The organism is Bifidobacterium leontopitheci, assembly GCF_009193355.1.
Classification (GTDB): Bacteria; Actinomycetota; Actinomycetes; order Actinomycetales; family Bifidobacteriaceae; genus Bifidobacterium; species Bifidobacterium leontopitheci.
In genome coordinates this window covers 1-42701 of sequence record NZ_WBVT01000029.1, presented here as the reverse complement: position 1 = coordinate 42701, position 42701 = coordinate 1, and the positions used below count along the sequence as shown (strand labels likewise).

Sequence of the window (42701 nt, the reverse complement as noted above, 5' to 3'; positions counted from 1 at the left end):
CTGGAACACCAAACGACGCCAGGAACGGCTGGGGGGACTGACCCCGGAGGAATTCCGGGACACGTTCCCCACAGCCCGGTCTGGTACCCTTTAATAAACCACGTCCAACTTTTGGGGCGCAGTTCACACCGGGGAGCCAGAGTTCACGTTGGATGCCATCATGGTTCCTTTCAATGGCCCGCCCCACACCGGGGAGCCAGAGGCAACGAACGACGTTACAGCGAACAAAGCCATGCCACGCACCGGCCGGCCGGCACCGAACCGAGAAAACGGCCCGCCTGGCGATGCATTCCGGAATCGTAGGGCATCCCCGTCACACAACAAGCGTTTGTAAGCGCTTGAAACAACGATATAAGCGTTTACAAAGCACACGCTACCCAGCCCAATGCCCTACGATTCCGGAATAGCGCCCGTAGCAAGCCAAAACTGCGCCAACATCAATCAGCGACACGCTTGGAGCGGCCTCGACCCGTCCCATCACGCCGAATAGCGACGATCACACCCCGAATACACCCGAGCCTCGCTCCACTGAGAGCGTAGAACCGCACCGAACACGCCCGAATGAGCGCGAAGCCCTTCACCGCGAAGCGCACCGTCGATGTAACGCGGCCCGGACACGCCTGGATGCCGCACCAAGACGACCGTGTTATCATGACCACTCGGGTACCCTTGCTCGGATACTCACGGCGACCTGTGTAATTTGACCGTTTGCAGGTCGCCTTTTTCGTTATGGCGCACAGACGACGTGCAACAGCCATCACATGCGCCATGCCCGAACGCAACCATATACCGTCACCCTGCTCGCCCTTGCAGCGTGACGCACATCCGAAACTCCTTGAAAACACTGGGATTCGAGGGAAGTGTCACTCTGCAGGGGCGAGCAGGGTGACGTGAGGCACGCAGTGCGCATCAGGCAACACGCCGGAGACCTGCCGTACGGCCATTTTACGACCAGGACCCGCCGGCCCCAGAAGGAAATGGATGCGCAACGGCCTTTCGCGGTCACCTGCAAACAGGACCCGCCGGGTCGTGATCACGGGGGCGCGCAACGGCCTTTCTGCGGTCGTTTTCCACTAGGAGACGACATCTCCTAGTCACGAAAGGCCGCCAGCAGGACGATTTGCGTCCGTTTGCGAATAGAACCCGGCAAATCTTGGCCGAAAACGGACGCCGAACGACCGATTCGCGTCCGTTTGCAACCAGGATCCGGCAAGTCCTAGTGGGAAACGGTCGCTAACGCCCCCAGACAGTCGAAGCCGCCGAGGGAGAACAGGCATATCACCGAAGCCACCACGCAACCAATGCTCCACGCTCCTCGATACGCGCAGAGGGACGATCAATCCGGACTCCACACCCCGACCCCCCGCATCCCGGCGAACTGTTCGCGTATTTCCACGGGATTTTCAGTCAAGCGCATCGTTGTGCCAAGCATCGGGCGCTTATATGGATGTCAACGACGGAAGGAACGCAATCCACTGGGAGAACGGTCCGGAAGCCGACATAACTGAACCCCTTCTTCTCTTCTCCTTTCTCTGTTGAAGCCCGGCCCAACCCGCCGGGCTTTTCTCTTGTCCGCAGCGCAATAACATATGGGAAACGCCCCCGCGACCCGCAATCCGCGGCGGACACAGCGGGAGACGCACCCCGGGAGCGACAGTGCGTCGGCATGAGGGCGCGGGCAGCGACCGCTGACGGCCACCGCCCACGCCGCACAAATCAGTCAGTGGCTGCCGATGCCGCAGGCGCCGACCGGCACCGGCGCGTCGTCAGCGGTCAAGACCGATGCGGGTGACAATGCGGGACGAGACGTCCCCGCCCGACCCGCCGTCGAACGCGACGACAGGTGAATCGTCGGTCCGAACTTCAGCGCGAGATGCGGCACGGCAGGCGCAGCCGCCAGGCCAGCTGCCGCGGCAGCGGCGGAGCCGGCAGGAGATCCGAACCGAACCGTCGTCACCTTGCCTGAGCCAGACACCCCGCAGGCGCCCACCGGCACCGGCGCATCATCGGCGGCAATGGACGCCGCTGTGCCGAGTCCAAGACTTGCCGGCGACACAGGCACTGCGCCAGAGCCCTGACCGGCGCCTGCAGCGACGCCCACGGCACCCGCGGCGCCGCCAGTGATACCGCCTGCGACACCCCTGCCGAAAACGACCGCGCCGGCAGCACCAGCCCCGGCCTGCCCGGCCGACGCAGCAGCGTCCGCAGCGACACCCACCGGCACCGACACAGCGCCGCCGCCAGCGCCACCGGACACGCCGGCCAAGGCGCCCACACCGGCCGAAGCGCCAACAACGCCCCTGCGGTGCCCGTGCCGCCCGACACCGGACCGCCGCACGGATCCGCCAGGCCGCACCGACCCGGCTCCCCCGGCCCGCGAGGCGCCACACGCCGCACGCCGCGCGGCCCGCAGCACGCCGTCGTCGAATTCGCCGGTCTGCCGCGCCACGACGGCCGCGCACGTGACCGCGGCGGACACGTTCGCCATCGTGCTCGGCATGCCGACGATGTTGCTCACCGGCACGAGCGGCACGAGCAGCTGCACCGGCAGCCCGACCGCGGTGAACACGGTCGTGGCCGTCACGATCGCGGTTCCCGGCACGCCCGCGGTGCCGATCGACGAAAGCAGCCCGATCAGCGCGAGCGCCGCGTACGCGCCCGGCCCATAGTCGAGCCCGAGGGCGTTAATGGTGAACACGGCCGACAGCATCGGCCACACGCCGGCGCATCCGGGCATGCCGATGGTGGTGCCGATCGGCGTGGTGAAGTTGGCCACGTCCGCGCCGACGCCGACCGTGCCGATCTGGCGGATGCTCAGCGGCAGCGTCGCCACGCTGGATTGCGTGGTGAATGCGGCGGCCTGCGCGGGCAGCACTGCTTTGAAGAACGCAATCGGCGAGACCTTGGCGACGAACTTGAGCAGCAGCCCGTTGACGACGAACGCCTGCACGAAGTTGAGCGCGAAGCCGAGCAGCAGGATGCCGAGCAGGGCGAGCAGCGCGTCGGCCTTCGACGTGGTGGCGGCCGTGGAGGTGGCGCCGAGCACGACCACCGCGTACGGGGTGAGTTCGACCACGTAGCCGACCGCCTTGTAGATCACGTCCTTCGTCTGCTCGAAGAACTTGCGTACGATGCTCACGTCGCGTCCGTCATGTGAGACGGCGACGATGGCGACGGCGAGCACGGTCGCGGTGATGATAATCGGCACCACGCGGTTGCCGGCCAAGTCGCCGAACAGGTTCTTCGGGAAGAAGTTGAGCACCACCTGGTCGAACGGCGCGGTCTGCGAGGTGAGGAAGCCGGCGGTGGAGGCGTCATCGGCGAGCTTGACGCCTTCGCCGATGCGCAGCGGTATGGCCACGGCCAGCGTCATCACGATGGCGATGAGGTTGGTGAGCAGCAGCCAGCCGACCGACCGCAGCCCGATGCTGCGCAGTTTTTTCAGCGACCCGACGTACGTGATGCTGGAGATGATCGACACGAAGATCAGCGGCGCGACGAGCGCGGTGATGAGGTTGATGTAGATGTTGCCCAGCAGGTTGAGCGAGTCCACCTGGCCGTTGAACACGAGGCTGAGCGCGATGCCGAGTCCGAGCGAGAGCACGGTGAGGATGCTGAAGTTGAGCTTGAACACGGTGCGCAGCAGCGCGACGAGCACGAACAGGCCGATGGTAGCGGCCCACACCGTCACGGCGGTCGGGTCAAGGTTGGCGAGCGGTCCGAGTGACATGAAGGCTCACCTCCGTGCGGCGAGGCTGCCGGCGAGGCGGCGACGCGCGAGCGTCAGCGCCGCCGCGGCCACGCCGAGCAGCAGCGCGGCCGTCGTCAGCGTCGCGACGTCGGCGCCGGTGCGGCTCAGCTGTTCGCCGCCGGCGGTCGTCACGATCCGCTTGCCGGCCGGCTTGCCGTCGTTCGCGGCGTCGCCGTCCGGCTGGGACGCACCCGGCTGGCCGCCAGGCTGACCATTGACAGGCTGATCATCACCAGACTGACCGCCGTCCTTGCCGTACGTGCCGGCCGTGAACTGGCTGTTCGCCTTGGCGAGCGCCACAACGGCCGCGTCGGTGCCGTCCTTGCCGTCGAGCGGCGCGTTCTTGACGAGCTTCGCCTTGGCGGCGGCGACCTGCGCCTTGTAGGCGTCGATCTGCTGCTGCGTGTAGCCGAGCGAGGACGTGTCGCCGGCGAGCTTCGCCTCGGCGGAGGCGACCTGGCCGCGCAGTTCGGTCAGCGAGAAGAAGTGGTCGGTCTGCGCGATGTAGGCGTCGCGGTCGTTGGTGACGGTGCGGCCGAAGTTCTTGGCCGGCTTGAGGTCGTCGCCCTGCAGGATGTACGGCTTGACGATGGTCGCGTCATCGTACGTGGTGCCGGCCCACGTGAGCATGTATTCGCGTGCGGTCGGCGTCGGCGTGGTGCCGACGTTGTACTTGGCTCCCTGATAGTCGACGACCTCGTCGGTGACGGGCCCTGCCGGCTGGTCGGTGCCGGCGAGCTGGGTCGTGTTGTCCTTGTCGTAGTGGAGCAGCAGCGGCACCTGCAGGCGGGTGGCGCCCACGCCCTTGGAGTCGACGATGCCGTGCGAGCCGTCCTCGGTGACGAGGTTCGGCAGGTAGGTGTTCACCAGGTGCGTGTACAGGTCGGCGAGCGGGTGTTCGCCGTTGTTGTAGCTGTCGCGGATGTGGAACGGCGAGTGCTTGCCGGACGTGTTGTCGAGGATCGTGTCGAACGTGTACACGTGCTTGACGCCGTACTTGCGGGCCTCCTGGTTCACGTAGCGGATGGTCGCGTACGTGTTGCCGCACCAGGTGGCGCCGAAGAAGACGTAGTGGCCGCCCGGCGACTGCAGAAGCTTCTCGAGCTCGCCGTAGGTGACGGAGACGAGGCTGATGTCGTCCTGTTCGCCGTCCTTGAAGACCGCCGCCTGGCCGTCCTGCTTGGCGTCCGTGTAGTACTTGACGTAGAAGTCGCCGTTGGTGCGCACGGCCGCGTTCTTCGCGGTGGAGAGCGTCTTGGTGACGTTCGCCTCGTCGGCGGTGGCGTCGGCGCCGGCGGATACGGCGAGCACCTTGCCGCCGGCCGCGTCCTTGTCGTAGGTGAACAGGGTCGGCAGGTCGACGACCTTAGACGCGTCCTTGCTTTGGATGGCGCCCAGGCCGAAGTCGTCGACGGTCTTCTGGAAGCGCGCCGCGAACTCCTTGACCGTGTTGGTCTTGTCGTTGACGTCGACGAGCGTGTCGGCGCCCGCGTTGTCGAGGTGCGGGTCGAAGTTGTACACCTTCTTGATGCCCTGCGCCTTGGCGGCCTTGTCGATGACGGGCAGTGCGCGCGTCACGTTCGCGTCCCACGTGCCGCCGATCAGGATCGCGTATTTGCCGGTGCCGTTGCGCAGGATGTCCTCGAGCCGCTCGAGCGTGATGTTCTCGAACACGTGGGTCTCCGGCAGGTTGGCGATGCCCGAGTAGTAGTCGAACGGCGTGTCCTCCTGGGCGGAGGCGTCCGGCGTGGCGGCGAGCGCGGGGCGCGCGGTGCCGGTGAGCGCGAATCCGGTGAGCGTCAGCGTGGCGGCCGCGAGCAGCGCCGTGGCTTTGGCGGCGAGACGGCCGACTGCACGGCTACTTGCGCGGCCGACTGTGCGGCCGTTGGGGGTCTGGTTGTGGTTGGTCATGGTTGGGTTCCCTTCTTCTTGTGGTTACTTGGCTTGGAATGACTGGGTTTGCGCGGTCTGGCCGGCGTCTGTCGCCGCTGTTGCCGACGGCACGGTTGCTGACGGCACGGTCGCTGACGGCACGGTCGCGTCGATGTCCTGGCCGTCGGATGCCGTTGCGTCCGCGGCGGCGGCTTGGAAGTCGAACGGCCGCGCGGCTTGGTATCCGTCGCCGGGCACGCCGTAGCCGACGCCCTGAGGCTGCAGGACCTGCGTTGCCGCGACGTCGACGGCGGTGAGCGGCTGCTCGGCGACGGTCGCCGTGTCCGCAAGCGTCGCGTCCGCAAGCGTCGCGTCCGTCGCGGACGTCACAGCGGATGCGGCCGGCGCGACGACGGCCACGTCAGCATCGGCGTACGCGGCCGGATCGGCGTCATCGTGCGCGTGGCCGCCACCGACCGTGGCGAGTGCGCGGCGACGGCGCACGATGATCGAGGCGACCGCCGTGCCGATGACGGCGAGCGCGAGAAACGCCCCGGCGGCGATGCGCAGCGTCGGATTGGTCTCCTGCGTGGTGCTGCCGACGGGCGCCGCCGTGACATCGGACTTCTCGTTGGCGGCATCGGCCGCGGAATCAGCGGCGGCATCGGAATCGTCGGTGGTGTCGGTGGTCGCGGCGTCGGTCTGGGCGGCCGCCTCGTCCTTCTTGGCGGTCGTGTCATCGTTCGCCGTGGTGGCGCCGGTGTCGGTCGCCGCGGCCTGGCTGTCGGTCGTCGCCGTGGAACCGGCCGCGGTGCCGGACTGCGTGGTCGTCTGCGGCGCGGCGGTCTGCGTGGACGCGGTGGCGCCGCTGTTGGCGTTGGCGGACGGCGCCGGCGTGGCGGAGGCCTGCGGCGCGGACTGCTGGGCGGGCTGCGACTGCTGTTTCGGCGCGGGCGTGGCCTGCTTCGCCGGCTGCTGCGCGGCTTCCTTCTTCTTGGCCTGCTCGGCCTTGTAGTTGGCGCAGTAGCTGTCGAACGCGGCCTTCTGCGCGGAGACGTCGATGCCGCCGCCCGGGTTGGAATCGTAGGCGGAGCCGCCGCTGGAGCAGCAGGCGACCGGATTGTAGTTCGTGGAGCACAGGTCGCACACGTCGCCGATGCCGTACGCCGTGCCCAGCGCGAGCTGCAGCCCGCCGACCGCTGCCGCGCCGGCGATCGTCGTCGCCAGCAGCACCTTGACTGTCCTGCGGCGCTTGGTTGTTGCCGTGTTCGTTGATGTTGATGTTGATGTTGATGTTGATGTTGACATGGATGCACTTCCCCTTCTGTCTGACTGTTTGAGTCGGCTGTCCGATCGGCTACTTAATCGGCTGCCTAAGCCGCTGCCCGACTCGACGATGATCGCCCCTCCTCTGTCACAGCGGGTAGCTACCCGCTGTGACAGAACTCGCGAAACCCCAGTGATTCCAACGATTCGGGACATTACGTCACAGCGGGTAGCTACCCGCTGTGACGGAGATGAGTGATGATGGGATGATGCTCGACGGGGCGAATCTCGACGTCGTTCGGCTGTTGTGGCCACAGCGAGGACGTTGTTGTGACATCGGTTCGTGAGAACGACCGTTGTCCCCAACACAACGCTTCTTCGGCAACCGCTGTCGCGAAGCCGCTTCCCGAAGTTGCCGCTCCCTCCGGCGCAAGAAATTACGGACGATAGGAGTGATTTCCGTAATTTCTTGCGCCGCAGCAAGGGAACAGTCGCCGCAACGGGAGTGCGGCACTCCGCGAGTCCCGGCATTCCTGCGTCACGCCGATTGCGCGAACACAGTGACGCTCGAACAGCCGGCCGTCCGGGGTGACAATGATGAAGCATCACGCAGCTCGTGCGAACACAGTGACGCAGCATCGAAATCCCTTGGAAACACTAGGATTCCGCACCCACGTCACCGCGCTCGGACGAGCACAGTGACGAACCGCCGAACCGTCCGTTTCCGCTGCCGCGGCAACCGATTCCGTGGCGAGCCCTGCGACGCCGACGCCGCCATCGTCTCATCTGCAGTTATGACTGGAAGCGGTCTTTCACCGCGCGAGCATGAGGAATGTCGCCGTCGGCTGCTCGAACCATGTGCCGGACTGCTGCGCCGGCCTGCTGACATCGGTGACGTGATACACCACGCCTCGAGAAACAACCTTCATAATGAACTCCTTGCTCGGATAACGGCGTCTGACCGGGACGCCCGCCCCGTGTGCCGGGGCTGGCCCGAGGGGCATCTTCGCGACTTCCCCCGAACGTTGAACCCATCGTAGGGCCGCTGCCCATGGCAACGCAAACCCACAGCTATACGTACTGCTTATGACCGTGTATCAGTCGTTGCCGTGCTCCCGCGCAACGCCCGCACGACACTCGCGGATATCACGGCGACCGCCAGCAACACGAGGTTGCCGACGATCAGCAGACGGTTCATCGTATACAGCAGCCATGCCACGAGCAGCACGTCCACGACGATCGCCGCCACGCATGCCGCGACCTGCACCGCCCGCGGCACACGGACCAGCCAGACCGGGGCGTCATCATCGTCACGGCGCACGACAGCAGCGGCGTCAGTGGCACCGTCAACGACGGCACCGTCATCGACTGCACCGCGGCGACCGGGCGAGGAACGCCGCAGGGGCCGGATGCTCGCGGCATCACCAGCGACGTCATCACCGGCGGCGTCATCACCAGCGACGTCATCACCAGCGACGTCATCATCAGTGACGTCATCATCAGCGACGTCATCACCAACGACGTCGCGGCGACCGTGAGCCGCACGCGCCGATGCCGCCGACACACCTGCATCGTCCGTACGACCATCCGCGTCACCGCCAACACCACCACTCAACGCGAGCCGCAATCCGGCGACCGCGACCAGCAGCTGCACCAGAACCACCAATATCGTCACGCTCGACGACACCGTTTTCGCCGGAACGCCGGCGATCAGCGGCACCTCAGCCACTATCAGCAGCACGGCGAGCAGCAGCGTCGGCGCGCCCGTGCGCGGCGAACGTGCGGCCAGCTCGCGTGGCAGCCAGCCGTCCACGGCGGCCGCGGCGACCGGATACGCGATCCAGCCGACGACCGCGTTCAGGGACGTCAGCAACGCGAACGCGGACACGGCGACCGTCAGCGCCGTGACCGCGGGAGCCGGCAGGAACGCGGCCAACGTCACCGACAGGTCCTGATTGGCGACGCGGCCGATCGGCAGCACGCCGGCGTCGACCAGACAGACCGCCGCATACAGCACGACCACGATCAGCAGCGCAGCCGCCATGGCGCGCGGCACCGTCCGGCGCGGTGCACGCGTGACGCTGGAATAGTTGGCGGCGACGGCGGCACCGTTCATCATGAACGCCATGTACACCGCGGCGAACGCGAACACGGCCGGCGAGCCGAGGAACGTGTCGGCTGTCAAATATCCGAGCCGCACGTGCGGTGCCAGCGCGGCGACGGCCACGCCCAAGGCGAGCGCGAGCACGGCGGTCATGACGAGCTGTGTCGCGGCGGCGGCACGGGCGCCGACCATGTGCAGCAACAGCACGGCGGCGACGAGCACGATGGCGACCAGCCTTGTAACCAGCGGCGGCAGGCCCAGCAGCTCGGCGGCCGACAGCGCGTAGGCGGTGACGTCGAACACGAGGAAGCACAGGATGTACGCAACGATGCCGCCTGCAGTGCGTGGCAGCAGCGTGGCGACCTGCTCGTATTGCCCGCCCGGCCAGTCGGCGGCGGCGCTGACCAGCAGCTGCGGGGCGAGCGCGAGCGCAGCTGCCAGACCGCCGGCAAGCGCGGCGATCCACAGGCCGGTACCGGTGATGCCGATGCCGATGCCTGCAAGCGACAGGACGCCCAGTCCGATGATGTTGCCGGCGGCGAGCGCCGTCAGCGACGCGGCGCCGAGGCCACGCGGCGACGCGGCGGGACTGGGGCGGCGCGGCGGCGTGTTGGAATCGTGTGGCGACGCAGCGGGATTGCGCGGCACGGCGGTGGAATTGCGCGATGGCATGCCACCCAGGCTGTGCGGTGGCGTAGCTGGCCGGCGTGACGACGTGGCGGGACTGCGCGATGGCGTGCCGCCTGACTTACGCGGCGCGAGTTGTCCGGTTGTGCTCATGGTTACCCCCCTCAATCGGCCGTGACAGACCGCGCGATGACGGCGGCCCCATCTGCGGCCGCCGTGATGGCTCTTTGATAGCTACTGAACCATGATTGGAAACCCGCATCGCCGCGACGTCATACCAATAATCTATGGCGGGCATCGCAGGCGGGGGGGCAAGGGGCGGGGTGCGAGCAGGAATGACGAAGGAGCATGACGCCAGCTGGTCATTCATGAAACCGAGGCCATCGCCTTTGGCCGAGACGCACGACGCCACAGCGAACAACGCCATGCCACGCGCCCACCAGCCAACGCCGATTCAAGAAAACGGCCTGCCTGGCGGCGCATTCCGGACTAGGCGGGCATCCCCGTCAAACAACAAGCGTTTGTAAGCGTTTAAAACAACGATATAAGCGTTTACAAAGTGCGTGTTACCCAACCCGATGCCCGCCTATTCCGGAATAGCGTCCAAGTCAAGCCAAATTCACCGCACTCAGCTGCTGATGAGGAACGCCTCGTTGCCGCGGGTGAAGTCGAGCACCGCGCCGGCGAGCTGCACGTGGGCAGTCAGGTCCGGGTCGTCGGCGAGCAGCCGTTCGGCCCGCTCGCGCGCGTCGGTGATGAGCTTCGCGTCCTTGACCACGCGCAGCAGCTTGAGGCTTGACTTGCCGCCGGACTGCGCGTCACCGAGCACGTCGCCAGCCCCGCGGAATTCCAAGTCGGCCTGCGCGATCTCGGCGCCGTCGAGCGTGCCCTGAATCACCTGCAGGCGCTGTTCGGCGGGGCTGCCCGGCTCGGCGCGCGAGATGAGGAACGCCCAGCTGTTCGTGCCGCCTCGCCCCACGCGGCCTCGCAGCTGATGCAGCTGCGACAGACCGTACCGGTCCGCGTCGAAGATCACGATGCAGCTGGCCTGCGGCACGTCCACGCCGACCTCGATGACCGTGGTCGCCACGAGCACCGGCGTCTCGCCGCTTGCGAACGCGGCCATGACCCGCTGCTTGGTCTCGTCATCGTCGCGTCCGGTCAACGTGGCGAACCGGACGCCCCGGAACTGCGGCAATGCGCTCAGCCTGCGATCGATCTCGCTCACGGCGTGCAGCGGCGGCCGCTGCGGAGCCGGTTCGCCGTCGTCACCGGCACCCGCCGACGACCCTCGACTGGCTGAGGTCGCAGCCGCACCCCCTGCCCCGCCTCGCGAGCCGGCCCGCGCGTAGGCGTCCGACTCGTCGTAGACGCCGATGTCAGGCCCGTCGACGTCGCCGGCCGACCGCGCCGAACCGCGCGCGCCGGCAGCCGCCTCATCGTCCGGCTCGTCCTCGTCGATGCGCGGGCAGACCACGTACGCGCGTTCGCCGGCGTCCACGCGCGAACGGATGAGCGCGAACATGCGCCCCATGGTCGCCCCGTCCGCCTCGGGCACGATGAACGTGCGGATCGGCTTGCGGCCGCCCGGCAGTTCGGTCAGCCACGAGATGTCGAGGTCGCCGAACCAGGTCATGGCGGCGGTGCGCGGGATCGGCGTGGCGGTCATCACCAGCAGGTGCGGCGCGAGTTCGGCCTTGCCGCGCAGGGATTCGCGTTGTTCGACGCCGAAGCGGTGCTGTTCGTCGATCACGGCGAGCGCCAGGTTCGGCGCTTGGAAGGTCTTGGAGAACGCGGCGTGCGTGGCGACGATGATGCAGGGCGTTCCGCTTGCGGCCATGGCCAGTGCGCGGCGTCGTGCGGCGAGTTTCATGCCGCCGGTCAGCAGGATGACCGGCACTGCGGTGGCGTTGTCGGAGTCGTCGGCGGTAACGGCACTGTCGGCCGTCCCCATGGTCTCCATCATGCGGCGGATCGTGTCGGCATGCTGTTCGGCGAGCACCTGCGTGGGCGCGACGAGCACCGCCTGCCGGCCGGAGCCGACCGCCTCGAGCATCGCGGCAACGGCGACGACTGTCTTGCCGGAGCCGACCTCGCCCTGCAGCAGCCGCTGCATCGGATAGTCGCGACTCATGTCGGCGGCGATGTCGTCGATCACCTCGCGCTGGCCACCGGTGAGCGGGAACGGCAGTGAGGCAATGAACCGGTCGCGCAGCGTGACGTCCGGGCACGGGTGGGCGTCCTGTTTGGCGGCGTGCCGGCGCGTCTCGAGCAGCGCGGTCTGCGAGACGAACGCCTCCTCGTACCGCAGCGTGTCGATGGCTCGTTTGAAATCCTTGGGGTCGCGCGGGTCATGGATCGCGCGGAACGCTTCCGCCCGGTGCATGAGCCGTCGCGCCGCGCGTACCGGCTCGGGCAGCACGTCCGGTATCGCGCGAGACAGTGCGGCGTCGGCAGGCGCACTGTCGTCGCCGTCTGACTGCTCCAGCGCCGTCAGACACTGCAGGATCGACTCGTGGATGTGCTCGCTGGAGATGCGCGAGGTCGCATGGTACACCGGACGCGGCCGGCTGACGCGGCGCAGCGCCTCGTCGACCGTATCGGCGTCGTATTTCAACGTGGACATGGTGACGACGCCGGGATTGTCCGCGTCGGCTGCGGCGGGCGCGACCGTCATCACGTCGGGGTGCGTGAACTGCAGCTGGCCGTTGAACTCGCTCGGCTCGCCGGCGACGACCACGGTGGAACCGTTGCGCAGCCGCATGCTCACCCAGTCGACGTACTGTTTCTTGTACGAGAAGAACACGAGACGCGCCACGGCTCCGGCGACGCGGCGGGATGCGGCGAAGTCGCTGTCGTCGACGATCGCCTCGAGACGATAGCCGCGGCGGGCGTTCATCGGCACGACTCTGAGGTTGCGCACGAGCGCGGCGAACGCCATGCGCTCGCCGGCGCGCGCCTCACGCAGCGCGCGCAACGGCACGGGATCGGTCACGCGGAACGGATAGTAGGTCAGTGCGTCGCCGACGCTGACGACGCCGAGGCTTTTCAGCGCGCCGACGCGGCGTTTGTTGGTCATCAGCGAGGAGAGCGGAGTCAGCCAGTTCACCGTCCGGCCGGCGGTCGGTGATGGCGACGTTGACGGCAGTGACGTCGGCGGCAGTGACGTCGGGTGCGACGATGATTGCGATGCCGGCTGTGACGCCGGTTTCGCAGTGGGTTGCGCTGTCGGATGTGCTGCCGACCGCTTGGCCGACCGCACTGCCGACTGCCCTGTCGATTGTGACGCCGATTGTGACTCCGATTGCACTGTCGATTGCTTGGTCGGCCGCTTGGTCGACCGCGACGCCGCGCCCAAAGCGGCCGCATCTGACCGCGACGCCGGCAACGGCGACTCGCCCGTCGATGTCCTAGTGTTCCTCGAAGTGCCCATAACCTGTCATTGTCCCCGCCCGAGCCGACTTTATCGGCCCCTAGCCAAAACTACGGCGCACCCTAGCCCCGGATCCGCCCTCCCCCGAGCACAGTGACGCGCGACTCGGACAGCGTGACGCGACACGCCCGGAATCAGACGCCCACCGCGTCACTCTGCTCGCCCTTGCACAGTGACGCAACCCGTGCACGGTGAGAGAACCCTGACCACGGTGATGTCGTTGAGCCGTAATATCGCGCGACCGGACGCGCCCCACACCGCGCACGCCCCGCGTTCGGGTAAAAAGAAACCCCGCAAGTCTTGCGACTCACGGGGTTTGCAAAGCGCTAGAGCGCGGTTCACGCGACCACACGCTGAACCTTGCCGGCCTTGAGGCACTTGACGCAGACGCGAACGCGGACGTTCTGGCCGTCAACGGTGGTACGAACCGGCTGGAGGTTCGGACGGAAGGTGCGCTTGTTGCGGATATGCGAGTGAGAAACGCTGTATCCGACCTGCGGACCCTTGCCGCACACTGCACAACGAGCTGCCATGATGGACTCCTTGGTATACCTTGATGTTCAAGTCTTCCTGTGTTCCAGCACGCAGGCTTGAACACACAACTTCACAATAATACCGCTCAATACATACAAACGCAAATCCAGCGTGTATCATACCGCCGCGCCACGCGCGTCCCGCCACACATCGCCGCATACCACGCTCCCACCATCATCCTCCGTGCGTATTGCCGCTCTCAGCAAGTCTTCATACAATCGCAGTACAGTCGGTTTGAATCGACATATCAAGGAGGATACGATGCTCGACTCGCTCGGCGCGCTGCTCGCGCGCAAACACGACACCCCGCATCCCACGGTCATTTCGCTGGGACAGGTGTGGGTGGACATCATGATGGACGTCAACGCCATGCCCAAGGCCGGCGGATTCGCCGTCTCGAACCACACCATGCCGTCGATCGGCGGCAGCTTCCGCGCGATGCACGCGGCCAGCCGCATGGGCGCTACGACCCGTCACGCCGGCATCATCGGCACAGGCCCGTGGGCGTCGATGATCCGCGACGCGTGCGCCGACGCAGGCATCGAGCACATCGGCCAGGACCGCATCGACGCGGATTCCGGGTTCCGTCTGGTGCTCAACGACGGCGAACGCAAGACGTTCATCGCCACCTACGGCGCGGAGGCGCAGGGCAACGAGACCACGTTCGACTGCGTGGAGCCGGGCGAGGGCGACGTCGTGCACATCAGCGGCAACACGCTGATGGACCACAGCGCGGCCGGCATCGACGCGTTCGTGGACCGCACGATCGCCGATCCGTCGCAGCGCGCGTACCGCATCGTGCTCAATCCGACGAACACGCTGCACATGGTCAGCGACCAGCTGCTGGAGGATCTGGTGTTGGCCCGGCCGATCTGGTCGTGCAACCGGCAGGAGGCGCGCACGCTGGCCGAACGGCTGGGCGTGAGTCTGGACGACACGATGTCGATGACCGTGGGCGGCGGCTTCGACGAGTCGATGAAATCGTTGTGCAGCCGGCTCGGCACCGCATTGCGCGCGCCGCTCGTGGTTCGCGCAGGCTCGCGCGGCGCTTGGGTGCGCACGCCCGGCGGCGACGTGGAATACGTTGCCGGATATCCGACCAAGGCGAAGCACACCCGGTCGGCCGGCGCCTGCCATACCGGCGCGATGTGCGCGCTGCTGGCACGCGGATGGTCGTTGCGCGACGCCGTGCAGATCGCGAACGCGGCGGCCTCGCTGGCGATCCAGCGGTCGGTCAACGGCGTGCCCGACTGCCCGGACTTCGACGAGGCGATCGCGCTGGTTGAGCGCACCGAGGATGTCGCACGCCGCAAAGCCGAGTGAGTGCGCGACATCCGGACGCGTCCGCGTTGTCCTGCGCTGCCGTCACTGTGCTCGCCCAAGCAGAGTGACGATATGGCGACCGCACCGTGACGCGCGCCACCGCACTCACCGCCGGGAAAATTCATGCGGCGTTCACTTGTGCGCCGCGTCGCGGGCGTCCGGCACCGTACGATGGTGAAGGACACCCGTTAGGAGCACACATGAACGACACAGCCACAGCGCCGACCGCCGAAGCGAAACTCACGTCCCGCGAGAAGAAGTGGATCATCTACGACGTCGGCAACTCCGCGTTCGTGCTGCTCTCCACCGCCGTCGTGCCGATCTACGCGAACTCGCTGATGCCCAAGGACGGCAACATCGTCTCCGCGTGGGGCTACGCGCAGACCATCGCCTCGCTGGTGATCGCGTTGCTCATGCCGCTGCTCGGCTCGATCGCCGACGTGCAGGGCATGAAAGTCAAGTTCTTCCTCGGCTTCTTCGGCACGGGCGCGGTCATGTGCTGCGCGATGGCCCTGCCGCTCACCTGGCTGCCGTTCCTCATCGTGTATGTGCTGGCGACGATCGGCCTGAACGGCTCGCTCACGTTCTACGACTCCATGCTCATCGACACGACCACGAACGAGCGCATGGACAAGGTCTCCTCGCACGGCTACGGCTGGGGGTACGTCGGTTCGACCGTGCCGTTCATCGCCTGCATCGCGCTGATCTTCGGCGGCCCCTCGCTGCTCGGCTGGTCGACGGCCGCCTGCACGCGCGCGAGCTTCGTCATCACGGCCATCTGGTGGGTGGCGTTCACAATTCCGCTGCTGACCAGCTACCGTCAGGTGCACTACCGCGCGACCCGCGAGCACACGCGCGAGGCGGTGCGCGGAACGTTCACCGAGCTTGCCGGCACGATGCGCAAGCTGGTGCGCAACAAGCCGCTGTGGATGTTCATGATCGCGTTCTTCTTCTACATCGACGCGGTGAACACGGTGATCTCGATGAGCACGTCGTACGGCACGCAGCTGGGCATCGACTCGACGCAGCTGGTGGTGGCGCTGCTGGTCACGCAGTTCGTCGCGTTCCCCTGCGCGATCCTGTACGGCCGCCTCGCCGGCAGGTTCGGCTGCAAGCCGATGATCATGGCCGCGGTCGTCGCGTACATGGGCATCGTGTTCTTCGCGACGTTCTTTTTGAAGACGGCGGTTGAGTTCTGGATCCTGGCGATCCTCGTCGGCATGTTCCAGGGCGGCATCCAGGCGCTGAGCCGCTCGTACTACGGCAAGATCATCCCCAAGAACCACGCCAACGAGTACTACGGCCTGTACGACATCTTCGGCAAGACGGCGAGCATCCTCGGCACGTTCCTCGTGGCGACCACCACGTCGCTGACCGGCAACGCGTCGCTCGGCGTGCTCTCGATCGCGATCCTGCTGGTCGTCGCGCTCGTGTTCCTCGTGCTGCAGAAGGATCCGACGAAGACGGCGGCCTAGCGGGCGGACACGCGAACGCCGTCAGGCGGTACTTTCCCCCGGGTATTTGTGGCATCGTCTTATCATGGAATACAAGGAGGCTGACATGACGGAACGCGAAACACGCGCGATTGGCGTGGCCAAGGTCATCCACTCCGCGCATATGGAAGGAGGCGACGTCACGCCGGCATTTCTTTCCGACGCGAAGGATTACATCGAGGAAACCATCGACATTCGCGAGCTGCTCAACCGCACGCGTCTCCGCTATGGACTGGAAGCCGTATGATCGAACTTCCCGATGCCATTGACCCGTATCTGATTCCAGGAACCAATGTTCTGCGCAATCTGGTCGGAGCCACGACAGTCGCGGATCTCGAGGCTGCGGAAAACGATCTTGTATCCGTTCGGGCGCTGGAGCTGATGGAGAATCCTCCGAAAGCGCAGGGAACACTGGAGCAGTTGCAGTGGATTCATCATCAGCTGTTCCAGGACGTCTACGACTAGGCAGGCCAAATCAGAACGGTGGACATCGCCAAAGGAACCGGACAGGTCTTCCAGCCGCTTGCCGTGTTCGACATGGGCGTCCAGTACTCCGAGCGGACCCTCAAAGACGACCATCTACTGCCGGATATGAATCGTTTGACCTTCATCAACCGACTCAGCGTCAACTATGACAACTTCAATATCCTTCATCCATGCCGCGAAGGCAACGGGCGCACCCAGCGCATGTTCTGGGATATCGTAGCCCACGACGCAGGATGGAGACTCGACTGGAGCAGAGTCTCCAAGCAGGAAAACGACAGAGCATCGCAAATCGCCCGCGAGACAGCCGATGAATCCGCACTGATCGACATGTTCTCGAACATCGTATGCACTCCCGATGAATACGACTCGAGATCAGCGGAAAGCATCATCACTCACCTACAGGACGCCGGATACACCGCGCCCCCCAATATATATCGCCAACTCACGCCATCAGAAATCGACGAGGAGCTCGAAAGAGACGTCTACCGTCGTATGGCCGAATAACACGCGAGACGGCATGCTGTGAGTGAATGCCGCGAACGCCGCCAGACGGCACGCCGCGGCTCACTCACAGCGCGTCGATGCCAGCCTTCCATGCGACCATATCGGCATGATCGGGATGGTTCGGGTCAGTGTACGCCTTGAGGAACTCCGCGTAACCCCACGGTCCGCCGACGTCCTCGGGCGGCGCTTCGCCTTCGCTGTCGCGCACGACAGGGTGATCGATGTCGGCCTTGCTGATGGTCTTCACCAGCTTGATGTCATGCTCCCAGTCGTCCCCGTAATCGTACGTGTACAACGCGGTCCGGCTGCGCGGGAACACTTCGCCGAGCCGCACGCTGTCCGCGTCGGCCGGCGTGCGGGTGTCCCAGTAGTCCTCGAACGAGTTCTCATTCGACATGGGTTCCAGCTGGTATTTCACGCCGTGGCTGTTCAGCTGGATGTTCCACAGGTGATAGTCCTTCCAGTCGAACGCCTGCTGGATGGCGTGATGCAGGTCAGCGAAGGTCAGGCCGGCGGGTATCTCGATGTCCCGGAGGCAGACCAGCGGCTTGCCGGCGGGGTCCGTCACGTCGTGCATGCGCAAGGTCACGCGAAAAAGGAAGGAACGGGGATCGTCGACGCCCGCATAGCGCGTATCGATATGATCGGCGACCGTGACGTCGGCATCATCATCCTCACCGTACAGGTCAGGCAGATAGTGGCTCGGTATCCCCAACGCCTGCGCCAGCAGCGACATCGCCGACGGTCGCGCGTCCCGTCCGGCGGCGGCGTCGACCGCGTGACGGTACCGGTCGACCAGCGTCTCGGCCAGCGCCGCGCCGGATTGCGTAAGATACACGGACTTGTTGCCTTTGCGGCCCTCGATCAGCCGCTCGTCGCGCAACGCATCCATCGCATCCCAGTCGTAGCCGATCCACGAACGCAGCAGCGGCCCGGCGTCCTGTCCGTAGGTCGTGCCGCCGCGCTCGTCCCACGAGGTGAGCCACAGCAGCATGAGCGTGAGGTCCCTGACCATGGGCTCGCGCCAGTCGTCCGCATCCTCGGCTCCGGGTTTGCCTGCCGGCATGGTGTTCGCCATGGTTCCGCCCTTTCCTTCGTTTCGCCGATTCGCCTGCCATCGTTGGAGTGGCTTCGGGAAGTTTGCTCGTATTCGTACGTCCCATCCATCGTATCGCCGCATATCGCCGTATGATGGGGAGCGACGATGCAAGACGATACAAGGAGGTTGTCATGATCGATCATGTCGGACTGTTCGTGGCGGACGCGAACGCGCGCGCGGAGTTCTACGGGAAGCTGCTGGCCCCGCTGGGCTACGTGAAGAAGCATGAGTTCCCGGGCGCGGTGTGCTTCGCGAACGAGCAAGATGGCGACAGCGTGTGGCTGGAGTCGCCGAAGGACGGTCAGCCGCTCGTGCCCACGCATCTGGCGTTCCACGCTTCCGGCGAAGATGCCGTCAAGGCGTTCCACGAGGCCGGACTTGCGGCCGGCGGCACGGACAACGGCCAGCCGGGGCCGCGTCCGAACTACGGACCGACCTACTATGCGGCGTTCATCCACGATCCGGACGGCAACAACATCGAGGCGTGCCTGAAGTAGACATTCAGTAGACATCCACGGATGAGTTCGTGCGCCGCGGCCTCTTCCGTGTCACGGTGCACGGGCGAACAAATGACGGAACGCGCAGCGGTCAGGTGACTGCCGCGCGTTCCGTCATTTACGCTCGTCCATGTCCTTGAGAAAGCCGATCACAACGCCGGTGATCGCGCACAGCAGGCCGCCGATCACCCACGACAACCAGAACAGCGGCACCGACAGGAACAGCAGCGTCAGGCCGACGATCGTGGCGACCAGCATGATGATGCCCGACGCCGCACCCGCCAGCTTCTCGTGGAAGTTCAGTCTGCCGGCGCGCACGCGACGCTCCTTGTCGGTCTCCTTGTTGTATGCGGCGATGTCGAGCATTCCGTAGCGGATGCCGACGTAGACGAAACCGAACACGGCCGCCGCGTCCAGCAGCAGCATGACCGCGATCGGCCACCCTGCGCCGACGCCGAGCACCTCGTCCATGTACACGGCGACTACGATGCCGATCAGGATCGCGGCGATGCCGGCGACGATGCCGACCGCCAGCAGACGGGTCTCACGGCTGCGGTCATCCTCGGTGTAGAAGTCCTCGACGTACGGATGACGGCGTTTGAAGACCGCGTGGGCCATGCTCCCGGGAATCAGCAGCGCCAGGCCGACGATCACGCCGACGCTGATGCACAGGAACATCAGCACGTCGGCCAGCCCTGCCGGCAACGGGACAATCGGGCTTTCGGAGTCAAACAGGCTGGAGACCGCCACGCCGCCGATGATCGCCGCGACGCCGGCCGCGATCATCAGCGCGAACCGGCGGCGGTGGTCATCGTAGCCGGTCAGGTCGCGCGGCAGGGACGTGGCGGATGCTGGCGCGGCCGGACGCGCGGGCTGGATGGGTGCGGCCGGGGCGGCAGCCGCAGCCGCTCCGACGACGGTACCTGAACCGGATGCAGGTGCGCTGGCACCGTCCTGCATGGCGTTCCCGGCATCACCGTCGGATGCCGATGCGGTTGCCTCGCCGGCCGCCGCAGCCATCGGATGGTTCACGTCGCCGAGCACCAGGTCGTCGAGCGTGCAGCCGAACAGGTCGCAGATCGCGAGCAGCTTGTCCATCTCCGGGTATGCCTTCTCGGACTCCCACTTCGAGATGGACTGTCGTGAGACGCCGAGCAGCATCGCCAGCTGCTCCTGCGTCATGTTGCGCTGCGCTCGCAGCGATTGCAGATTCGTGCGGAAAGTCATCGTCGTTCCCTTCTCTATTTGGTCGTTCCGCGGTGTGCCTGAACGATGGTTTCACTATGGCACGGCGATGACGTCCGCGCCACCATCTTGCGGTTGCATCGGCGAAACGCAACCGGAACGCCCCGCAACCGCCGCGCAACCAGTGGTTGCATCGTTGGAATTCCAATGGTTACGCGGGGTGCGGCGGAGAGATGGAGCAGGACACGCGGCGGTCGACTCGACACGATGCTTGGCCGGCGTCGCCGGACGATCGGGCGTGAGGGCACGATGCCGAGACGGTTGGCTGCGTGCGATGCGCGGCGGATGACGCCGAACGGTCGGGCGGCGAACGAATGCCGATACTCCACACCCAAGCCGACCCGACGTCACTCCCACACGTCGAGGCGGCGGTCCTTGTAGAAGAACTCGCGGTCCTTCTCGCCGATCTTGCGCACCGCCTTGCACGGCACGCCGTACGCGACCGTGTTCGCGGGGATGTCGTGGCTGACGACCGAGCCGGCGCCGATCACGCAGTCGTCGCCGATGGTCACGCCGGGCAGGATCGTCACGTTCGCGCCGACCCACACGTTGCGGCCGATCGTGACCGGAATGCAGTACACGTAATGGTGCTCGCGCAGCACCGGCAGCACCGGGTGACCGGCCGTGGCGATGACGACGTTCGGGCCGAACATGCAGTAGTCGCCGATGGTGATGTCCGCGTCGTCCACGCAGGTGAAGTTCACGTTGCAGTAGACGCCCTTGCCCATGTGGACGTGGTGGAACCCCCAGTTGGCGTGGGCTGGCGTCTCGACATGGCAGCCGTCGCCGATCTCGGCGAACATGGCCGTGAGGAGCCGCTGCTTGCCGGCGGTGTCGGTAGGGTGCGTCCGGTTGAACTGCCATAGCAGTTCCTGGTATTCGAGCTGACCGCCCATGATGGACGGGTCGTCGTAATGGTATGGCAGCTGTGCGGTGCGGCGGGCGGCGTTATCCATGGAGACTCCCTGTATTCTGGCTACGACAACGATGGTTGCGTTAACAATAATACGCGGGACGCCGTGCGATGCCGGGCGGGCACGGCGATTGCCGCCCTGACTGGCGACGGGCGGGCACGACAATCGCCGCCGCCCATTCGGCCAGCGGCGCGCGAATCCGGACAGCTTGCCTTGTTGCACGTAACAGCACCCCGGCAGCCCCGGCAGTCGAACGCCCAGCATTCATATGCCCTAGAAGGTAGCGGAATAAGGCAATCGACCACGATTTGCCAGGCATCGAGGAGCTACTCGCGAGATGTGGGTGTTTCATTTGGCGATTCCGGCACCAAGTCACATTCGCCAAAACCGGTACTTTGGCTTCATAGAGCCGTTTTGGGCACATCGGCCGTGAGCGGTACCCGCCGTTTTCTCAAAACGAAACACCCACATCTCGCCGAAGGCCGCCTGACGGACATCTCGGCGCCTCCGCCCGACCTCCCGAACCCGCTCTGAGGCGCGGTCGTATCCTCGGACGCGACGTGAAACACATCCGTGCCCGTCGTAAGGCGCCCACACTATCCGCGTTCGGCAGGCAGCAGCTCGCTGACGACCACGGTGACCGTGTCGTCGACCATGATGCCGTCGACGTTGCGTTCGTCGAAGATCGCGTCGACCCACGCGCGATACGCCGCATATGACGGGTCGTCCGGCAGCGGACTGTGCGAATGGGAATCCATGTAGGTGCGCCACGAGTCGCGCGTATAGCGGATCGGATTGGGGAACCGCCGGACCGTCGGCCGCCGGAAGAACGCGGCGGTCGTCTCACAGCAGTGCCGTGCGCTGACGCCGATTCCATCCAAGACGTCCGGCGAAATCGCGCTCGCGGCCGCGCTGCCTGACGCATTCACATCACCCGCCGCGCCATCAGCCGCACACGCGGACGCGGCCGCGCCGAACCCATGCCGTATCGTCATCGCCGAATCGAACGAGGTGACGTTGTAGACCGACACCAGCAGGAACCGGCCGCCGCGGCAGATGCGCCGGCATTCGGCAAGAAACGAGTCATGGTCGAACCAGTGCAGCGCCTGCGCGCAGACGACCGCATCCACACTGTGATCCGGCAACGTCGTATGCTCGGCCGAACCGTCGACGACCGTGACGTTCGGGTATGGCCGCGTCACGTCGAGCAGCACGCTGCGCATGTCAGAGTCCGGTTCGACCGCCCTCACTGCGAGGCCTCGCCGCAGCCCATGCCGCGCAATCGGCACAGCGAGCTTGCCTGTGCCGGCGCCGACGTCGGCCACCGCCGTGCCGTCGCCGATCAGCGCGGCGATATGACGAACCGCCGCATCCGGATAGCCGGGGCGCGCGTCGGCGTACGCCTGCGCCTTGCCATGGAACAATGTCCGTTCACTCATGACTCACCACCGTAGCGACGTTGCCGACGCGCGCGCCGCGAACGGTCCGTCGTGCGAACCGGCGACATGCCGCGCACGCAGGTAACGCCGACCGCGCCGGCAACACTATCCGCGCACCGACCAAGCCGGCCGCACGCGCAAGTCACGCACGCCGACCACGACGACCACGCGAACACGTCGGCACACGGCCGTCACGCGTCGCGTTCGAACACGAGGATCGCCTTGGCTGAGTTCGTGATGGACATGGTGGTCAGACGCCACCCCTGCCCCGCCATGTCGTTCGCGGACTGTTCGATGTTCGCCGCCATCGTCGCGGCTTTCGGCGCATAATCCATGACCACGGTCTTGTACTGCAGCATCGTCGGCTCCCTTCCAGCAGATCGTATGCCTGACATGGCCCACGATACTCGCGCCACCCGCCACCCGGCTCACCGCTTCCGCCGCCGACGCAGCAACGCCTCCGTCTCCTCCCAGTCCAGACCGGTGTCTTTGGCCCGGCCGTAGAAGAACCGCACCAGACCGGGGAAGTCCGGCTGGTAGCCGCCTTTGCCGAAGCCGGTGAGCAGCTTCTGCCGGGCTCGCGGCGTGTCCGGACGGCGCGACTCGTAGAGACACACCGCGCAGAACCGCCACATTCCGCGCACCCGGGCGATGCGGTTGACGAGCATGCCGCCGTGCGCGCCGTCGTACCGGGCGGCGAGGTCGCCTCCGTACACGGTGTATTCGCCGCCGTGCATGACGTCCTCAAGCCGCATCCGCTGCGTTGCGGCGTTGGCGTCGCGGATCCAGAAGATGGTCGCCTTGTTGGTGGCGTCGACTTCCTTGAGGTCGCTGCGCACCGCATCGTCAATCATGTCCTGCACGTGCGCGAGCTCGGTCATGTAGCCGAACGGTGAGATGCCTTCGCCGCGCGGCACGCGCCTGGTCTGCGGGTAGCCGTCCGCGTTCTCCTTGCCGGTCATCACGATGGCGCACTCGAACGCGAACCAGTCATAGAACATCCATCTGACCAGATTGAGTACCGCTTCGGAATGCCGCTTGTACGGGTTGAGGTCGACCTCGCGGTCGAACTCGCGCTTGCACTCATAGTAGAGGTCGGGCTCGTGGCGCTCGAAGAACCGCGCGATGTCGGCGGTGTCCAGCAGGGCCGCCGGCGGGTCGTTGGCGTGGTCGTCGCGGCCGTTGAGGTCGCGGTCGTCGCGGTCGTTGGCGTCGTGGTCGTTGGCGTCGTGGATGTCGCCGATGGTGGTGGTCATGGTCGCTCCCTTCGTCGGGCGTGTCGTGTTCTGCGTTGCCTTGGGACTGCCGGTGGCGACGGTGCCGCGGCCGGCGGCGTCCCGTGGTGCGGTTCACTGTATGGGAGTGTTGCGTGGTGCCGCAACCGACCTCGGAAAATCTGTGGATATGTGGATAACTGACCGGTTATCCACAGCGAAATCGTCAATGTGGATAACTTCGTCCGGGTACGTTTCGTTGAAAAAAACTCAACGAAACGTACTCTGATGGACCAGTTCGAGTACGGTCGGTCAGAAAAAATCAACCGAACGTACCCGTAAACCGACCCCGAGTACGGTTCGTCAAAAAATACCAACCGACCGTACTCGGAAAGGACGCTACGAGTACGGTCCGTTGCAGAATCCTGACAAAACGTACTCGGAACGGACTCACGAATACGTTCCGTTGTGAAATACTGACGGACCGTACTCGGGGAACTTGTATGAGTACGGTTCGTCATATTTATTCAACGGAACGTACTTGAAGCAGTGGGTTCGAGTACGGTCGGTTGCACGATCCTGACGGAACGTACCGGCGGGTGTGGTTGCGGGCAACGCTCCCCCAGTCTTCGCTCCGCTCAACCAGCCCCTCCACCGAGGGGGCCAAGTTCGCCGAGGGACCGAGTGACGGAACAGCAAAAAGGCTCGTACTCAATGAGTACGAGCCTTGCTCGTGGAGCTAAGGGGATTCGAACCCCTGACCCTCTCCATGCCATGGAGATGCGCTACCAGCTGCGCCATAGCCCCGAATAGAGTAACCACCGCAGTGGCCGTGGGTGATGTAGGAATCGAACCTACGACCCCTTCCGTGTGAAGGAAGTGCGCTAGCCGCTGCGCCAATCACCCGAACTTCGTTCGGTGAAAGCCGAAGTTGCCTTCGACATTCGTGGGCGATACAAGATTCGAACTTGTGACCCCTTCCGTGTCAGGGAAGTGCGCTACCTCTGCGCCAACCGCCCGGGCCTGCGTGCCTGCCGGCTGAAATCAATCAGCCAACCGGCCCTGCGAGCGGACAACGGGACTCGGACCCGCGGTCTCAACCTTGGCAAGGTTGCGCTTTACCAACTAAGCTATGTCCGCAATTTCTTGCTGCCCCGTGAGGCAACAGAAAGATACAATACACGCACCTCTACCGCGACACGCCGATGAACGGCAAAATCATCGATAATTTTTTCTGAAATTCGCGACCACCCACCAAACCGCACCACTCACACCACCTCAAACCCCTTGCCGCGTATACTGTTCTGGACCACAGAACCGCCAGTGCGGCCGCCGCTGCATGGTCAGCGCGGAAACGCGGCCAGCACAGAAAGAGAGTCATGAGCCACACCACCGACACCGATGCCGCCACCGACGACATCGCCTCCCCCGGCACCGCCACCACAGACACAGCCGCCCAGTCGCCAGCCCAACCCGCGTCCCCCGCGTCCCCAGCCCCCGCAACCGGCCACGAGCACACCGGACTCAAGCGCGGCATGGAGGCGCGCCACCTGCAGATGATCTCGCTCGGCGGCGTGATCGGCACCGGACTGTTCTTGAGCTCCGGCTACACGATCCAGCAGGCAGGCCCGATCGGCACGATCCTCGCGTACGGCATCGGCGCGCTCATCGTGTATCTGGTGATGCTCACGCTCGGCGAGCTGTCGGTGGCGATGCCGGTGACCGGCTCGTTCCACGTGTACGCGAACCGGTTCATCGGGCCGGCGACCGGCTTCGTGGTCGCCATCCAGTACTGGCTCAACTGGACGGTGGCGCTCGGCTCGGAGTTCACGGCGGCAGGTCTGCTCATGCAACGCTGGTTCCCGGATACGCCGATCTGGATGTGGAGCGCGGCGTGCATCGTGGTGATCTTCCTGGCGAACGCGCTGTCGGTGCGCCTGTTCGCCGAGGCCGAGTTCTTCTTCGCGTCCGTCAAGGTGATCGCGATCATCGCGTTCATCCTCATCGGCCTGCTGGCGATCTTCGGCGCGATCCCGATCGCCGGGTACGACCATGCGCCGCTGTTCGGCAATCTCACGAGCGACGGCATCTTCCCGAACGGCTTCACGCCGGTGTTCGCCACGATCCTCACGGTGAACTTCGCGTTCTCGGGCACTGAGCTGATCGGCGTGACCGCCGGCGAGACGCGCGACCCCGAGACCGCCGTGCCGAAGGCGATCCATACGACGCTGTGGCGTCTCGTGCTGTTCTTCATCGGCTCGATCGTCGTGATGTGCGCGCTGATTCCTTGGCGGCAGGCGGGCGTGGGCGAATCGCCGTTCGTGCTCGTGTTCCAGCGCATCGGCATCCCGTACGCGGCGGACATCATGAACTTCGTGGTGCTCACGGCCGTGCTCTCCGCCTCGAATTCTGGCCTGTACGCTTCGACGCGCATGGTGTGGTCGCTGGGCAACGAGGGGGTCATCCCCCGCTGGTTCGCCAAGACGAACCGCCGCGGCGTGCCGATGCTCGCGCTGTGCGCGGCGATGGCGGGCGGCCTGCTGGCGCTGCTGTCCTCTGTGGTGGCTGCGTCGACCGTGTATCTCATGCTGGTGGCGGTCTCCGGCCTGTCATCGGTCGTGGTGTGGGTGGCGATCGCGTTCTGCCAGATCCGGTTCCGGCGCCGCTGGCTGGCCGAGGGGCATTCCGCGGACGAGCTGAAATACCGCACGCCGGGATTCCCGTACGTTTCGTGGGCGGCGTTCGCGTTGTGCACGGCGTCGTTCGTGCTGGTGGTGTTCGACCGGCATCAGCGGCTCGCGCTGGTCGGCGAGATCGTGTTCATCGCGCTGTGCTATGGGATTTACGCGTTGCGTGCGCGGCGGATGCGGCGCAGGCGCAGCGGCGACCTCGGAGACGGCCGCAATACGGCCGAACGGCCCTGATCGACACGGATTAGGACGCGGAAACAGCCCCCATACCCGCCTCAATGCGAGATGTGGGTGTTTCATTTCCGGCAAAACACCGGCCATTCCGCAGCAGTTCACCCTAGAAACGGCTCTATTAAGCCGTTTCTAGGCAAATCATACATCACGGCCCTGCAACAACGGCCCAGGTAAAACACCCACATCTCACACCCAAGCCGTCAACCAGCCGTCAACTTGCCCTAATACAAGGCAATACGCGACATAACCAACCAACATGTCCTATACCATCACTGCACGGCCTTCCTGACCTCATCGACCGTCAGCGACGCCGGCAACGTATCGCCGGAATCCTTGTTCACCCTGTCGAACGTGAGCCCGTCGGCGGAACCCTTCACATCGGCGGCCTGGTACACGCCGGCATCGGCGCCGGTCACGTAGTACTGCGACGCCAGGTTCCCCGACAGGCCCGAGGCGTCCAGGAACAACAGCACCGTGTCGCCCTTGGCCAGCGCCTTGCCTCTCTCCTGCCCGCAGAACCCTTCCTGGCGGACGGTCACATATCCGACGCCGCTCGCCCCTTTGATCCCGCGCGTAACGTCGACGCTCAACAGCGAGACATCCTCGGAATCAGGTACCGTCTTCACCCCGCTCACACGACCGGCAACGATCAGGTCGCTGTCCGCGGCGAGCGCCTTGAGCGAGTCGTACAGCTTGGCGCGGGACGCGCACGATTCCGCCGATACCTGTTCGCTCTGTTCGGGCTGCTTCTGTTCGCTGGTGGTGCCGCCGGCCTCCTCCCTGGGGAACATCCCGCAGCCGCCGAACGGCAGCGCTCCTATGATGATTGCGGATACCGTTGCGGCGACGATGCGCCACGCGTGCATGGTCATGATCGGCCCCTTCCTCGAGACGATCCAGCTGCAGCCACTCTGCCGCTTACGGCTTCCAGCATACGCCCACCCCCGCACGCCCACCGCCGCAACAGCAAAAGGCCCGGCGCAGTGGCCGGGCCTTGCAGAGGGAAGAGAGAAGAAGGAGTTCAGTTATGCGGCTTATTGCTGCCGTGGTTCCTATGTAACCGCACCCATCTTGGTGCAGCATGACGGTTTTCTGAGAGTTGCATGGGAACCATGGGGCGATATCGTAACCGCCGCGTGGTAAGAAAGTACTCATGACCGTTAATTCCACGACCATCGTCAAAGAGTTCACCAATCCGCTCAAGGAACCGATCGACGACGACATCAACCTGTTCGATTTTCTCGACCGCCGCGCCCGGCGCGACCCGGACGGCTCGATGGTGGAGCACAAGGACGCGACCGCCGGCGGCAACGGCTGGGCGTCGTTCTCGGCCGCCGAGTTCCGCGATCTGGTGGTGGAGCTGGGCCGTGGTCTGATCGGCTTGGGCGTCGAGAAGGGCGATTCGGTTTCGATCGTCTCGCACACGCGTTGGGAGTGGGCGGCGCTGGACATGGCGATCATGGCGGTCGGCGCGCTCACGGTCCCGGTGTATGAGACGAATTCCGATGCACAGGTCAAGTGGATCTTCAACGACTCGCAGGTGACCGTCGCGTTCGCCGAGGACGACGGCCAACGTGACAAGATCGAGTCGGTGCACGCCGACGTGCCGACGCTGCGCAACGTGTTCGTCATCGAGGCGGGCGGCCTCGACGCGCTCAAGGCGTACGGCCGCGACGTGAGCGAGGAGCGGTTCTGGGACCGTAAGCGCGAGGCGCACGGCGACGACCTCGCCACCATCGTGTACACGTCCGGCTCCACCGGCACCCCGAAGGGCGTGGAGCTCACACACCGCAACCTCGCGTTCCTGTGCCTGTCGGCCATGCAGTACATGCCGCGCGCCTGCGCGTGGCCGGACCGCCGCCTGCTGCTGTTCCTGCCGCTGAGCCACGTGTTCGCGCGGTTCATGGAGATGCTGAGCTTCTGCGGCACGCTGACGCTTGGCCTGAGCTCGAACATGAAGACCATCGTCAAGGATTTCGAGTCGTTCGGCCCAACGCTGCTGCTGGCCGTGCCGCGCGTCTTCGAGAAGGTGTACAACGCGGCGTCGCAGCGTGCGGGCAGTGGTTTGGCCGGCAAGATGTTCCTGCGTGCGGCGGACGTGGCGCGCGCATGGTCGCGCACCGAGCAGTCGGGCGAGCGGCCCGGCTGGCGGCAGCGGCTCGCGCATGGGTTTTACGAGCGTGTGGTGTATCGCAAGATCCGCACGATCTTCGGCCCGAACGCGGACTTCGCGATCACGGGCGGTGCGCCGATGGACGCGAACCTGTCGCATTTCTTCAACGGCATCGGCATGCCGCTGCTCGAGGGCTACGGCATGACAGAGACGTGCGGCCCGGTGTGCGTGAGCCTGCCGGAGAACAACCGGATCGGCACGATCGGCATGCCGATGAGCGGCATCACCGCGGGCATCGCCGACGATGGAGAGCTGTGCGTGCGCGGCCCGCTGGTCTGCCACGGCTACCACAACCATCCGGAGGTGACGGCCGAGCAGATCGTGGACGGCTGGCTGCATACCGGCGACCTGGGCGACATCAGCGCGGACGGTTTCATCTCAATCACCGGACGCAAGAAGGACCTCATCATCACCGCCGGCGGTAAAAACGTGTCGCCGGGACTGCTGGAGGCGGCGGTCATGACGTCGCCGGTCGTCAACCAGTGTCTGGTGATCGGCGACCGCAAGCCGTTCGTCGCGGCGCTCGTCACCATCGACCAAGCGGACGCGAACGCATGGCTGGAGTCCCAGGGCGCCCAGCCGGAGGCCGACCTAGCGGCGCTGGCGGCGAACCCGATCATCCACGCGGAGGTGGAGCGCGCGGTCAACGCGGCGAACGACGGTGTCTCGCGCGCCGAGTCGATCCGCAAGTTCGAGATCCTGCCCGACGAGTTCACGCAGGACAACGGCATGCTCACCGCCAGCCTGAAGACCCGCCGCAAGCAGATCGTCGAGCACTATCGCGAGCTCATCGACACGGTCATCTACGTGCCGAAGAAGAAGTAGCATCAGCGATATATGCATGGTCTTGTGTGTTGTCACAGCGGGCGTTCACCCGCTGTGACAACACACAAGACGCACAGCTAGGTCCGGAACCGGCACGTCACAATGTCCGTGCTGATACCATTGAATGACAGCCTTTTCATAGAAGAAACGGCATGTCAAGGAAGGAGTCAGAGATGACTCGCAACAAATCAGGACCTCATATCAGCACGCTTGCCGCAATGGCGGCCATCGTGCTGACGCTGTTCATCGCCGGAGGCACGCTGAGCGCGGCATACGCCGTCGAAACCACCGAGACCAAGATCGAGCGGCTGCTGGAACTCACACCGGGCATCACCGCCGAAGAAGCCGAAGAAGCCGTCCGTCTCACCGCCGAGACACTGGGCCAGACCTTCGAGCAAACGCTTGATGACGCCGTGCTCGAGGCCGAGACCCATTCCTTTCGTACCGCACGAACCGCAACCGCCGCAAACATTGTTCTGGGGGCCGGAAATCAGGGAGGGGACGTGTTTTACAGTCCCGCATCCACTTCAGGATTCGCTCATGGACATTCCGGCATCTACACCAGCACGAGTGAAATAGTCGAGGCCCCAGGCGTCGGCAAGAAGGCCCGCTATACGCATTGCACCAACGTGCTGGTCGGTAAGGGCGCCCAGAAGCAGTCCGTCACCACCTCAGGCGAATCGCACCAAGGCCGCCAATAAGGCCAAGACCTATGTCGGCCGTGAGTACAACGGCGCATTCTGGGCGAACAAGACCGAGAGCGGCAACATGAACTGCTCCCAGCTGGCCTGGGCAAGCTACTACTACACGTCCAAGCTTGATCTGGATTCCAACGGGGGCTCCGGGGTCTACCCCAAGGACATCCGCGATTCGCAGTACACACTGACATACAAGACCCTCTGAGCAGAAGGCAGCGGAATCATGGGCACCAGAACCACGGCAGACACCCACGCAGCCGTCCGGCTGAAGTCAATCCTCATGCTGGCGGTCCTGCTGTCCATCACCCTCATGCTGGGCGGATGCCGGAACACGACATCATCCGGCACCCGCACCGTTTCCGTACGTGATATCACACTCGGCGAAGCCGTCGCCGCCGCATACCTGACATCCGCCGGGGAATATGATTACAGCAAGAAAACCGGATACCTCGCGCTCATCAGCAATGACGGCACCTACACCCTGGCAAAGAATGCAGGCATGCAGCTCGGCAGACTCTCCTGGACCAAGGACGGCCTTTTCATAGCCGACGCGCAATACGACTATCTCATACATGACACCGACAAGGCCGACGTCATCGACAGCGCCAAGACAAGCCCTTATCAGGACGGGCTCATTGCACGGGAGGATAGTGCCGCCCATATTGCCGCCTATAACGTGGGCTTTGCGGGGGACGGCGCCTATGAGGAGGACATCGTTATCACCGACGGTTCGCGGTCCAACCGCAAACGAATCGTCACCCGGTCGTACATGCCGCAGATGGCTGCATGCGGCGGCAACGTGTACGGTCTGCAGACTGCGCTGCCAGATGATCCCGATGTTTCGGAGCGCGGCGGAGTACGGCTGATTTCGCTGATGGACGGCGAGCATATCACTGCCACGACCGTCAAGGTCAACACCAACATCATGACCGGCAGCAGCCGCAGCACGTCGAACATACCCTGCCGCGACAACACCATGACCTTCATCTCGACCCAGTACAGCGACAAAGGCATCTCCACCGAGCCGGACGCGACACCGCTCAATCATGACCCGAACGACTACATCTTCTCCGATGCAAGCGGCGCCAAGCAATACCATACAATCGAACGCTGGAACGTAACAAACGGCACTCGTACGGTCATACCGCTGACTGACGAACAGGGTAAGCCCTTGCGCTACTCCGCCAATTCCATGGTCGGTGCAGCATATGACGAACGATCATTGCAGGATGGGCATTTCTACTGGGCCAGTGGGGACGGCGAAATCCTGGACACCGATGTCGCAACCGGACGGACACGCATCGTCGTCAGCGCCGCAGTCGAGACGGAAACCGGCTCAGACGACGGGATTGATTTCTGGCAAGCCCACCCGCGCATGGTGGATTTTCAACCGGGACATGTCGACATCTGGCAACGGCCTCATATAGATGATGACAACGGTGACGCACGACTGATGAGATACGATCTCATCAGCGGGAAGAAGGTGCGCGACATCCGTGTGCAGGGCCTCGTCAGGTTCATGGAAAATCAGGATTTGGCGGACACCGGATTCGCCGTACGGCCAGAATAACGGCATGGAGCGCAACAAAAAACGTCACGCTGCTCGCCCTGTCTGCGTGACGCACCCGCGAAAACCGTAGTATTGCAACGTTTTTCGCGGGTGCGTCACCGTGCAAGGGCGAGCAGCGTGACGTTTGGCGACGTTTGGTGACGTGCCGTCACGGCAGCGACGTCACGCGACGTAACGCGGCGTTACTTCTTGAGGATCTGGCAGAACTCGAGGGTCTCGCCGTTGATGCCGATGACGTTGAAGTAGCGGATGCCGTGCTCCCAGAAGGTCGGAATCTCCTGAATCTCCTTGTCCTTCAGGTTCAGGCCGAGCTTCTTCGCGTTCTCGAAGGCGGCCTCGACGTCCGGAACGTCGAACGCCCAGTGGTTGATGGCGCCGGCCTTCATCGGGGCCTCTTCGCCGTCCCAGGTCTCGATGGTCAGGTGGCCGTAGCGCAGGAAGGCGACGTGCTGGTTGTTGCCGAACGGGTAGCGGCCCACCAGCTTGAATCCGATCTTGTTGACGTAGTAGTCGATGGTGGCGTCGAGGTCCTTCGACACCATGCCGGAATGCTGAAGGTCAGTGGTGAACTCGGTCATTACAGCCATGGTCAAAACTCCTTGCTTTGACGGCGTCCGCGGCTGGGAACGACCGCGGCTGTGCCGTATCGGTTCCGGATTATAGCTGGTTTGTTAGCGGTACCGGACTGTTCTCTTAAAGCGCAATCCGACGGCGTTTTGTTAGCGCTCACGCCATGAGTACCCTACAATAGCGCGCAGTATCGGGCCCGAGGTATCGGACCGGTCGTCTTCGAGAAGGAGATATATATGAGTGACGAATCACAGTCACGCACGGCGACGCTCGGCAGGGGCGCGATGATCCCTGTCATGGCGTCGTTCCTTGTGCTGAGCTTCATTGATTTCGTCGGCACCGCAACGAACTACGTCAAGCCGGAATACGATCTGTCGAACACAGTCGCGAACCTGTTCACCACGATGGCCTGCTTCTGGTTCCTGATCTTCTCGGCACCCACCAGCGTGCTGATGTCGAAGATCGGCCGCCGCAAGACGGTGCTGGTCTCCATCCTCGTCACGCTGTTCGCCATGGCGTTCCCGATCGTCGGCTACGCGCTGTTCGACACCGAGAAGAACCCGGTGCGCTTCGTGCTGCTGGTCATCTCCTTCGTGCTGCTGGGCGTCGGCAACACGCTCATGCAGGTCTCGCTGAACCCGCTGCTGGGCATGTTCGCCCATGGTGACAAGCTCGCCGCCACCCTGAACATCGGCCAGGGCATCAAGGCCTGCACCTCGCTGCTCACCCCGCTGATCGTCAGCTGGTTCGCCATCGCGTTCGGCAAGTGGTGGCTCGTCTACGTGCTCTACCTCGTGATCGGCATCGTCATCTACGTGCTGCTCTCCGCCGACAAGATCGAGGAGACCGAGGTCAACCCCGACACGAAGACCACCATCGGCGGCTGCCTGAGCCTGCTGAAGGATCCGGTCGTATTGCTGTGCTTCTTCGGCATCATCATGCACATGACCATCGATGTGAGCGTCAACGCGCAGGGTCCGCGCATCCTCGCCGACATGACCGGCTGGAGCCCCGCCGCGGCAGCCAGCTTCAACACCATCTACTACGCCTCCCGTGCCGTCTCGAGCCTCGGCGGCGTGTACGTCCTAAGCAAGATCAGCAACAAGGCCGGCCTGCGCATCTCCACGGTGATGCTCGTCGCCTCGATGGTCCTCATGGGCGCCTACTCGCTGTGGGGCGCCGGCATGACGCCGTTCGTCTACTACGCGGCCATGTGCCTGGCCGGCCTCGGCAACTCGAACATGTTCACCCTGTACATGGAGCGCGCGATGCTCGTGCACCCCGACCGCAAGAACGAGATCTCCGCGCTGATGATCATGGGCCTGTTCGGCGGCGCCGTGTTCCCGCCGATCGTGGGCGCCGCGGCCGATGCCTTCGGCCAGATCGGCGGCGTGACGGTCATGTTCATCGTCGTGCTGTTCGCCGTGTTCTGCTCGCTCGACTACAAGGTGCTGCTCTCCAAGCAGGAGCGCGCGGCGCTGAAGTGAGTCGCTGACGCGCGGCCGCTCGCCGCGCTGTCGAAACGGACCGTACCCGAAGATTATGTTCGGGTACGGTCCGTTTTTCGTTTTCAACGGACCGTACTGGGAGGTGCGGGTTTGGGTACGGTTCGTTGTGAATTGTTGACAAAACGTACTCGGAGCAGCGGGTACGAGTACGGTTCGTTGCGAAATCCTGACGGAACGTACCCGGAGCAGCGGGTTCGGATACGGTCGGTTGCGAAATCCTGACGGAACGTACTCGAAGAGTGCCGTACGAGTACGTTCCGTTGAACAATCCTGACGGAACGTACTCGGGGAACTCATACGAGTACGGTTTGTCGTATTTGTTTAACGGAACGTACTCGGAGCAGTGGGTTTGAGTACTGTCGGTCAACAAATCCCAACGGAACGTACTCGGACGGCGGTGTTCGGGTACGGTCGGTTGTGAAGCGGGTGACGCTCCCCCAGTCAGCTACGCTGACAGCCCCCTCCACCGAGGGGGCCAAGAAACGGGACAGTCAGTCTTCGACACTCAGCCAGAGTCCTCCATCGAGGGGGCCAAGAAACGGGACAGTCAGTCTTCGTTACGCTCAGCCAGCGCCCTCCACCGAGGGGGCCAAGGGCGAATCGGTCAGTCTTCGTTACGCTCAGCCAGCGCCCTTCAGCGAGGGGCCGAGGAACAGGCTCCGCCAGGCGTCCTTCAGCGAGGGGGCCAAAGGCGCGGGCCGGCCCGCCGACTTACTCGCCGATGGCGGCGCGCTGCTCTACGTAGGCGCAGCCGGCGACCGCGCGGGCCATGGCGTCACGCATGGTGGACAGCAGCACGCCGTCGCGAGTGAACGCCATCGCCTCCACTTCGATGCCGTACGGCGAGAAGCCAGTGAGCTTGACAAGCGGCTTGCTGCCCGGCTGCGCGAACTGCACGGTCCCCTTGGCGATCGCGGCCTTGACGGCCTGCGTCAGTTCGGCCGGATCGCTGCCGGCCTTCGCAGTGAACGTCATCGTCACCAAGCCTTCGTTGACCGGCGTCAGCTTCTCCAGCGACGCCGTGTTGAGCACCGAGTTCGGAATCACCATCTCGTTGCCGTTGCGTTCGCGCACCACCGTCTGCCGCCACGTGATGTCCTTCACCGTGCCGGTCGTGCCGGCCACCGAGACGATGTCGCCCGGCTGGATCACCTTGCCGAGCATCAGGCCAAAGCCGCTGATCACGTTCGCGACCGTATCCTTGAGACCGAGCGACACCGCGATGCCGCCGACGCCGAGAGCGGTCATCAGCGTGGTCGGGTCGATGCCGAACACCGGCTTGAGCACGATCGTCGCGGCCACCACCCACACCAGCACGCGCATGATGTTGATGAAGATCGATGCGCTCGGCACGTTGGAATGGTCGAGCACCTTGCGCATCAGCCGCGACAGGCCCTTGGTGATGAGCAGCGCGATCACCAGCACCACCGCGAAGAACACGAGCCGCCCCGCGTTCGCCTTCAGCCAGTCGAGGATGTACCAGTACCATGCCATGCCGCTGTCCACCACGTTCGTGCCGGTCGTCATGCGCGTTCCACCTTTCGTTTGTCCGATATCGGCCTGCGGGCCGCCGCCAGTCTGTGCCGCCCGTCAGCGCCGCCGACCGACGCCGCCAGTCGGCGGCCACCGGCCTACACCTTACTTGCCGGACTTGAAACTCGCCCGAAGGTTTCCTTTGAACACGCGGTTCCAGTAGTCGAGCATGTTCTTCTTCGACATCGACAGGTAGACGCTCATGGCGAGCACGGCCACATCCTCGTTGAGCAGGTCGTCGACCGACACCTTCTGGCGCAGTTCCGGCCAGCGGCGCAGGACGGCGAGCATGCCGCCGAGGGTGAAGTCGAGCATGAGGTCGGTTTTGAGGTCCAGGTTGTTCGCGTCGAGCTGCAGGTCGTTGATGAGCGTGAGTCGGCCGAAGTCCTTGAGCGATTCGACGAGCTCGGGCGAGCTGTGCTTGCCGGCGAACAGGGAGAGACGGTCGAGGCGCTGGCGCTGGGCGGGGTCGTTCATCAGCTGCGTGCAGCGGCGTCGCCATTCGCCGTCCGCGTCGAGTTCGGTGATGTCGCCGGCCGGCATGGGCGCGGTCGACTGTTCGACGGCGTGCATGATGGCGGAGTCGGCGAGTTCGGACAGGTCGGCGAAGTGATAGTAGAAGGAGTTGCGGTTGAGCTTCGCGTGCTTGACCACCGCGGTGACGGTGATCTTGTGGTACTCGTTTTCCGCGAGCAGGTCCCAGAAGGCGTTCTCCAGCCGTTCGGGGGCGGGCAGGATCTCGGAATCCTTACGTGGGCGGGGCATGGCAGTGGCTCCTTTGGTCTTTAGAAGGGTGCGACCTTGTTATTGGTCGTTATGTCTATTTATTCGATTATTGCCGTCCATTATGACGGATGGCCCGTAAAAGAAGCCGAGGATTCACTCGCTGTTTCACTATAGGCGAAGTACAAGTATAGAAGGTCTGCCGTATTTATCGCGGCTCAAACGCCGATGTCGACGCCCGTGTCGCCGGCATCGCCGCCTGCAACGTCAGCGTCGCCGCCGGTGCCGCCACGCGCAACGTCACCGCCGTCACCGCCGTCGTCACCCACACCGCCGCCCGCCGCACGTGCCGGCGTACGCGCCCGCTCGGCATTGCGCAACAGCGTCCAGGCCTCCGCCAGATGCCGGCGATCCTCGCCCGACAATCCCAGATACGTGACCGCCATGCCCGGCAGCGCAAGCCACCCGGCCTTCATCACGCCGGACAGCGTATCGGCGTTCGTCGACCGCAGTATCGCGAACAACGCGTCCACCGTCCGCTCGCGCTGCTGCGTCGACATGCCGGCAATCCACCGGTTCAGCGACTGGCTGAACAGCCGCGAGCCCGTCGATACATCCGGCAGGTAGACGAAATCGTCGCCCTCCACCTGCCACGAGAACGTCATGTGCTGCAGCACGCCCTTCTGGTCCGAACGCACCACATGCAGCGGTTCCGGCGTCTCGAAGATCATGCCGACGATCGAGGAGTCCGGCACGATCTTGACGATCCGGTCCACCACCGCCCGATACCGCGCGCCATGCACCACCTCGTCGGGGAATCCCGGCCCGTCCAGCGAATACACGCGCCTAATCCGCCGGCGCACCGCGGCAGGCGCGTTCATCGCCGCGTAGACCGCCAGATTGCCGCCCTTGGAATGGCCGGTCAGGATAATCGGGCCGCCCCACAGCCGCGCCGCGTCGCACACGTACTCGCAGGCCGCCCGCTGAGCCGGCACCGGGTAACGGAAGGCCATGTTGAAGTCCTCCTTCCAGCTCACCAGCGAATCGTCGGTGCCGCGGAATGCGACGACCAGCGTGCCGTCCGGCAGCAGCGCCGTCACGGCGGCGAACTGGGACTGCTCCACCATGTTGAGGTAGTCCGCGTACCCGTCGACGCGCACGCCGGCGAACCGCGGATTCGCCGCGACCGCCTCGAACAGCGCGCGCGTCAACGCCGGATCGTCGAAGCCGCGCGGCCGGCCGTACCGCATGTCCGACGCCGCCTCGGCGAGCGTCGTGCCGCTGAACGGAGCGTGGGGCAGCCGCCTGAGCGAGGCCAGCGGATGACGCATGTCGAACGTGGACAGCCGCCCCGACAGCGTGCCGTACCGCGACAACGCGATCGACATCGTCGGCGGATCGGTGGTGGCCGGCCGCTTGTAGACCAGCGAGGCGAACACGAGCGCGTCCACGGCGTTGAACGGCAGCCGGGAGAACGGACGCGTCTCGGCATGCGCATAGTCGATGATGTTCGCCATCGCAGCACCTCCCACCAGCACAACGGACCGGCGGCACCCGCCGTCTTACGTGACAATATACCCGCGTCGCCATACGCGGCGCGGACGGCGGCGCGGGCGGCGCAATGTGCCGGGGCGGTGGTAGAAACGAATCTATTGCACAGCAACGGCGACGTGGAGGTTGCGACATGATCAACGAAACATACAAGGCGATGCTCGGCGGCAAGTCCGTGATCCGGACCCTGAGCGAATACGCGACGGCCCGCGGCAAGGAGATCGGCTACGAGAACGTGTTCGACTACAGTCTCGGCAATCCGAGCGTGCCCTGCCCGCCCAGCTTCACCAAGACCGTGATCGACATGTACGAGACGGCCGAGCCGGTCGTCCTGCACGGCTACAGCCCGTCGCTGGGTCTGCCGGGCGTGCGCAAGGTCATCGCCGACAGCCTCGACCGCCGGTTCGGCATGGACTACACGCTCGACCACATCTTCCCCACCACGGGCGCGGCCGGTGCGCTCGCCCACGCGCTGCGCGCCGTGACCGAGCCCGGCGACGAGGTAATCACGTTCGCCCCGTACTTCCCCGAATACCAGCCGTACGTCAGCGGCACCGGCGCACGGCTGACGGTCGTGCCGGCCGACACCGAGAACTTCCAGATCAACTTCGACGCGTTCGAGCAGGCGCTCAACCCCGGCGTGACGGCCGTGCTCATCAACACGCCGAACAACCCGTCCGGCGCGGTCTACTCGGCCGCTACGCTGGAACGACTCGCCGGACTGCTGCGCGACAAGCAGACCGAATACGGCCACGACATCTTCCTCATCAGCGACGAGCCCTACCGCGAGATCGTCTTCGACGGCGCCGAACAGCCCTACCCGGCGAAGTTCTACGACAACACGCTCACCTGCTACTCATGGTCCAAGTCGCTGAGCCTGCCGGGCGAGCGCATCGGCTACGTGGCGGTCAATCCCAAGGCCACCGACGCCGGGCTCATCGTGCCGATGATGGGACAGATCTCGCGCGGCACCGGCCACAACTGCCCGTCGAGCACCATGCAGCTGGCCGTCGCCAAGGTGATCGACGAGACGAGCGACCTGTCGGTGTACGAGACCAACATGAACCTGCTGTACGACGCGCTGACTTCGATCGGCTTCGACGTGGTGCGCCCCGGCGGCACGTTCTACATCTTCCCGCGCGCGCTCGAGGCGGACGCGAACGCGTTCTGCATGAAGGCCAAGGACTACGACCTGATCCTGGTGCCGTCCGACAGCTTCGGCGTGCCCGGCCACTTCCGCATGGCGTATTGCGTGGACACGGAGAAGGTCAAGCGGTCGATCCCGGTACTCGAGCGGTTCGCGCACGAGGTGTACGGGCTGTAAGAGGCGGCGGCCGGCTGTCGCGCGACGGTCGGCCGGCTGCGCGACGGCCGGCTGCGTGACGGACGTCAGGCGGCCGTCGATTGTCGCGACACGCCGAGGAGCGTTGCACGCTCGCAAGATACTGATTGTCGGAACGCCGGAAATCCGCCAAAACCGGAAACCGCATCTCGCGAGCGTGCAACGCTCCTCGGCGTGTCGCCGTATCACGGCGCCGCGCACGGGTCACTCATCGCCGTGTTGCCCGTCGCCACGCAGCTCGTCGTCGTATCGCATGTCACCGCGCCACCCGTCGCCGCATTCGTCCGTCACCATAACGCTCGTCACCGCGCCGTCTGTCGCCGCATCACCACACCACCCATCGCCACACCGCCCAACCCGGCCCTCACCATCCCAACCCAGCCCACCGCATCCAGAAACCATTCAGGAAACTCCCAAGCACCCAGCCGCAACATCGCAGCATCCCTTACCCGGCCTCAAAGCGCCCACCCACGAACGTGCCGTTCAATGAAACCATCCCAAGCAAGAAAGGATGGCAACCATGGACAGGCACACCACAACGCGACGCAACGTACGCGACGGCCGCACCGTCGTCGCCACCACCAGACTCGTGGCGCTCGCCGCAGCCGTCTCGCTGACCGGCGGCCTGTGCGCAGGCGCGGCAGGCGCGGCGCTCCTGAGGCGCTCCAGCGGCACCGCCGGCGCCCCCACCAACCTGACGCTGAACGGCAACTTCGGCGGCGGCGCGAACACCATGTCGTACGACTACAGCGGCACCTATTCGGGCACCCTCACCGCCGACGGCAGCGAACAGAACGCCAGCGGCAAAACCCTGACCGCCACCGACTCCGACACCAACGTCACGCTCGCCCAGAACGGCGGCACCGTCACCCTGGACGGCGTGACCCTCACCAAATCCGGCGACAGCGACAACGCCGACAACAACAACTTCTACGGCACCAACTCCGTGTCGCTCACCGTCGGCGAGCAATCCAAAACCATCATCGACGGATCCAAGATCAGCGCGAGCAGCTCCGGCTCGAACGGCATCTTCGCCACCGACTCGGGCACCGCGCTCGTCAACGACACGACCATCGCCACCACCGCCGACAACTCGCGCGCGCTCGACGCGACCTACAGCGGCACCATCATCGGCTCGACCGTGACGGCCAGCACCAAAGGCGACCACAGCGCGACCGTCGCCACCGACCGCGGCGGCGGCACCGTCTCGCTGACCGACTCGACGCTCACCACGGACGGCTCCGGCTCGCCGCTGCTCTACTCCACCGGCGACATCCAGGTGAGCAACGTGACCGGAACATCCAACGGCAGCCAGATCGCCGGCATGGAGGGACTCAACACGATCCTCATCCGCGACTCGACGCTGGAAAGCACGAACACCGGCAAAACCGGCTCCGACCCGATCGCCAACGGCGTGATCATCTACCAGTCGACCTCCGGCGACGCGGAAAGCACCACCGGCGAACACGCGACGTTCCAGGCGGTCGACTCCACACTCAAGTCGGCCATCAGCTCCGGCTCGATGTTCTACTTCACCAACACGACCGCCGATGTGGTGCTACAGAACACGACGCTCGACTTCGACACGTCCAAGGCGACGCTCATCAACGCGTCCGGCAACGACGCGAACAACTGGGGATCGGCCGGCTCCAACGGCGCGACCGTGAACTTCACCGGGCGCGACCAGACGCTGGAAGGCGACATCACCGCCGACACCATCTCCACGCTCAACCTCTACCTGCTCGACGGCAGCACGTGGACGGGCGCGGCGAACATCGCCACAAACAGCGCCGGCTCGGCCAGCTCGGCCAGCTCGGCCAGCGACGCGCCGATCACCGTGAACGTCGACGGCACCTCCACCTGGGTGGTGACCGGTGACACGACGATCTCCGCGCTCAACGTGGCGTCCGGCGGCAAGGTGGTGGACGAGGACGGCAAGACCGTCACCATCGTGGCGAACGGCAAAACCGTCGTCTCCGGCAGCAGCGACGTGACCGTCACCGTGACCGGTGCGTACTCCACGAGCGTGGACGCCGGCAGCGACACCGAACTCGCCGACGACGACACGATGACCGACCGCAGCGAGTTCGACAGTCAGTTCGGCACGTCGAGCGCGTGGACGATGGGCTGAGCGCGGGGCGCCGGCGGCCGGCTGGCGCATTACGCAACACATCGACACAGCACAACAACAACGACACAGCACAACAACACACAACAACAACGTAAAGGAATCATCATGAGCGAGAACATCAATGACACCAAGAACACGACGAACGCGAACGCGCAGACTGAGCGGGAGAGCGTCGCGCAGGCGACCGGCCAGGCAACTGTGCAAACGTCCGGCCAGGATGGCGCCGCACAGACCGCCACCCCGACGACCATGCAGAACGTTGCGCAGGCGACGCAGTTCGCCACACGGAACGCGCCGGCGATGGGTCAGCCGCAGTACGCCGACGCCGCGGACAACGATTACGGCGAGGCCGGGTATCGTGCCGGCTACCGCGTGCAGCCGGGCGCGGGTGCCGGTGCGGGCCAGCCAGGAGCGGGACAGCCGGGCGCGGGACAGCCGGGCAGTGCGTATGACGGATATCGTCAGCAGGGTCAGGTGCCCCCGCAGTACGCGCCGGCACAGTACACGGCCGAGCAGCAGGGCGGCGGTTTCGGCGGCGCGGCGGGTGCCGGCGCCGGCGCAGGCGCAGGCAAGAAAAGCGCGGGCAAGGCCGGACGGCCTGGACTCGGCGGCAAGACGTGGGGCGTGATCGCGGCGGTGTCGCTGGCGTGCGGCCTGCTCGGCGGCGTGGGCGGCGCGTTCGCGGTGACCGCGATCAGCGGCGGCAACGGCAGTCAGCAGCAGATGCAGATGCCGGGCAACGGATCGTCCGGATCGTCGAATGGCAACGGCGGCATGATGCAGCCGCCAAGCGGCGGACAGGGAGGCAACGGCCAGTTCGCGCCCGGCGGATCCTCGAACTCGGGGTCCGGGTCTGACAGCCAGATGGGCAGCGGCGACACGGGATCCGGATCGGGTAGCTCCAGCGGCTCGAGCAGCAGCTCCGATGGCTCCGAGTCCTCGTACAGCAGCGGTTCGGACGGCGTGACCATGTGAGTCGCGCCGGCTCGGATGCGGCAGCAATGATCCGGCGGGTTTTCATTGAGCATGGATCAGCGAAAACCAGCCGGATTTTGCCGTACTGACCGTTTTTGCAGCAGCGTCCGGTCTCTCACACGAGATGTGGGTGTTTCATTTCCTGATTCGGGCGATGCCTCAGAACCGCAGGAACCATCACAATGGCTTGATAGAGCCGTTTTGGGCATATCAGGCAAAACGCGTGTCCGCCGTTTTCCCAAAACAAAACACTGTAATGTCTCGGGGCATGAATGACGCATGTGTCGGGGCATGGTTGACGGTATGTCCTGGGGCATGGTTGACACATGCGTCATGTGCCTGCGTCTCACCCGTCCCCCGGTCCGGCCTTTTGCCGG

General features: G+C 65.0%; 32 protein-coding genes and 4 tRNA genes. 15 read left to right on the top strand and 21 right to left on the bottom strand.

Annotated features, from left to right (window positions below; translation table 11 throughout):
* Positions 1–1720 precede the first annotated feature (1720 nt).
* The 6 genes from F7D09_RS08545 to rpmB all read right to left on the bottom strand — a co-directional run bounded on the left by F7D09_RS08545 (position 1721) and on the right by rpmB (position 13586).
* Positions 1721–3730: a dicarboxylate/amino acid:cation symporter gene (locus F7D09_RS08545; RefSeq protein WP_226836161.1), complete on the bottom strand. Its 2010-nt coding sequence runs from the start codon at positions 3728–3730 to the stop codon at positions 1721–1723.
* Positions 3731–3736: 6 nt separating this feature from the next.
* Entirely contained in the window at positions 3737–5662 is a 1926-nt protein-coding gene (locus F7D09_RS08540) for a hypothetical protein (RefSeq protein ID WP_226836159.1), read from the bottom strand.
* A 24-nt stretch (positions 5663–5686) separates the two neighbouring features.
* Positions 5687–6931: a hypothetical protein gene (locus F7D09_RS08535; protein WP_152234960.1), complete on the bottom strand. Its 1245-nt coding sequence runs from the start codon at positions 6929–6931 to the stop codon at positions 5687–5689.
* A 1042-nt stretch (positions 6932–7973) separates the two neighbouring features.
* Positions 7974–9665 (bottom strand): APC family permease, encoded by a 1692-nt coding sequence (locus tag F7D09_RS08530; protein ID WP_226836157.1) that lies wholly within the window; start codon positions 9663–9665, stop codon positions 7974–7976.
* 583 nt (positions 9666–10248) lie between these two features.
* The gene (locus F7D09_RS08525) at positions 10249–12699 is read right to left on the bottom strand and encodes an ATP-dependent DNA helicase RecG (protein WP_152234959.1); all 2451 of its coding nucleotides are present in this window, start codon (positions 12697–12699) and stop codon (positions 10249–10251) included.
* A 692-nt stretch (positions 12700–13391) separates the two neighbouring features.
* A complete protein-coding gene (gene rpmB, locus F7D09_RS08520; protein WP_152234958.1) occupies positions 13392–13586 on the bottom strand; it encodes a 50S ribosomal protein L28 in 195 nt (64 codons plus the stop codon).
* 262 nt (positions 13587–13848) lie between these two features.
* Between rpmB and F7D09_RS08515 the strand changes: the two genes are divergently transcribed.
* From F7D09_RS08515 to F7D09_RS08500, 5 genes are all read left to right on the top strand, one after another.
* Positions 13849–14910, top strand: a complete 1062-nt coding sequence (locus F7D09_RS08515; RefSeq protein ID WP_152234965.1) for a PfkB family carbohydrate kinase — start codon at positions 13849–13851, stop codon at positions 14908–14910.
* 200 nt (positions 14911–15110) lie between these two features.
* Complete coding sequence (locus F7D09_RS08510) at positions 15111–16385, top strand: MFS transporter (RefSeq protein WP_152234957.1); 1275 nt, start codon at positions 15111–15113, stop codon at positions 16383–16385.
* Between the two features lie 85 nt (positions 16386–16470).
* Positions 16471–16650, top strand: coding sequence for an antitoxin VbhA family protein (locus tag F7D09_RS08505; RefSeq protein WP_152234956.1), 180 nt, complete (start codon positions 16471–16473; stop codon positions 16648–16650).
* A complete protein-coding gene (locus F7D09_RS11485) occupies positions 16647–16868 on the top strand; it encodes a hypothetical protein (RefSeq protein WP_226836155.1) in 222 nt (73 codons plus the stop codon). The genes F7D09_RS08505 and F7D09_RS11485 overlap by 4 nt, the downstream gene beginning before the upstream one ends.
* Positions 16869–16886: 18 nt before the next feature.
* Positions 16887–17393 carry a cell filamentation protein Fic gene (locus F7D09_RS08500; protein WP_226836153.1) on the top strand — a complete coding sequence of 169 codons (507 nt, stop codon included), beginning with the start codon at positions 16887–16889 and terminating at the stop codon, positions 17391–17393.
* 64 nt (positions 17394–17457) lie between these two features.
* On the opposite strand, the gene F7D09_RS08495 is transcribed toward F7D09_RS08500, so the two are convergent.
* Entirely contained in the window at positions 17458–18471 is a 1014-nt protein-coding gene (locus tag F7D09_RS08495; protein WP_193312404.1) for a DUF6429 family protein, read from the bottom strand.
* A gap of 152 nt (positions 18472–18623) precedes the next feature.
* Between F7D09_RS08495 and F7D09_RS08490 the strand changes: the two genes are divergently transcribed.
* A complete protein-coding gene (locus tag F7D09_RS08490) occupies positions 18624–18989 on the top strand; it encodes a VOC family protein (protein ID WP_152234954.1) in 366 nt (121 codons plus the stop codon).
* Positions 18990–19103: 114 nt separating this feature from the next.
* Here the strand turns inward: F7D09_RS08490 and F7D09_RS08485 are convergent, their stop codons facing one another.
* The 9 genes from F7D09_RS08485 to F7D09_RS08450 all read right to left on the bottom strand — a co-directional run bounded on the left by F7D09_RS08485 (position 19104) and on the right by F7D09_RS08450 (position 24941).
* Positions 19104–20216: a helix-turn-helix transcriptional regulator gene (locus tag F7D09_RS08485; protein WP_152234953.1), complete on the bottom strand. Its 1113-nt coding sequence runs from the start codon at positions 20214–20216 to the stop codon at positions 19104–19106.
* Between the two features lie 365 nt (positions 20217–20581).
* On the bottom strand, positions 20582–21190 hold the full coding sequence (locus F7D09_RS11670; protein ID WP_152234952.1) for a sugar O-acetyltransferase: 609 nt from the start codon (positions 21188–21190) through the stop codon (positions 20582–20584).
* 554 nt (positions 21191–21744) lie between these two features.
* Positions 21745–22587 (bottom strand): class I SAM-dependent methyltransferase, encoded by an 843-nt coding sequence (locus tag F7D09_RS08475; RefSeq protein ID WP_152234951.1) that lies wholly within the window; start codon positions 22585–22587, stop codon positions 21745–21747.
* Positions 22588–22778: 191 nt separating this feature from the next.
* Positions 22779–22946: a hypothetical protein gene (locus F7D09_RS11205; protein ID WP_193312403.1), complete on the bottom strand. Its 168-nt coding sequence runs from the start codon at positions 22944–22946 to the stop codon at positions 22779–22781.
* A 69-nt stretch (positions 22947–23015) separates the two neighbouring features.
* Positions 23016–23843 (bottom strand): hypothetical protein, encoded by an 828-nt coding sequence (locus F7D09_RS08470; RefSeq protein ID WP_226836150.1) that lies wholly within the window; start codon positions 23841–23843, stop codon positions 23016–23018.
* A 692-nt stretch (positions 23844–24535) separates the two neighbouring features.
* Positions 24536–24608: transfer RNA gene (locus F7D09_RS08465), tRNA-Ala, on the bottom strand.
* Positions 24609–24634: 26 nt separating this feature from the next.
* A tRNA-Val gene (locus F7D09_RS08460) sits at positions 24635–24707 on the bottom strand.
* Between the two features lie 41 nt (positions 24708–24748).
* Positions 24749–24820, bottom strand: a tRNA-Val gene (locus F7D09_RS08455).
* Between the two features lie 48 nt (positions 24821–24868).
* A tRNA-Gly gene (locus F7D09_RS08450) sits at positions 24869–24941 on the bottom strand.
* Between the two features lie 239 nt (positions 24942–25180).
* Here F7D09_RS08450 and F7D09_RS08445 point away from each other — a divergent pair.
* Entirely contained in the window at positions 25181–26725 is a 1545-nt protein-coding gene (locus F7D09_RS08445) for an amino acid permease (RefSeq protein ID WP_152234950.1), read from the top strand.
* Positions 26726–26994: 269 nt separating this feature from the next.
* Here F7D09_RS08445 and F7D09_RS08440 read toward each other — a convergent pair whose 3' ends face one another.
* On the bottom strand, positions 26995–27597 hold the full coding sequence (locus F7D09_RS08440; protein WP_152234949.1) for a hypothetical protein: 603 nt from the start codon (positions 27595–27597) through the stop codon (positions 26995–26997).
* A gap of 281 nt (positions 27598–27878) precedes the next feature.
* On the opposite strand from F7D09_RS08440, the gene F7D09_RS08435 reads away from it, so the two are divergent.
* The 4 genes from F7D09_RS08435 to F7D09_RS08425 all read left to right on the top strand — a co-directional run bounded on the left by F7D09_RS08435 (position 27879) and on the right by F7D09_RS08425 (position 31991).
* The gene (locus tag F7D09_RS08435; RefSeq protein WP_152234948.1) at positions 27879–29723 is read left to right on the top strand and encodes an AMP-dependent synthetase/ligase; all 1845 of its coding nucleotides are present in this window, start codon (positions 27879–27881) and stop codon (positions 29721–29723) included.
* Positions 29724–29896: 173 nt separating this feature from the next.
* On the top strand, positions 29897–30424 hold the full coding sequence (locus F7D09_RS08430) for a hypothetical protein (protein WP_152234947.1): 528 nt from the start codon (positions 29897–29899) through the stop codon (positions 30422–30424).
* A gap of 67 nt (positions 30425–30491) precedes the next feature.
* Positions 30492–30626, top strand: coding sequence for a hypothetical protein (locus F7D09_RS11640; protein ID WP_264371988.1), 135 nt, complete (start codon positions 30492–30494; stop codon positions 30624–30626).
* Positions 30627–30644: 18 nt separating this feature from the next.
* Positions 30645–31991: a hypothetical protein gene (locus F7D09_RS08425; RefSeq protein WP_152234946.1), complete on the top strand. Its 1347-nt coding sequence runs from the start codon at positions 30645–30647 to the stop codon at positions 31989–31991.
* A gap of 182 nt (positions 31992–32173) precedes the next feature.
* Here F7D09_RS08425 and F7D09_RS08420 read toward each other — a convergent pair whose 3' ends face one another.
* A complete protein-coding gene (locus F7D09_RS08420) occupies positions 32174–32569 on the bottom strand; it encodes a VOC family protein (RefSeq protein WP_152234963.1) in 396 nt (131 codons plus the stop codon).
* Positions 32570–32797: 228 nt separating this feature from the next.
* On the opposite strand from F7D09_RS08420, the gene F7D09_RS08415 reads away from it, so the two are divergent.
* The gene (locus tag F7D09_RS08415) at positions 32798–34048 is read left to right on the top strand and encodes an MFS transporter (protein ID WP_152234945.1); all 1251 of its coding nucleotides are present in this window, start codon (positions 32798–32800) and stop codon (positions 34046–34048) included.
* Between the two features lie 732 nt (positions 34049–34780).
* Here F7D09_RS08415 and F7D09_RS08410 read toward each other — a convergent pair.
* The 3 genes from F7D09_RS08410 to F7D09_RS08400 all read right to left on the bottom strand — a co-directional run bounded on the left by F7D09_RS08410 (position 34781) and on the right by F7D09_RS08400 (position 37842).
* Positions 34781–35596 carry a mechanosensitive ion channel family protein gene (locus F7D09_RS08410; RefSeq protein WP_226836148.1) on the bottom strand — a complete coding sequence of 272 codons (816 nt, stop codon included), beginning with the start codon at positions 35594–35596 and terminating at the stop codon, positions 34781–34783.
* A gap of 111 nt (positions 35597–35707) precedes the next feature.
* Positions 35708–36367: a TetR/AcrR family transcriptional regulator gene (locus F7D09_RS08405; RefSeq protein WP_152234944.1), complete on the bottom strand. Its 660-nt coding sequence runs from the start codon at positions 36365–36367 to the stop codon at positions 35708–35710.
* Between the two features lie 176 nt (positions 36368–36543).
* Positions 36544–37842, bottom strand: coding sequence for a DUF2974 domain-containing protein (locus tag F7D09_RS08400; protein WP_226836146.1), 1299 nt, complete (start codon positions 37840–37842; stop codon positions 36544–36546).
* A 167-nt stretch (positions 37843–38009) separates the two neighbouring features.
* Here F7D09_RS08400 and F7D09_RS08395 point away from each other — a divergent pair, with 167 nt between their 5' ends.
* From F7D09_RS08395 to F7D09_RS11470, 3 genes are all read left to right on the top strand, one after another.
* Positions 38010–39200: a pyridoxal phosphate-dependent aminotransferase gene (locus F7D09_RS08395; RefSeq protein ID WP_152234943.1), complete on the top strand. Its 1191-nt coding sequence runs from the start codon at positions 38010–38012 to the stop codon at positions 39198–39200.
* A gap of 538 nt (positions 39201–39738) precedes the next feature.
* Positions 39739–41349, top strand: coding sequence for a beta strand repeat-containing protein (locus tag F7D09_RS08390; protein WP_226836144.1), 1611 nt, complete (start codon positions 39739–39741; stop codon positions 41347–41349).
* 105 nt (positions 41350–41454) lie between these two features.
* A complete protein-coding gene (locus F7D09_RS11470) occupies positions 41455–42324 on the top strand; it encodes a hypothetical protein (protein WP_226836142.1) in 870 nt (289 codons plus the stop codon).
* Positions 42325–42701: the final 377 nt, after the last annotated feature.

What these genes read in the sequence shown, in the direction of transcription:
- F7D09_RS08440 (WP_152234949.1), bottom strand. Translation starts at nt 27,597, where the DNA reads ATGACCATGCACGCGTGGCGCATCGTCGCCGCAACGGTATCCGCAATC.
- F7D09_RS08405 (WP_152234944.1), bottom strand. Translation starts at nt 36,367, where the DNA reads ATGCCCCGCCCACGTAAGGATTCCGAGATCCTGCCCGCCCCCGAACGG.
- F7D09_RS08475 (WP_152234951.1), bottom strand. Translation starts at nt 22,587, where the DNA reads ATGAGTGAACGGACATTGTTCCATGGCAAGGCGCAGGCGTACGCCGAC.
- F7D09_RS08530 (WP_226836157.1), bottom strand. Translation starts at nt 9,665, where the DNA reads ATGCCATCGCGCAATTCCACCGCCGTGCCGCGCAATCCCGCTGCGTCG.
- F7D09_RS08495 (WP_193312404.1), bottom strand. Translation starts at nt 18,471, where the DNA reads ATGGCGAACACCATGCCGGCAGGCAAACCCGGAGCCGAGGATGCGGAC.
- F7D09_RS08525 (WP_152234959.1), bottom strand. Translation starts at nt 12,699, where the DNA reads ATGACCAACAAACGCCGCGTCGGCGCGCTGAAAAGCCTCGGCGTCGTC.
- F7D09_RS08535 (WP_152234960.1), bottom strand. Translation starts at nt 6,931, where the DNA reads ATGTCAACATCAACATCAACATCAACATCAACATCAACGAACACGGCA.
- F7D09_RS08415 (WP_152234945.1), top strand. Translation starts at nt 32,798, where the DNA reads ATGAGTGACGAATCACAGTCACGCACGGCGACGCTCGGCAGGGGCGCG.
- F7D09_RS08390 (WP_226836144.1), top strand. Translation starts at nt 39,739, where the DNA reads ATGGACAGGCACACCACAACGCGACGCAACGTACGCGACGGCCGCACC.
- F7D09_RS08420 (WP_152234963.1), bottom strand. Translation starts at nt 32,569, where the DNA reads ATGACCGAGTTCACCACTGACCTTCAGCATTCCGGCATGGTGTCGAAG.
- F7D09_RS08470 (WP_226836150.1), bottom strand. Translation starts at nt 23,843, where the DNA reads ATGACCACCACCATCGGCGACATCCACGACGCCAACGACCACGACGCC.
- F7D09_RS08400 (WP_226836146.1), bottom strand. Translation starts at nt 37,842, where the DNA reads ATGGCGAACATCATCGACTATGCGCATGCCGAGACGCGTCCGTTCTCC.
- F7D09_RS08545 (WP_226836161.1), bottom strand. Translation starts at nt 3,730, where the DNA reads ATGTCACTCGGACCGCTCGCCAACCTTGACCCGACCGCCGTGACGGTG.
- F7D09_RS11485 (WP_226836155.1), top strand. Translation starts at nt 16,647, where the DNA reads ATGATCGAACTTCCCGATGCCATTGACCCGTATCTGATTCCAGGAACC.
- F7D09_RS11470 (WP_226836142.1), top strand. Translation starts at nt 41,455, where the DNA reads ATGAGCGAGAACATCAATGACACCAAGAACACGACGAACGCGAACGCG.
- F7D09_RS11670 (WP_152234952.1), bottom strand. Translation starts at nt 21,190, where the DNA reads ATGGATAACGCCGCCCGCCGCACCGCACAGCTGCCATACCATTACGAC.
- F7D09_RS08505 (WP_152234956.1), top strand. Translation starts at nt 16,471, where the DNA reads ATGACGGAACGCGAAACACGCGCGATTGGCGTGGCCAAGGTCATCCAC.
- F7D09_RS08430 (WP_152234947.1), top strand. Translation starts at nt 29,897, where the DNA reads ATGACTCGCAACAAATCAGGACCTCATATCAGCACGCTTGCCGCAATG.
- F7D09_RS08490 (WP_152234954.1), top strand. Translation starts at nt 18,624, where the DNA reads ATGATCGATCATGTCGGACTGTTCGTGGCGGACGCGAACGCGCGCGCG.
- F7D09_RS08515 (WP_152234965.1), top strand. Translation starts at nt 13,849, where the DNA reads ATGCTCGACTCGCTCGGCGCGCTGCTCGCGCGCAAACACGACACCCCG.
- F7D09_RS08395 (WP_152234943.1), top strand. Translation starts at nt 38,010, where the DNA reads ATGATCAACGAAACATACAAGGCGATGCTCGGCGGCAAGTCCGTGATC.
- F7D09_RS08510 (WP_152234957.1), top strand. Translation starts at nt 15,111, where the DNA reads ATGAACGACACAGCCACAGCGCCGACCGCCGAAGCGAAACTCACGTCC.
- F7D09_RS08410 (WP_226836148.1), bottom strand. Translation starts at nt 35,596, where the DNA reads ATGACGACCGGCACGAACGTGGTGGACAGCGGCATGGCATGGTACTGG.
- F7D09_RS08540 (WP_226836159.1), bottom strand. Translation starts at nt 5,662, where the DNA reads ATGACCAACCACAACCAGACCCCCAACGGCCGCACAGTCGGCCGCGCA.
- F7D09_RS08425 (WP_152234946.1), top strand. Translation starts at nt 30,645, where the DNA reads ATGGGCACCAGAACCACGGCAGACACCCACGCAGCCGTCCGGCTGAAG.
- F7D09_RS08445 (WP_152234950.1), top strand. Translation starts at nt 25,181, where the DNA reads ATGAGCCACACCACCGACACCGATGCCGCCACCGACGACATCGCCTCC.
- F7D09_RS11640 (WP_264371988.1), top strand. Translation starts at nt 30,492, where the DNA reads ATGAACTGCTCCCAGCTGGCCTGGGCAAGCTACTACTACACGTCCAAG.
- F7D09_RS08485 (WP_152234953.1), bottom strand. Translation starts at nt 20,216, where the DNA reads ATGACTTTCCGCACGAATCTGCAATCGCTGCGAGCGCAGCGCAACATG.
- rpmB (WP_152234958.1), bottom strand. Translation starts at nt 13,586, where the DNA reads ATGGCAGCTCGTTGTGCAGTGTGCGGCAAGGGTCCGCAGGTCGGATAC.
- F7D09_RS11205 (WP_193312403.1), bottom strand. Translation starts at nt 22,946, where the DNA reads ATGCTGCAGTACAAGACCGTGGTCATGGATTATGCGCCGAAAGCCGCG.
- F7D09_RS08435 (WP_152234948.1), top strand. Translation starts at nt 27,879, where the DNA reads ATGACCGTTAATTCCACGACCATCGTCAAAGAGTTCACCAATCCGCTC.